Here is a 57,671-nt window from a genome sequence, read left to right on the forward strand (position 1 = left end):
GGCGTGGCTTGTCCGGCAGCGCCCATCCCTTGTTCGACCTGCACATGTTCCAAGACCGCAATTTCGTGGCTGCCAGTATTGTCATTGCCGCGCTGGGCCTGTCCATGTACGGGGCCATGGTGATTCAGCCCATCATGCTGGAAGGGCTGTTTCACTACCCCACGCTGGATACCGGCCTGATCATGGCACCGCGCGGCATTGCCAGCCTGGTGAGCATGATGATTGTGGGCAAGCTGATTGGCCGGGTGGATTCGCGTTACCTGATTGGCAGTGGCTTGCTGATTGGTGCCTGCGGCACCTGGGTGTGTACCCATTACAACCTGGATACCAGTCCATTCTGGTTTGCCTGGCCGGTGCTGTTGCAGGGCTTTGGGCTGGGCATGATTTATGTGCCGTTGTCGGCCATGGCCATGTCCACCTTGCCTGCACGGCTGTCGGCCGAGGCCGCTGGGCTGTTCAGCCTGTTGCGCACCATGGGCTCCTCGGTGGGGATTGCCATTGTCAGTACCGCCTATTCGCGCGGCGAGCAGTCAGCCTGGAATGCCTTGAGCGGTTTTTTCAGTGCCGACAATCCCTGGTTGCAGGACTATCTGGCGCGCATGGGCAAGACGGTGGTGGATGGCACAAGCGCCACCCAGCTGGCGGCAGAGTTGCAACGCCAGGCGCTGATGGTATCCATCGTCGATGTGTACTGGCTGATTACCTACAGCTTTCTGGCCATGCTGCCCTTGCTGTTGTTGCTCCGGCCGCGCAAGGCTGCTGCGGATGCACCTGCGGTGGAAGTGGTGATGCACGAATAGCCGCCAGCGAGCGGCAAATAAAAAAACGGCAACCCTGGGGTTGCCGTTTTTGCTGCCTGCACCGAGGCAATGATTACTTGTTCAGGTGCGGCGCGATGGTCGCCAGCAGTTGGGCCAGCACCTTGGGGTTGGCGGCCACGATGTCGCCGGATTCCATCCATTCCTGTTCGCCGCTCAGGTCGGTGACGATGCCACCGGCTTCCTGCACGATCAGGCTGCCCGCAGCGATGTCCCACGGCTTCAGGTTCATTTCCCAGAAACCGTCCACGCGGCCACAGGCGACATTGCACAGGTCGAGCGAGGCAGCGCCTTCGCGACGTACGCCGGCAGTCTTGCCCAGTACATCCTTGAGCATGCCCAGATACTGGTCGATATAGCTTTGGTCGGATACCGGGAAACCGGTGGCGATCACGCATTCATTCATCATGAAGCGCTTGGAAACACGGATGCGGCGGTCGTTGAGGAAAGCGCCAACACCACGCGAGGCGGTAAACAGATCGTTACGACTAGGGTCGTACACCACGGCCTGCTGCACCTGGCCCTTGTGCGCCAGTGCAATGGAGATAGCGTATTGCTGATGGCCATGCAGGAAGTTGGTGGTGCCGTCGATGGGGTCGATGATCCACTCGTATTCGGAGGAGCCCACGCCTTTGGCGCCGGACTCTTCTGCTAGAATGGCGTGCTTGGGATACGCCTCGAGAATCATGTCCACGATGGCCTGTTCGGCAGCGCGGTCCACGTCGGTCACAAAGTCATTGTGCTTTTTCTTCTCTACACGAATGGTATCGAGGTTAAGCGACGCACGCTGGATTACACTGCCAGCACGGCGGGCGGCTTTAACCGCGATATTGAGCATCGGATGCATTGACGGCCTCTAGAACGGATAGCAGATGTCAGCCAACATGGCTCGACATCTGACAGTAACAATCTGGGTTAAGGAACAAAAAAAGCCGGCGCGAGCGCGCGGGCTTTTTGATATGCCCGCCATTTTAATGTGAAACTGCTGATGAATAAACCCCAAGTACCTGATTTTCTGAAAAACATTCGCATCGTGTTGGCTCGGCCCAACCATCCGGGCAATATCGGTTCGGCCGCACGGGCGATGAAAACCATGGGGCTGACCCGCCTGTATCTGGTTGAACCCAAAGTGTTTCCCAGCGATGAAGCCAATGCCCTGGCCTCCGGTGCCGTGGATGTGCTGGAGAGCGCCACCGTGGTGGCGAGCCTCAGTGAGGCGCTCAGCGACGTCACCGTGGCCTGCGCGCTCACCAGCCGCCGCCGCGAACTCACCACGCCACTTTCCACCCCGCGCGAAACCACGCCGGAACTGGTGGCGCGCGCGCGCGATGGCGAACAGGTGGCGCTGGTGTTCGGCAATGAAACCTTCGGCCTGTCGATTGAAGAAGTGGAGCAGTGCAACCGGCTGGTTACCATTCCGGGCAACCCGGATTACTTCTCGCTCAACCTGGCCATGGCGGTGCAGGTGATGACTTACGAGCTGTTCAGCCATACCGGCGTTGATGTGGAATACCTGCGTCCGGAAAGCGAAACCGCCAGCCTGGGCGAGGTGGAAGGCTTCTGCCAGCATCTGGACCAGACCATGGACGCCATCGGCTACTACCGCCGCCGTAACAGCGAGCGACTGATGCGCCGCATGCGCGCGCTGTTCAACCGTTCCGGCATGCTGCGCGACGAGGTGGACATCCTGCGTGGCCTGATGAAGCAGATCCAGCGCGTGGCAGACGGCCATGAGCACGGCGGCGAATCCTGATCGCGGTTTTTATCTGCCTTACACGCAGCCTGCGCTGCGTGATCTGGCTTTCTTGCTGACCGCCCCTGCTCCCTGGGATAGCGGCTGCAATCTTTCGCCACAACGCCTGCTGGGCCCGGATGGCCCGGCCTTGCTGGCCGCGCTGGAGCAAGACCCGGCACCGCTCTATGCCTGGCTGGCCGACCAGCCCTGTCGCCGTCTGGGCCACTATGCCGAGCGCTTGCTGGCTTTCTGGTTTCACCTCGCGCCCCATATCGAGCTGGTGGCCGCCAATCTGCCGCTACGGGACGCCAGCGGCCGCACCATTGGCGAATTTGATTTCCTGATCCGGCTGGATGGCGAACCACTGCACGTGGAAACCGCCAGCAAATTCTATCTGCAACTGGGCGAGGGGCCGGACAGTCTGGTAGGCCCCAGTCTGCGCGATGCCTGGCTGCTGAAGGCGGGTAAATTGCAGGCGCAGTTGCAGCTGTCCCGCCACCCCCTGGCCCGGCGCGTGTTGCCGCCAGACTTTGTGGCCTGCGCCAGTCAGGCCCGGCTGGCCGGCTGGTTTTTCTATTCCCGACCGTCCCGCCCCATGCCGCCACTGGCTGCGGATCAGCTGCAAGGCTGGTTCAGCCCGCTATTGCAGCCCTGGCCCAGTAGCAGCCCGGCATCACGCTGGATGTGGCTGCCACGCTTGAACTGGCTGGCTCCGGCCCGCGTGGCCGAAGCCGAAGTGCGTGAACAGCACAGCCTGCGCCAGGAATTGCGCCAGGCCGTGGTGCCGCAACTGGTGGCCGAGCTGTTGCCGCTGGGCGATGGCTACTGGGAGGAGGTGGCGCGCGGTTTCGTGGTGCCGCCAGGCTGGCCCGAAGCAACGCGCCTGCAGGCATTGATGGCCACGCTGCCAGGGAGTCCCGCCGCATGAAGCGCTTGCTGTTGTTGTATGCCAGCCAGACCGGCCGCACCTTGCAGCTGGTTGATGCCGTGCGCGCCAGCGTAGCGCAGCTGGCCGATGACCTGCAGTTCAACTGCCTGCCCGCCGAGCAGGCCACACTGGATGATTTGCTGACAACAGACGGCATCGTGCTGGCAACGCCGGAGAATTTTGGCTATATGGCGGGCAAGATGAAGGATTTCTTTGACCGCACCTTCTACCCCGCGCAGGGCCGTACCGAGGGGCTGGCCTGCCTCTTGCTGGTGTCCGCCGGTAACGATGGCATGGGGGCTGTGCACGCCATGCGGCGCATCATCGCCGGCTATGGCTGGCACGAAGTGCTGCCCGCCGTGGTGGTACGCGGCGAGCCGGACGCCGCGCAGCTGGCTGAAGTGGCGGAACGGGCCGAGCAACTGGTGGCCGGCATGCTGATCGGGCGCTGGTAATACCTTGCCCGGAAGAGTTAGTGCTTGCGGAGAATGGCGCGCCTGCCCGGATGGGCGGAAGATGCAAAAAGGGCGGTAAGGCGCATTGCGCCCACCGCCCGGATGGCTGTTACCGTGCCTGTTGGCTTACACGCCGTTGGCGTGGGTACAACCGGAGATCAGGTCCTTGAGTGCATCGGCCTTGATCAGCTGGATGTGCTTGTGGTCCACGCTCAACCAGCCTTGCTGCTGGAACTTGGACAGCGTACGGCTGACAGTTTCCAGTTTCAGGCCGAGGAAGCTTCCGATTTCCTCGCGGCTCATGCGCAGGATGAAATCGTTGGCGGCAAAGCCGCGGGTGGACAGACGCTGTGACAGGTTCAGCAGGAAGGCAGCCAGACGTTCTTCTGCCTTCATGTTGCCCAGGAGCAGCATGACGTTCTGGTCACGCACGATTTCGCGGCTCATCAGCCGGAAAAAGTGGTGTTGCAGGCTGGGAATGTCGCGCCCCAGGCTTTCCATGCGGTTGAAGGGCAGTTCGCAGACTTCGCTGTCTTCCAGGGCAATGGCGTCGCAGCCATGCACATTGGACGAGATGCCATCCAGGCCCATGAGTTCGCCGGACATCAGAAAGCCGGTGACTTGTTCACGACCGTCCTGGCTTGCCACGCTGGTCTTGAAGAAACCGGTGCGCACGGCAAACAGCGACTTGAAGGCTTCGCCACTGCGGAACAGGTATTCACCGCGCTTGAGGCGGCGGCTCTGACGGATAACTGCATCCAGCTGCGTCATTTCGTCGCGGTTCAACCCGATGGGCAGGCAGAGTTCGCGCAGACTGCAGTTGGAGCAGGACACCTTCAGTGCGTGCAGAGTGTGTTGGTGTTGGTCTGACATCGCGTGTTTTGTACAACCCTGTAAAGAAGCTTGACCCTTGTCAAAGCGGAATTCGCACGTTTTCCGCAAATTTACCAGTCCACCTGACGTTTGACTATCAATACCCGACGACATGCACACCACCCATCCGTTTTCGCCTACCCACTGTGAGTTCGACCGAGCATTGATCGAACGTCTTGATGGTTCCGGCCCAAGATACACTTCTTACCCGACCGCAGACCGGTTTACCCCGGCGTTTGGCGAGAAGGACTATAAAAGCTGGCTGATGCAGCGCCATCTGGGCATGCATCAGAACGCTATCTCATTGTACGTACACATACCGTTCTGTAACACGGTTTGTTATTACTGCGGCTGTAACAAGATCATCACCAAGGACAAGAGCCGTGCCGACCGCTACCTCGATTACCTGGAAAAGGAAATCAAGCTGGTTGCCGCCTCGCTTGGCTGCCGGGAAAAGCTGATCCAGCTGCACTTTGGCGGCGGTACGCCAACCTTCCTGTCCGACGAGCAGCTGGACCGCCTGATGACCATGTTGCGTGCCCACTTCGAATTTTTGCCGGAGGGAGAATATTCCATCGAGATCGACCCGCGCAAGGTGGGTCGTGAAACCGTGCATCATCTGGCGCGACTGGGCTTCAACCGCATGAGCGTGGGCATTCAGGACTTTGACCCGCAGGTGCAAGCCGCGGTGAACCGGGTGCAAAGCGAGGAGGAAACGCTGGAAGTGATCGAGGCTGCGCGCGAGGCGGGCTTCAAGTCGGTCAGTGTGGACCTGATCTACGGCCTGCCGCTGCAAACCCGCGAGTCGCTCAAACGCACGCTGGACAAGGTGATTGCCATTGGCCCGGACCGCCTGGCGCTGTACAACTATGCCCATTTGCCCACCGTGTTCATGCCGCAACGGCGCATCAACGAGGCGGACCTGCCAGCCGCCAGCACCAAGCTGGACATCCTGCAGGACGCGGTAAAGAGCCTGGCGGATGCAGGCTATGTATTCATTGGCATGGACCACTTTGCCAAGCCGGAAGATGACCTGGCCATTGCCTTGCGCCAAGCCCGCCTGCAGCGCAATTTCCAGGGCTATTCCACTCATGCCGACTGCGACATGATCGGCCTTGGCGTGTCGTCCATCGGCAAGGTTGGCCCCTGTTACAGCCAGAACGAGAAGGACCTGGACAGCTATTACGCCGCGCTGGACGAAGGCCGGCTGCCGGTAATGCGCGGCATGGTGCTGGATCAGGACGACATCCTGCGTCGCGGCATCATCCAGGCGCTGATGTGCCGCTTCTCCCTGTCGGTGGAAGCCATCGAGCAGGTGCACGGCATCAATTTCGCCGAGTATTTTGCTGCCGAGCTGCCAGCCATCCGCGAGTACCACAAGCTGGGCCTGCTGACCTTTGATGGCGATTTCCTGATGGTGGAGCCCAAGGGGCGTTTCCTGATCCGCAATATCGCCATGCTGTTCGACCGCCATTTGCGTGAACGGGAAACCAAGGCACGTTATTCCAAGACCATCTGATGGTTTTGTTCAGACTGTTTAAAGGGTTATCCCCTAAAAAAGCAGCAAAAAAGCCCGCAGGTAGCGGGCTTTTTCATTGAAAAAGTGATGGTTTTTTACAACACATCCGGTGTGGTTTTGTCGGCCGACTGCGGTCTGGGGCTGCGATGCAGGCGAATGATGGCCTCGCCGGTGGGGCTGGCAATCACGTCGCGCAGCGTATAACTGTCCAGTGTGCTGAAAAATGCCTGCATGCCCACATCCAGCACGGCCTTGAGCTGGCAGTCCTGGCGCAGCGCGCAAGGCGGTTCGGCGCAGTCAATCAGCGGCACATTGCCTTCCAGCGTGCGGATGATGCCGCCCAGGCGGTAATGCTCGGGCGGCTGGGCCAGCGCCAGCCCGCCACCCTTGCCACGGCTGTTGTTCAGCCAGCCTTGCACCCCCATGAAATGCACCACTTTCACCAGGTGATTGCGCGACACCTCGAAGCGTTCGGCAATTTCGCTGATGGTGACCGGTTGCTCCCGGTCGCGGTGCGTCAGGTACATCAGCACGCGCAGGCCAAGGTCGGTAAAGCGGTTCAGTTGCATGGCAGTAAAGTGGGCTGGGAAAGTGCCGCGCAGGATACTCCGCAGTGCGGCAGCTCACAATGCGCAGCGGCAAACAAAGCCAATTCAGCCGGTGGTCATGGCATTGGAGCCAAACACTTCCATGTGGATGCGCGTGGCTTCTACCCCGGCCTCGCGCAGCTGGCGGTGCTGTTGCTGCATGAAGCCTACCGGGCCGCACAAATAATAGTCGGCATCCGGCAGCAGGGCATGGGCACGGATGGCATCGGCATCGATGCGGCCTTGCTGATGGAAGTCCACGCCCAGGATGTCGCTTGCGACCGGGGTTTCATAAAACACGCGCTGCTGCAGCCGCGCATGCTGCTGCGCCAGTGTGCCGACTTCCTGCTTCATGGCGTGAACCGCCCCGTGACGTGCGGCGTGCAAATAGCGGATGGGGCGCGACTGATCACTGGCCAGCAAGTGCTGCAGCATGGACAGCAGCGGAGTCTGGCCCACCCCGGCACTGATCAGCACCACCGGGGTGTCCCGCTCCTGATGCAGCACGAAATCACCAAATGGCGGCGATACCTGCAGGATGTCCCCTTCGGCCAGTTCGGCATGCAGGATGCCGGATACCTTGCCGGCGGGAGCCTCATCGCGCGCGTCTTCCCGCTTCACCGAAATGCGCAGCCAGTCCTTGCCGGGTGCATCGGACAGGCTGTACTGGCGCGGCTGGCTCAGGCCCCATTCCGGAATGAAACGCTGTACCGAAATGTATTGACCGGGCTGGAAGGCGGGCAGTCTGCCACCATCCGCGGCTTGCAGATAAAACGAGGTGATTTCCTCGCTTTCTACCTGCTTCTTCACCACGCGGAACGGCCGCCAGCCGCTCCAGCCACCGGGCTGGGTGGCGGCACGCTGGTACAGGCTGTTTTCCAGCTGGATCAGCAGGTCTGCCAGTTGCTGATAGGCGGCCGCCCAGGCTTCCAGCAGGCTGTCCGGTGCGGCTTCTTCTCCCAGCACCTCGCGGATGGAAGCCAGCAGATGCTTGCCCACAATCGGGTAGTGTTCGGCACGGATGCCCAGGCTGGCGTGTTTGTGTGCCACCCGTTCCAGTACCGGCAGCAGTACTTCGGGCGCATCAATATGCTCGGCATAGGCAGCCACGGCCATAGCCAGTGCCTGCTGTTGCTGGCCGGCATGCTGGTGCCCCTGGTTGAAGATGTTTTTCAGCTCCGGGTTGTGCTGGAACATGCGTTGGTAAAAATGGCTGGTCAGCAGCACGCCATGCTGCTTAAGGATGGGGGCGGTGGCTTTGACTTGCTGGCGGATGGTGGCACTGAGCATGGATCTTCCTTTAGATGTGTGTGAAATACATTTTTAAAAAGACAGGTGTTCGGCACGGACAGCGCGTAGCATAACATTAAAATGTAAATAAAATACACTTTATAAAAAGAACGCAAATTCAAGCTGCACGCGACAAAACCCATTGGCATAGGTATTTGATTTTGCAGTGCAAGAACAATGCCCCTATAACCAAAGCTGTCTTCACACGTATAGCCACCGTGCTGTGCGCGCCTGCAAGGAGTTGTGCATGTTCCGTCAAACCGCCCGCTGGATGCAGCATCTGAGCTATCCCATCCGCTTTGCCATCATCGGTACCGTGTTTGCCGTTGCTCTGGTTTACCTCACTTATGGCTTGTACCGCAGCAATCAGGACAATGTGGATTTCTCCAGCAAGGAGCGGGTGGGCGTGCAATATGTGAAGCCCGCCATGGCCTTGCTGCTGGCGCTGGAGCAGGAACAGGCCCAGCACGCCGGCCAGGGAGCAGGTAACGCGCTGGGAAGCGCAGTGCAGCAGCAATGGCAGGCCATGCAGCAAACCCATACCGCGCTCAACCCGGTGCTGGGCGTGGACAAGGAATGGTCTGGTTTCGACGCGAGCTGGAAAAAACTGCAGTCGGCACCACAGACGGACAACTTTCAGGCAGCCAGCAGCAGCTTGCGTGCGCTGATCAGCCAGGCCAGCGACCAGTCCAACCTGACGCTGGACCCGGACATCGACACCTACTACCTGATGGACGTGCTGATTACCCACTGGCCGGACTGGCTCAGCCAAAGCATGGAAGCCAACAGCATGCTGATGGCTGCCAAAGGGCAGGCCCTGGGCGGATCTGCACGTGACGCCCTGCTGATGCTGTTGCCGCAACTGCGAAATAACGTGGAGAGCCTGACACAGAACCTGAACAAGGCTGCCGCCTACAACCCGGCGCTCAAAGCCAGTCTGGCAGGCAGTGATGCCAGGTTGTTGGCCGTGGCTGAGCAAAACAACAGCGTGTTCCGCAAGGCCATTGACGGCCAGACCGCGACTGCCAGCAGCCTGGTGGCCGACACGCTGAATGCGGCGACAGCATTCGGACAAACGGCACTCACCCAGCTGGACACGCTGCTGGAGGCGCGTATCCAGCGCATACAGTGGCAACGCAATATGTATCTGGGCTGCGCCTTGCTGGCCTTCCTGCTGTCCATCTACCTGTTCATTGCCCTGTATCTGTCCATCACTGCGCAGTTGGGTGGCGAGCCCTTTTATGTACAGGAGGTGGTGGAGCAGATTGCCACCGGCAGGCTGGATACCAGCATTGCGCTCAACAGCCAGGACGAATCCAGCTTGCTGGCGGCCATCCGGCAAATGCGTAATCAATTGCGCGATACGGTGAGCCAGCTGGTACAAACCTCGCAGCAGCTGGATGGTGCCGCCCGAGATGTGGCCGAAGGGGCGAGCCAGGTGGCGCACAGCAGCGACCGTCAGTCTGAAGCTGCCTCCAGCATGGCGGCAGCGGTGGAACAACTCAGTACCAGCCTGTCGGTGAGTGCAGAGCGCTCGGTGGAAGCGCATCAGCTATCGCAGGCAGCAGTGCAGGAGTCCACATCCGGTACGGAGGTTATTCGTGGAGCGGGCTCCAGCATGCAAAGCATTGTGCGCGAGATATCCACGGTGTCTGACACCATCCAGGCCCTGAGCAAGCAGTCCGAGTCGATTGTCAGCATTGTGGATGTGATTCGCGATGTGGCCGACCAGACCAATTTGCTGGCGCTTAACGCGGCGATTGAAGCCGCCCGTGCCGGCGAGCAGGGGCGCGGCTTTGCCGTGGTGGCCGATGAAGTGCGCAAGCTGGCAGAGCGCACCGCACAGTCCACCACCGAAATTGGCGGCATCGTGCAGCAAATCCAGCACACCGCAAAGCAGGCGGCAGGCAATATGCACACCGGCATGCAAACCGTGGAAGCAGGGCAGCAACATGCCGAGCACGCCGGTACGGCCATCGTCACCATCCAGCAGCAGATTGATCAGGTACAGCAGGTGGTGGCGGAAATCCAGACCGCGCTGAACGAGCAAAGCAATACCAGCCAGGTGCTGGCGAAGAATGTGGAGCAGGTGGCGCAAATGTCGGAGGAAAACAGCCGGGCGATGAAGGGAACAGCAGAAACGGTGGGGCAGTTGAAGGGTTTGTCCGAGCAGCTTAGTGCGCTGGCGGCGCGTTTTACCGTGTAGTCAGGCAGCCAGGCGGGGGTAACAAGGCAAAGGCCGCTGGGAAGCGGCCTTTGTCATGGTGGGGTGGCAGGTAAAACTGCCCGGTGTTTCGTCCTCGCTGCGGGACTCGACAGCCTGGGTTGCCGGGGACAGGTCGATCCAGTCCAGCTCATCCAGCTCATCCAGTTCGGCCAGCATGGCCTGACGGGCATTCTGACGCAGGCCGGAGCGGCTGCTGCGGTAGGCACCGCCCTTTTTCAGCAAGGGCGAGCAGGCGTAGGGATTACGCGGTTTCAGGGTATGCATTTTCAATCTCCATGAAGACGGCTGCAATGCAGCCGCTAAACCCCTTCTCGCTTTCATTTAAGAAAGCGAGGCCCCCCTTCTTCAATTGGCCGGGTAAGGGCGGGGGGATAGGGAATAGATGGAAAGGCTGCGGAATCAGTCACTTCATCGAAAGGCCCGGCTTTGCCGGGTCCGGTGAAATCGTACCAAATTACTTTGTCAGCAGCCTGAGCAGCTCCGACGCAGCCGCTGTCTGGCATTGTAGAAAGTGCGGCGGCGCAGTCAAGCGCCGCATCTCCCGTCCTCACTCATCAGTGTGCGGCAGACACGCTGGCCGTCGGCCAGGGAAAATCTGCCGTGCCCATCAGCCGTACCGGTTGTTTGCCTGCGATGAAATAAGAGGCCTGCGAGCGCGGCAATGCAGTGCGGCCGCGAATCGCATCGGCCAGCTTTTCCGCCATCATGATGACCGGCGCATTGAGGTTGCCGGTGGTGACGCGCGGCATGATGGAGGCATCCACCACGCGCAATCCCTCCACACCGTGCACCAGTCCGTCCTTGTCCACCACCGCCATGTCGTCGTAGCCCATCTTGCAGGTACAGGACGGATGCAGCGCGGTTTCGGCATGTTCGCGCACAAAGGCGTCAATCTCGGCATCGCTCTGAATCATCATGCCCGGCTTGATTTCCTCGCCACGGAATTCGTCAAACGCCTGCTGGGCGATGATTTCCCGTGTCAGCCGCACCCCGGCGCGGAACTCCTGCCAGTCCACTGCATGCGCCATGTAATTGAACTGCAGCAAGGGTTTGACGCGCGGGTCGCGGCTGGCCAGCCGCACAAAACCGGTGCTGGGCGAGCGCATGGAGCCGACATGGCACTGGAAGCCGTGCGCCTTTACCGGATTGCTACCGTCGTAATTCATGGCCAGCGGAATGAAGTGGTATTGCAGGTTGGGCCAGGCAAATTCGGTACTGCTGCGGATGAAGCCACCAGCCTCGAAATGGTTGGTTGCGCCCAGGCCGGTGCCGTTCAGATACCACTCCACACCGATGGGCGGCTTGTTCCACCACTGCAGCGCCGGGTAGATGGAAACCGGCTTGGTGCAGTGGTATTGCAGGTACATTTCCAGATGGTCTTGCAGGTTCTCGCCCACACCGGGCAGGTGTACCACGCTGCTGATGCCGTGCTGCTTGAGCTGGTCGGCATTGCCCACGCCGGAGCGCTGCAATAGCTGCGGACTGGCAATCGCGCCGTTGCAGACAATGACTTCGCGCCGCGCTTCGGCCTGATGCAGGCTGCCGCCTTGCAGATAGCTCACGCCCACCGCACGGTTGCCGGCAAAGCGGATCTGGTCGGCCAGTGCGCGGGTTTTTACCGTGAGATTGGCGCGGGTGCGCGCTTGATCCAGATAGGCCAGCGAGGTACTGCAGCGGCGGCCGGATGGCGTGGTGGTGCGGTCCATCGGCCCGAAGCCTTCCTGGCGGTAGCCGTTGAGGTCGTCGGTGCGCGGGTAACCGGCCTGCTCGCCTGCTGCAATAAAAGCCTGATACAACGGGTTGTTGTCCGGCCGTGGCGTGGTGACATGCAGCGGGCCAGTTGCACCGTGAAAGTCATTGGCACCCTTGTCGTAGCTTTCCGCCTTGCGGAAATAGGGCAGACAGTCCAGATAGCTCCAGTTTTCCAGCCCCTTGTTTTCCGCCCAGCCGTCAAAATCCAGCGCATTGCCACGGATGTACACCATGCCGTTGATCAGGGACGAACCACCCAGCCCCATGCCCCGGCCCTGGGTCATGATGCGATTGCCCATGTGCGGCTCCGGCAGCGTGGTGTAGGCCCAGTTATAGGTGGTGCCTTGCAGTGGGTAGGCCAGCGCCGCCGGCATCTGGGTGCGCCAGTCCAGCCGCCAGTCCGGCCCGCCGGCTTCCAGCAGCAGCACGCTGACATCGGCATCTTCGGTGAGGCGGGCAGCCAGCACACAACCGGCAGAACCGGCCCCGACGATGATGTAATCGAACTGTTGCGACATGGGTGCTCCTTGCTACGGATGGTTCAGACAAGACAAGGGCAGGCCGTGCGGTCTGCCGTTATCGTGTGGATGACAGGGTGAGCCGCCTGGCGTGTTAGCGCGGCGAAAAAAATAGCGCAGCGTCTCTGCTGGCAGCACTCATGCGTAAGGACTGGCCACCCCGGTCAGCTCCACATACACGCTCTTGCGCTGGGTGTAGCAGTCGATGGCGGTAAGGCTGTTTTCATAGCCCAGGCCGGATTCCTTGTAGCCACCAAACGGCATTTCAATCGGCGTGATGTTGTAGTTGTTGATCCAGCACACCCCGGCTTGCAGCTTGGCCACCACGCGGTGGGCGCGCGCCAGGTCGCGGGTGAACACCCCCGCCGCCAGCCCCAGCCGGGTGGCATTGGCCCGCTGGATCACTTCCGCCTCGTCGTCGAACACCAGTACCGACATCACCGGGCCAAAGATTTCCTCGCTGACAATGCGCATGTCGTCGCGGCACTGGTCGAAAATCGTCGGGGCGATGAACCAGCCGGCTTCGCAACCCGGCACAATCACGCGCTGGCCACCGGCGGCCAGTACCGCGCCTTCGCTCTGGCCGATGTCGATGTACTTGAGCACGCTTTGCGCATGGCTGGGCGATACCTGCGCACCTACCTGGGTGTCCGGGTGCATCGGGTCGCCAATCTTCAACAGTGCGGTGCGTTCTTTCAGACGCTGCATGAAGGCGGCGTGAATGCTGCGCGCCACGAACACACGGGTGCCGTTGGTGCAGATTTCGCCCTGGGTGTAGAAGTTGGCCAGCATGGCGGCGGACACCGCCTGTTCGATGTCGGCATCGTCAAAGATGATCAGCGGCGACTTGCCGCCCAGCTCCATGGTGACGCGCTTGAGCGTGCCTGCCGCGTCTTTCATGATGGCCTTGCCGGTATCCACCGAGCCGGTAATCGACACCTTGGCCACGCGTTCGTCGGCAATCAGCTGGCGCGCCACGGACGAGCTGCCCTGGATCACGTTGAACACCCCGTCCGGCACGCCTGCTTCGCTGTAGATTTCCGCCAGCAGGGCCGCGCTCATCGGCGTCATGCCCGATGGCTTGTAAATCATGGCATTGCCGCAGGCCAGCGCCGGGGCGGATTTCCAGCAGGCAATCTGGATGGGGTAGTTCCACGCGCCAATGCCCAGGCACACGCCCAAGGGCTCGCGCCGGGTATAGGCAAACGCGCCTTTCAGCGGGAAATGCTCGCCGTGAATCCCGGCGGCCATGCCGGCAAAGTATTCGATGCAGTCCGCGCCGGACAGCACATCCACCACTTCGGCTTCCTGAATCGGCTTGCCGTTGTCGCGCACTTCCAGCTCGGCCAGTTCGCGGTTGCGCGCACGCAGAATGCCCACCGCCTTGTTCATGATGCGGCCGCGCTCGGCACCGGTCATCTCGCTCCACACCGCAAAACCGGCTTCGGCGCTCTTGACCGCCAGTTCGGCCTCGGCCGCGCCAGCCTGCTGCACCTTGCACAGCAGTTCGCCATTGGCCGGGTTGAAGTTGTCGGCCAGCGGCAGGGCCGGATTATCGATATAGCGACCGCCGATATAGCTTTTCAGGATGCCATCTTGCACGTTGTCTTCCTTGTATTCTGGGTGGGGCATTGCCCGTGATGCCGCTCATTGAGCCACGACGGCAGACGCCTTGCGTGTCAAAAGCCGACATGGGGGCCAATTGTGGCGACATGCCATCGCCGGTATTCGGGTGCTTTGATGATGGATGGATAGGGCGAGCGCGGTCAATGCGTGCAGCCTGCCCCGTGTTGAGCACTGGCCGGGGACGTCAGGCAGCCGGGTTGGCGCGTGGCGGTTCCGCCGCCTCTGCGCGCCACGCCTGTTTCTCCGTGCGCTTTGCCAGTTGCTGGTGGCAGGCCGCGGCCAGGCGGAGCAGCTCGCCATTGCGGCTGGCACTGCCGTCCGGCCCGGCAATGTGTTGCGCCAGTGCCTGCAAGGAGGTTGCGCTGCTGTTGAGTGCCACCAGCCGGCCATGGGCATGGCGGCGCGGGTGGCTGGGGGTGTAGTTGAGGGTCAGCAGCCAATGGCTGTGTTGCCAGTCGCTGCCGTGTTCCAGCACGGCTTTGAGTACGGCATGGCTGATTTGCTGTCCGGCCTCGGCCGCCATGGCCAGCGCCTGTTCCCAGCGCGGGGCATCGGGTGGCAGTTGCTGCAGGGCAGGCAGTACCTGTTGTTGCAGCCAGTGTTGCAGTTGGCGGGCGGCGGGGCGCTTGCTTTGTTGCAATGCGCGTTGCAAGGCGGGGGCTGGCCAGCCGCATTGCGGGCTGTCGTGTTGCGGCAGGGTGAGGGCACAGCCGGGGTATTCGGCCAGTTGCTGTTGCAGCTGGTGGCGCAAGCGGGGTGGGGAGAGGGCGAGGATGTCGTCCGCAAGCAGGCAGCAGTGGCCGTGGTGGAGCAGGACCCGGACGGGTTTGCCTTGGTAGTACAGCGTCAGGGGCGGGGCCTGGGGGATGTTGGGGTCGGGATGCGTCATGGTTCTGCCCTCCGTTGAAGGATGAAGGCTGCCACGCACGCTAGAAAACGCGGGTGGCAGGCCAAAGCGGGGTTGGCGAACCGGAAGCACCACCATTGACCGGCAGACCGTATAGGTCTCCCCGCCTGGCCTGCCATTGGAGGAGACAGACGCAAGCAGAAAAAGCCGTTTTGACACGGCTTTCCCGGTGGGTGCAGATCAGGTCGCCAAACCTGGCTGCGTGTGAACACGCAACGGGACAAGGCTAATCAGCACCATCGGGGACAGCAAGACTAGAGAGGAGTGGAAACACTGGCAAGAGGTGCAGGTAAGGGGCTTGTTTTGATTTCTGCTTCCGCGCGGCGGTGGGATGCGTGTTTGCTTGGCGATGTTATTGCCGCCAGCACGTAGGGCGGAAGCCCCAGCCTTACCGGGGCGTTCCGCCGTCATTCAGACCATTCCAGCACACAACAAAAAATCAATTATTCGGACTGCGGGAATCCGCTCACGCGGATGATGATTTGCATGCCGCTTCCGCGTGGGGGATGGGGAATGGAGCAGCGTCGGTGCGGTGCTTATGTGCCTCCGCGCTCGCTGTTGCCACCACAAAGTAAAAATAGGTGTTGCATCCGCTCACGCGGATGATGTTTTGTCTTGCCGCTTCCGCGCGGCGGACGGGAAAGGGATCTTTGCTTGGCCAAAGATCCCTTTCATCCCTAAAGGCCACCCAGCAAGCATGGCCTGCGGCTGCCCGACAGGCCCCGTCCGGTGCGAGGCGCGCCTGAACTCGCGATTTGCTAACGTCAAATCGCTCAAACAGGGCAGGCGCTTAAAACCTCGCCCCGGCCACCCGTCGGCATGCTTGACGGGGCCCAAGGGGTGCGTTGGTGCGGTGGGGAATCCAGCAGATAAGACGATTCCGGATGCCACCGAATAGATTTCTGCTTACGACCCAGAGCTGCCGTAGCCGTTTTTGGAAAGCTGACGCTCAGGAACGTTTGAGTTCACCGGGCTGCGTGGCACTTCACCCAGCTCCGGTGGAATGATGTGTTAGGTTGCATTTGGCAATGGTCCTCGCCACTGAAGGTATTCCTTTCCTTTCGGAGTGACCTCAATTAGACCGGTGTTCAATGTAATGAGTGAGTGCGCTTGTAATGCATTGATGATGGTGCGTCTTTCCTCTGTGCTTGGGATAACTGGCAACCAATATGCATCAAACATCGAAGTCGTTGTTCTCGCTGGGAGAGTGTTTAACCAGTCGAGCACCCGTTGCGTCGAGTGCGCTAGAAAATAATTTAGGTAGCGGTATTCCCAGAGCTCGGCTCGCCCACGCTCTGCCGCAAAGGCATCGTCTACAACCTTTTGTTGTTCTGGGGTGAGCGTGAGGTTGTCGGGTAGTGATGGAGGAGCCGGAGGTGTCGTCGGTGGTTGCTCTCCTTTAGGCTGAAGTGCTTCGTTATCTCTTTCAATTTGGGTCGTAGAAAACTCCCCGCCACCTGGAAGCCGTACTTTTGCGACGCGTTTGAGAAGACTTTTAATATCATCTTTGAACAGAACGAAGAACGTGATTGCAGTCGTACCTGCTGCAACAGGGGTTGCCAGGATGACTTTGAGATATTCAAGGACCAGCTTTGCAATTTCCATAGTGGGTGCCTAGCGATAGTGGTGTACAACCCAACTTTGTTTTAGGGAGTCCGATACGAGAATGCCGAAGGCATGGCCAGTAGTGGCGTTCGCGCTGAACGACCAGTTAAACCACTTTCGATAGGTAAGTGGATTGACTACTTGGAGCCCGGCTTTCTTTTGCCCTTTTTTACCCCGAGCAATGAAGTTAGGTAATTGTCGCCGTAGGGTGTTATTTGCCAATTTTTTTCCTCGTCCAGTTCAACCAATTTCAGAGCTCGAAACTGGAGCATGATTGTGTCAGTAGAGGATGTGTAGACCTTAAACTGAGTAAATCTGTCATTTGGAGCAGTCTTTGAAAGCTTAGGCGTAACCGCCCCCTCAATGAGGTAGGCTATTCCACGGGAGGGATGCCAGTAGTTGCTTGAACCAGCTAGCAATTCTGGGCCAAGTTTTCTGAATATTTGGTCCCAGGTGAGGGTAGTAGTGCTAGATTCCTCCCCTCCTTTCCGAAAGCGCCCAGTTTCTGGGTTCAATATCTCTCGTGTGTATACAAATGCAACCTCCACAGGGTCTTCTCCGCTTGCAAGCAGTTCGGCACCACGAGGCGCCTCGAGTCCATACGTGGAAATTCTTTGCTTTAATTCTTCGTTCTCTTTTTTTAGCTGCAGTACCTCATCACTGCTTGCCAGTCCTTCAAGAATATCTGCCCTAACCCAGCCTGGTTTTGGGTGTTGCTTTTTTAGCTGTGTAATGCTGCGACTTACTTTTGCGCCAAGATCAGCTGGAGAAGAGTAAAACTTGCAAAGCCTAGTCTGAACTAGCTCCTTGAACGAAGAAAGCTTCTTGATTTTCTGGGGCTGTTGCTCGCTGAACTTCGACGGAATTGTGTCGGGAGAGTCGTGGATAAAACCAATCACTGGCTTTCCGCGCTCAACTGCATATCTGTATTCCATTTCGGTGTACGACAAGCCAGTTTCCTTGGATATGCTTCCATAGCGGCCACCAATAACAACTAGGTAATAGTCAGACTCGTCAATAACTCGCTTAATCCACTCCCATTGGCTATCTGTTGCTGCGGGAAAAAGCTCCATTCCTGCGGGCATACATTCGAGTTCAAGAAGTGCTTGCATTACCTCGCTACGTTCCTCAACGAGATCAACGTAAGTCGAGCTGACAAAAACTTGATGGCGGCGTTCAATCATGACTCAAGGGGCCTGATATGCAAAATAACCGGAGCACAGCAGTACGTCCGGATTGGTTGAATTATTAGCACGTATTACCATGGATATGGATTAAGCCTTTCAATCGACAAACTCGATATATTGAACCTGCAGAAGCAATCGGACCAGCCGCTTATTGCTTCGGATCAAACGAAATCACTAGGCATTCGCCGGGTGAAATGTGATCTGCAAATAGATAGACGCCACCGTGCACAGGTGCATCCACCTCGAACGCTAGCCCGCCCTTAAGGTGAAAAATGGACAAACGCTGATAGTCTTAATAGATCTCCGAAACGGAGTCTGATTTGAGCGCAGCCTTAAATCAAGCGCAGATTCGATAACAGTAAATATACGGCCCCATATATCTACAATAACATTATTAGCAAAGCGTATGGATCATAATGCCCAAACCTGCGCGACGCCTTGGTCTAGCCAGAGCTGCGTCAGTATAACAACAGACTCAGTGAATAATGGCAGATTGAACAAAGTACAGACTAACTACAGGGATGTTGGAATCGAATGGCCGCTATGAAGGGCGTCTGCCAACCGTCCGCTCCTGGCCAATACCAGTCATGCTAGCACGTTGGCATGGAGAAAATCTTAACCTGTATTGGTGATGGTCCAGACAGTGATCCGTTATCGCAAGACCGTACCAGCGAAACCTGCTCCCGTCAGCGGGAGCCGACACAGACGTGCCGCACAGGGTCTTAAGCGGTCGGCTGTCCGCAGCGGCGCGACGCTAGCGCGCCGCAAGTTCCGGCCGCGCCCTGAGTGGTGCGGCTGGGGCGGGAATTCGACGCGCTGCGGGTCGCCTTTTCTTTGGGTACTTTCTTTTGGCGAAGCAAAAGTAAAGTACCTCGACGGCGGGGCGAGACCCGCGAAGTTGATTTTGCTGTTGGTTTTGTTGGTTTTAAAGTGGTGAGCACCGAACCAAGTCTCCGCTACGCGGATGATGATTTTCATGCCGCTTCCGCGCGGCGGACGGGAAGGAGGGCTTGCCTGGCCAAGCCCTCCTTCACCTCCAAGGCCACCCCAGCAAGCATGGCCTGCGGCTGCCCGACAGGTCCCGTCCGGTGCGAGGCGCGCCTGAACTCGCGATTTGCTAACGTCAAATCGCTCAAACAGGGCAGGCGCTTAAAACCTCGCCCCGGCCACCCGTCGGCATGCTTGACGGGGCCCGTGGGCGCGTTGGTGCGGTGGCTTTCCAGCTGGGAAAATGGATTTATTCGGTAGCGTTGCGCGGTGGATCGCCCCTTTGGGGCATCCACCCTACGGGGGAGATGCGTAGGGCGGAAGCCCCGGCTTTACCGGGGCGTTCCGCCGTCATGCGGACCATCCCTGCACACAACAAAAAATCAACTATTCGGACTTCGGAGTAAGACATTTGTCGGAGCTGGCCCAGTCCCGTCTGCGCCAGCCGACGCAGGCATACCGCTAGCTGTTACTGGTGTTTGCAAGCAGGCCTGCTGGTCTTTCCAGCAACCATACATGCACCATGCCATCCAGCACGCTGGTGCAGCTGGGCTTCCAGCGGTCGTCTTTGAAAAATGCTTCCGGCAGGGTTTTACCCGATCTGACTGCAGCCCATAGCAGCAGCATGCAACTGCGCTTTCCTGCGGGTTGGCGCAGCAGGAGCCGGATACTGCGCAGCAGCGTCAGCGCCGGGGCTGCTTCCACCAGCAGTAACTTTCCTCCCGGCCTGACCCTTTGTTTCAGCTCCTGCAGCATCTGTACCGGTTGCTCGCTGGTCACCAGAAGTGAAGATGCCGAGACAACATCAAACAAGGCTGACGGTCCGGCTGCTTCTGCCAGACTCCGGGTCGCATAGTTTGCCCTGGCTGCACTGTCATTGCGCTGTGCAAGACGGATCATGTCCGCATCCTGGTCTATCCCCAGTGTGGTAAATCCTCTTGCCGCGGCGATTCTGGCCAACAGCCCAGGCCCGCAGCCCGCATCCAGCCATGTGCTGCCGGGGGCTGCCTGTACAAGGTGGGCGGCTGTCTGATGCAGGCTGCGGTAAAAGTCCGCACCTTGCAGATAATCAAACAGTCTGGCTGCCAGATAAGTCATGCGATCTCCGTTCTGCCCGGCTTGCTGCTAGTCAGTGTAAAAGCAAGGAAGAGCAAGCTGATCCATGCCGCATTGAACATGGGAAAGCCGGACAGATGCAGGCTGACGATGCCGGTGCCGGTGTAATAGATTCCCACCAGCAAATCCACCAGCTGGATACCCGTCATGCCGGAAACCAGCAAACGGTTCTCTTCCGGGTTGCGGGCGGCAATACAGAGCATGAATCCATACACCATGAAGCGTGAAGCCAGCATTCCCAGCGGGTAGGCCGTGTCTGCCGGGACGGGAGAGTGGCCCATCCATTGCAGCATGTGCATGGGGACAAACAGGTACAGCAGGCCCAGCAACAGTTGAATCACTCCGACCAGCGTCATCAGGTATCCGAGTCGTTTCATGCTTTAATCTCCGGTAAATTGAATATGCAGGAGGCATGGTAGCGACTATGGTATTCTTTAGTAAGTAGTTACTTTTTAGTAAGCAGGAGCGCGGCCTTGAGTGATGCCATCCCTTGTGATGCCAGCTGCCCGGTACGCCGGGCGGCAAATCTGGTTGGTCATAAATGGACCACGTTGATTGCGCGGGATTTGCTATCCGGCAAGAAGCGCTATTCCGAATTATTGCGCTCGGTTTCGGGCATCAGTCCCCGCTTGCTGACTGAACGTCTGCGCGAACTGGAAGCGGCTGGCCTGGTGAGCAGAACGGTATTTCCCACCATTCCGCCCAGTACCGAATACGAACTTACCGAGTTGGGAAAAGGCTTTGAGCAGGTGATTCAGGCTATGGCGGTGTTTGGCGCGTCATTGCCTGATCCGGACTGATCTGCAGACCAGCCAGGCAGGCTGACTTCCAGGCTCAGGGCCTGGCGGTGGTGAGGACAACATCCGGAAACCACAGTGCGCTCCAGCGGGCTGTTTTCTCGCCGCTCGCCAATAGCCTGGGCGACACTGATACCGGCGTGCCAAGCGCTGCGGCTTCATGCAGGGCCGCGCAATTGACCGTCCCATACAGGCGGCTGCCATCCTGATACAACACGCCCATCAGCACCCCGCAGCGGGTGCAGAACACGAAGTCGGCCAACTGGCTGCCGTGCCGGTATTTTCCCAAGCCGCCCGCATCACTCACCGTTATTTGCAAACTGCCATGCGGGTCGGACAGGTAGGACGCCCCGTGCTTGCGACAGAAATCGCAATCACAAGCCCGGGGATTGTAGTCGGCCAGCGGCTGGCTCAGTTCAAGCTGGAGGTGGATGTTGCCGCAATGGCAGGCTCCGCTCACTTTGTGCATGGTGTGCTCCTGCATGCATGGCGTCTGGTCATGTTTCCTTGCCCATGCGGCAAACATGTTTGATTGCTTGTCAGCCATCAGGCAGGGAGCTTCCCATCTTACTCAAAGTGAATGTCGCGTGGACGCCAGAGAAGCGGACTATGCACCAGGGTTGCTGTGTGGCCTGGTTGTCGGACATTGGCAAGCAGGGTGGAGGACCTTGCCTGCCTGTACCCGTGGAAGATATGACTAGCGCAGCACCACCGTGCGGTTGTCGTTGAGGAACACCCGGCGCTCCAGGTGGTAGCGCACGGCGCGGGCCAGCGCCTGGCATTCCATGTCGCGGCCGGTGGCTTGCAGGTCTTCCGGGGTGTAGGCGTGGTCTACCCGGTCTACCACTTGTTCGATGATGGGGCCTTCGTCCAGGTCGTCGGTAATGTAGTGGGCGGTGGCACCAATCAGCTTTACCCCGCGCTCATGCGCTTGCAGATAGGGGCGGGCACCCTTGAAGCCGGGCAGGAAGGAGTGGTGGATGTTGATGGCGCGGCCGGACAGGTGGGCGCAGGTGGCGCTGGTGAGCACCTGCATGTAGCGCGCCAGAATCACCAGTTCGGAGCCGGTTTCCTCGATCAGCGCCAGCAGGGCGGATTCCTGCTCGGCCTTGTTGGCCGGGTCCAGCGGCAGGTGGTGGAAGGGCAGGCCGTAGGCTTCGGCAATCGGGGCCAGGTCGCGGTGGTTGGACACCACGGCGGTGACGGTCATGTCCAGATCGCCCATTTTCTGCCGGTACAGCAAGTCATTCAGACAGTGGTCCAGCTTGGACACCATGATCATCACCCGCGCCTGTTCGCGCCGGTCCTGCAATTGCCAGCGCAGGTCCTGGTAGTGGCTGCCCATCTCGCGCATGCCCTGGTTCAGCCGTGCCGGGTCGAACACCTCGGTTTGCGGGTGGAATACGCAACGCACGAAAAAGCGCTGGCTGACGGCATCGTCAAACACCGCCAGTTCGTCGATATAACAGCCCTGGGATTCCAGCAGGGCGGAGAAACGGGCCACCTGACCGGAAGCACTGTGGCAGGTGAAGCTGAGGATGTAGGACGGTGCAGTGGCTTTCATGAGCGGGTCTTTCCTTGTCGTGTGGCAGGCGTGCTGCCTGTCCTGTGTGCGCTAACCCTAAGGCCTGGCTGCCGTGCGGGCTGGCTTCAATGCGTCCGCTTTGCGTCCATTTCAGACATGTGACGCAGTGTCGTGTCTGGGCAAGTGCTTGTCCTTTTCAGCCAAACGGCTAGGGGCTCAGGTCTGGAGAATGGGCCTTGTCCGAATACATCCACCCCGCTGGAGCCGCAGATGGCAAACCGATACTCCCTGTGGAGCCTGATCAAGAACGGGCTCAAGCATCATGAAAGCTGGCAGCCGGCCTGGAAGAGCCCGCAGCCGAAGAAAAACTACGACGTCATCATCGTCGGCGGTGGCGGCCACGGCCTGGCCACGGCTTACTACCTGGCCAAGGAGCATGGCATCAAGAATGTGGCCGTGCTGGAGAAGGGCTATCTGGGCGGCGGCAATACCGCACGCAACACCACCATCATCCGTTCCAATTATCTGTGGGATGAAGCGGCGCACTTGTACGAACACGGCCTGAAATTGTGGGAAGGCCTGTCGCAGGACCTCAACTTCAACGTGATGTTCAGCCAGCGCGGCGTGATGAACGTGGGCCACACCCTGCAGGACATGCGCGACATCGAACGCCGCGCCAATGCCAACCTGCTCAATGGCGTGGACGCGGTGGTGATGACCCCGCAGGAAATCAAGGACATGGTGCCGCTGATCGACATCAGCCACCGCACCCGCTACCCCATCATGGGTGCCAGCTTCCAGCCGCGTGGCGGCGTGGCGCGGCACGATGCGGTGGCCTGGGGCTTTGCCCGCGGCGCGTCCGAACTGGGTGTGGACATCATCGAGCAGTGCGAAGTCACCGGCCTGATCATCGAAGGCGGCCGCATCAAGGGTGTGAATACCAGCCGTGGCGACATCATGGCCGACCGCGTGGGCTGTGTGGCGGCGGGTAATTCTTCGGTGCTGGCCAGGATGGCCGGGCTGCGCCTGCCACTGGAAAGCCACCCCTTGCAGGCTTTTGTGTCCGAATCCATGAAGCCCTGTATCGACACCGTGGTGATGTCCAACGCCGTGCACGGCTATGTCAGCCAGTCCGACAAGGGCGAGCTGGTGATCGGTGCCGGTATCGACAGCTATCTGGGCTACGGCCAGCGCGGCAGCCCGCATGTGATCGAACACACCGCCGCCGCCATCATCGAGATGTTCCCGTCCTTCTCCCGCGTGCGGATGAACCGCCAGTGGGGCGGCATCGTGGATGTCTCGCCGGACGCCTGCCCCATCATCAGCAAAACCCGCATCAAGGGCCTGTATTTCAACTGTGGCTGGGGCACCGGCGGCTTCAAGGCCACGCCGGGCTCGGGCAATGTGTTTGCCCACACCATCGCCCATGACGATCCGCACCCGCTGAACCGCGCGTTCTCGCTGGACCGTTTTGCCACCGGACATCTGATCGACGAGCACGGCGCAGCCGCCGTGGCTCACTAGGGAGAGGCTTATGTTGGTGATTACCTGCCCGTACTGCCAAGAGGCAAGGGAAGAAGAAGAGTTCAGCTACGCCGGTGAAGCCTATATCGCCCGCCCGGCAGTGCCGGAAGAAGTGGACGACGCCACCTGGGGTGACTACGTGTTCCACCGCAAGAACCCGCGTGGCTGGCACTGGGAACAATGGCAGCACGTGGCCGGCTGTCGCAAGGTGTTTGCGGTAAAGCGCCACACCGTCAGCTATGAAATTGCCGGCTCCTGGACGCTGGCCGACGGCAAGGCACTGTATCTGGAGGAACAAGCATGAGCGGCTATCGCATCCATCGCCCGGGCGAGCGCATCAATCGCCAGAAGCCACTGAGCTTTGTCTTCGACAATGTGCAGTACAAGGCCTTCTCCGGTGACACCCTGGCCTCGGCCCTGCTGGCCAACGGCGTGCGCCTGATTGGCCGCAGCTTCAAGTATGGCCGTCCGCGCGGCATCGTCGGCTTTGGTGCCGAGGAGCCGAATGCGCTGATCCAGCTGGAAACCGGCGCGCATACCGTGCCCGACCTCAAGGCCACGCAAGTGGAGCTGTACCAGGGCCTGCTGGCGGGCAGCACCACCGGCTACCCCTCGCTGGACTTCGACCTCAAGGGCTTGCTGGGCAAGTTTGGCCGCTTCATGCCGCCGGGCTTTTACTACAAGACCTTCATGGAGCCGGTGAAAGCCTGGCCCATCTACGAGAAATACATCCGCAAGGCCGCCGGTTATGGCCGCGCCCCGACCGAGGCCGACCCGGAAAGCTACGACCACCTGCATCACCATATTGATGTGCTGGTAGTGGGCGGCGGTGCTGCCGGCCTGTGGGCTGCCACGCTGGCGGGCCGTGCCGGGCTGAAAACCCTGCTGGTGGACGAGCAGGCCGAAATGGGCGGCTGGCTGCTGACCGAACGCCGCAGCCGCATCGACGGCCTGTCCGGCATGGACTGGGTGGGCCAGCGTCTGGCCGAACTGGCCAGCCTGCCCAATGTCACCGTGCTGCCGCGCACCACGGCTTTTGCCCTGCACGACCTCAACCTGGTACAGGCGGTGGAGCTGCTGCAAGACCACCTGCCGCTGACCGAGCGCAATGCCGCGCTGCCGCGCCAGCGTCTGCACAAGATTCGCGCTCATCAGGTGATTCTGGCCAGCGGTGCCATCGAACGCCCGCTGGTGTTCGGTTACAACGATGTGCCGGGCGTGATGACTGCTGCCGCCGGTCACAGCTACCTCAACCGCTACGGCGTGGCCGTGGGCCGCGAAGTGCTGGTGCAAACCCAGAACGATGCCGCTTACGAAGCCGCGCTGGACCTGGCGCTGTCCGGCGTCAAGGTGACGCTGGCCGATGCCCGTCAGGGCGGGGCTGCCGCATGGCGTCAGCAAGCACTGAAGAATGCCGGTGCCGAATTGCTGCTGGGCCATGGCATTGCCAAGGTGCTGGGCGACAAGAGCGTCAGCGGTGCACAGCTGGTGAAGCTGGATGGCCGCAACAATCAGGTGGTTGGCTCCGGCCCGCGCCTGAGTGTGGACACCGTGCTGTCCTCCGGCGGCCTGACTTCCACCGTGCACCTGTTCTGCCATAACGGTGGCCGACCGGTGTGGAATCAGCAGCAGCTGTCCTTTGTCTGCCCGGACGAAGGCCGCGAAAACATTGCCTGCGTCGGTGCCATCACCGGCCGCTGGGAGTTGTCCGATGCGCTGAGCCAGACCCACGCCGCCGTGGCCGCCCTGTTGCTGGGCCATGGTCGTGGCAGCACCGGCAAGGCCCCGGCAGTCGCCAGCGAAGAAGTGGCCGCGCCGCGTGCCATCTTCCGCCTGCCGGACGGCAAGCCGGAAGGTCATGGTGCCAAGGCCTTTGTCGACTACCAGAACGATGTGGCCGCCGCCGACATCCACACGGCAGTGCGCGAAAACTACCGCTCCATCGAACACGTCAAGCGCTATACCGCGCTGGGCTTTGGTACCGATCAGGGCAAGCTGTCCAATATCAACGGCTTTGCCATTGCGGCCGAAGCGCTGGGCAAACCCATTGCCGAAGTGGGCACCACCACCTACCGGCCGTCCTACACCCCGGTGACTTTTGGTGCGCTGGCAGGCCCGCACGTGGGCGAAACCTTCGATCCGCGCCGCTACACCGCCATGCATGCCAGCCATGATGCACGCAAGGCCGAGTACGAAGTGGTGGGCCAGTGGCTGCGCCCCTGGTACTTCCCCAAGCCGGGTGAAGACCTGCACGCTGCGGTCAACCGCGAATGCCTGGCCACCCGTAACAGCGTGGGTGTGATGGATGCTTCCACCCTGGGCAAGATCGACGTCAAGGGCCCGGATGCGCGTGAATTCCTCAACCGCATCTACAGCAATGCCTGGAGCAAGCTGGACCCCGGCAAGTGCCGCTACGGCCTGATGCTGGACGAAAACGGCATGGTGATGGACGACGGTGTGACTGCCTGCCTGGCAGACGACCACTTCCACATGACCACCACCACCGGCGGCGCGGCACGGGTGTACAGCTGGCTGGAACGCTGGCACCAGACCGAATGGCCTGAACTGAAAGTCCGTTTCACCACCACCACCGACCACTGGGCCACCGTGGCCGTGGTGGGGCCGAACAGCCGCAAGGTGCTGCAAAAGCTGTGTACCGACATCGACTTCGACAAGGACGCCTTCAAGTTCATGGATGGCCGCAGTGGCACCGTGGCCGGGCTGCCGGCGCGGGTGTTCCGCATCAGCTTCTCCGGTGAACTGGCCTACGAAATCAATGTGGATGCCAACTATGGCCGCTACATGTGGGAAGAAGTGATGAAGGCGGGTGCCGAGTTCGACATCACCCCCTACGGCACCGAAACCATGCACGTGTTGCGGGCCGAGAAAGGCTTCATCATCGTCGGTCAGGATACCGACGGCTCGATGAGCCCGAACGATCTGGCCATGAGCTGGGCAGTGGGCATGAAGAAGCCGTTCAGCTTCCTCGGCAAGCGTTCGCTGCTGCGCTCGCACACCGCGGGTGAAGGCCGCAAGCAGCTGGTGGGCCTGCTGCCGCTGGATCCGAAAGTGGTGCTGGCCGAAGGCGCGCAGATTCTCAGCAATACCGATGACACGGTGCCGGCTGCCATGCAGGGCCATGTCACCTCCAGTTATCACAGTGCCTTCCTTGGCCGCTCCATTGCCATGGCCGTGCTGAAGGATGGCAGCAAGCGTGAGGGCGACACGGTGTTCGTCTGGGCACATGGCAAGAGTGTGCCGGCGCAGGTGGTGTCGTCAGTGTTCGTGGACAAGGAAGGGGTGCGTCAACATGCCTAAGCAAGGTTTCCAACCATTCATGGAGTCGCCGCTCCATCACTTCAAGCTGGATGCCGAGGCGCAACCGCGCCGTGCCGATGGCCGCATCTGGTGTAACGAACTGCCGCACCTGGGCTATGCCGTGCTGCGTGGCGATACCGCCGAAGCCGGTTTTGCCCAGCTGGTGGAGCAAGTCACCGGCCTCGCCCTGCCGCTGAAAGCCGGGGCAGTCAGCCAGGGCCCGCAAGGCGTGCTGATGTGGACTTCGCCGGACGAATGGCTGCTGGTGAGCCATCGCCAGCGTCTGGCCGACTGGACGGCGCAGCTGGATGCCGGTTTTGCCGCGCAACAGCTGTTTGCCCAGACGGTGGACTCCAGCGGTGGCCTCACCCTGGCCTGGCTGGGCGGCACCGAGCACATCACTGTGCTGCGTCATCTGGGGGTGTACGACTTCGAATCCATCCCGCTGGGCCATATGGTGAGCACCGTGCTGGGCAAGGCCACCGTGCAGGTAATCCGTCTGGATACCGACGGCGTGTTCGTGGTGTTCCGCCGCAGCTTTGCCGACTATGTGTGGCGTCTGCTGCGCCGCGCCGCGCAGCCCTACGGCTTTGCCGTGTGCCAGCTGGAAGCGCGTAGTGACCATCCGCTGTTTGCCCAGCTGGCTGCGCCCAGGCCCAGCCTGATCCTTGCCTGAAACCGCTCCGCGGCCCTGCCATTGGCAGGGCCGTTTTTTGTTGTCTACCGTCTCCCTCATTCCGCTGTTTGGTCTGTCCCCAACTTTAGTGTTCCCCTCAGGCATCTTTGCCTGTTCAGTACGGCGGCCGTGTTTGTCCTGCTTCGACCGGCTGGTCGGTATGTGGCAAATACCTGTCGCAAGCGCTGAACAGAGGCGGTTTCGTCTCCGGCACCATGCATGCAATGGCGGACAGACTTGGCCATTTTGCTCAGGAGAGTAGCGTGAACCTCAACTTCCATCGATGTCGATCCGGCTTTATCGGGAGCCCGCATGACTGATCGCGCCGAGCAGCAAGTGTTGTTCAAGGTGATTCTGGCCGCCTCGGTCGGCAATTTCGTCGAATGGTTCGACTTTGCCGTCTATGGTTTTCTGGCCACGGTGATTGCCCAGCATTTCTTTCCGGGCAGCAGTGCCGACATCAGCTTGCTGAAAACCTTTGCCGTATTCGCGGTGGCCTTTGCCTTTCGCCCGCTCGGTGGCGTGGTGTTCGGCATGCTGGGCGACCGCATCGGCCGCAAGCGCACGCTGGCCATCACCATCCTGCTGATGGCCGGGGCCACCACGCTGATCGGCCTGTTGCCGGACTACGCCAGCATCGGTCTGGCCGCTCCCGTGCTGCTGACGCTGGCGCGCTGTGTGCAGGGTTTTTCCGCCGGTGGCGAATACGCCGGGGCCTGTGCCTATGTGATGGAACACGCGCCCAGCCATCACCGGGCGCGCTATGGCAGCTTTCTGCCGGTGTCCACTTTTTCTGCCTTTGCCTGCGCGGCGGTGCTGGTGTTTGCCCTCAACCAGTGGCTCAGCCCGCAAGCGCTGGCCGACTGGGGCTGGCGGCTGCCTTTCCTGATTGCCGCGCCGCTGGGGCTGGTGGGCTGGTATCTGCGTAACCGTCTGGCGGAAACCCCGGCTTTCCGCGCGCTGGAGCAGCGCCAGCAAACCGAGCACGCGCCGCTGCGCCAGGCTTTTGCCAGTCATGGCCGCCCCATTGCCTGGCTGTCGGCCTTCATCTCGGTGACGGCGCTGTCGTTTTATACCTTCACCACCTATCTGAGCACTTACTTGCAGCAGGTGGCAGGCATGAGCCGCGGCAATGCCCTGCTGGTGTCGGTGCTGTCCCTGCTGTTTGCTGCGCTGCTGTGCCCGCTGGCCGGGCGTTATTCCGACCGGGTAGGGCGGCGGCGCAGCATGGCCACGGTGTGCGGGCTGATTGTGCTCACCATCTTTCCTTCGTTCTGGCTGGCGCAAAGCGGTCAGCTGTGGCTGGCGGTGCTGGGCGGCATGTTGCAGGCCTTGCCTGCGGTGCTGTCCGGCGTGGTGACCGCACCCTTGCTGTCGGAAAGCTTTCCCACCCGCATCCGCTATACCGCGGGTGCCATCAGCTACAACCTGGCTTACACCATCTTTGGCGGCACCGCCCCCTTGATGGCGACCTGGCTGATTGATGTGTCCGGCAGTCATCTGGCCCCCGCTGTTTATCTGATGCTGGTGGCGCTGTTTGCCCTGGCAGGCGGCCTGCGCCTGCCGGAAACCGTTCATGTGCGGCTGGCCGAGGTGTCCTGAGCCGCTTGTTGTTCCACTTTTTTCTGTTGGGGAGTACGTGTATGACGACGCTGCATCAGGACGCACTGGTGATTGACGGGCTGATCATTGCCAAATGGAGCCGTGAGGTATTTGACGACATGCGCCGTGGCGGCTTGTCGGCGGCCAACTGTACCGTGTCGGTGTGGGAAGGTTTTCAGGACACCGTGGCCAATATCGCGGAGATGAAAAAGCAGATTCGCGATTACAGTGACATCCTCACCCTGGTGCGTACCACCGAGGACGTGCGCCGTGCCAAGGCCGAGGGCAAGACCGGCATCATCCTGGGTTTCCAGAACGCCCACGCCTTTGAAGACAATCTGGGTTATATCGAAGCCTTTGCCGACATGGGCGTGCGCGTGGTGCAGCTGTGCTACAACACGCAAAACCTGGTGGGCACCGGCTGCTACGAGCGCGACGGCGGCCTGTCCGGCTTTGGCCGCGAAGTGATCAACGAGATGAACCGCGTGGGCATCATGGTGGATCTGTCCCATGTGGGCGGCAACACCTCGCGCGAGGCCATTCTGGAATCCAAAAAACCGGTGTGCTACTCGCACTGCCTGCCGTCCGGCCTGAAAGAACACCCGCGTAACAAGAGCGATGAAGAACTGCGCTTCATTGCCGACCATGGCGGCTTCATCGGCGTCACCATGTTCCCGCCCTTCCTCAAGCGCGGCATCGAGGCCACGGTGGACGACTATGTCGAGGCCATGGACTACATCATCAACCTGGTGGGTGAGGATTGCGTGGGTTATGGCACTGACTTCACCCAGGGCTATGACAAGGGCTTTTTTGACTGGATTACCCACGACAAGGGCCGTCATCGCCGCCTGACCAACTTTGGCACCATCCTCAATCCGGAAGGCATCCGCACCATCGGCGAAACGCCGAATCTGACCGCTGCCATGGAAAAGGCGGGCTGGTCCGAGAGCAAGATCCGCAAGGTGCTGGGTGAAAACTGGCTCCGTGTATTTGCAGACGTCTGGGGTAGTTGAGCCTTGAGCGGGGTCGCAAGACCCCGCTTTTTTATTCGCTTGCCACTGTGCCCGTCACCAGCGGGCTGCCGTTTACAACGAGAATGCCGGGCTGCAAGGTGCAGACCCTGGCGCGGTGCTGTAACGGAAGCGGGCTGACAACACGGCACTTCATGATGCCGCACCCGCTCTGTGATGTTCATCCTTGATTCAACCTGTCTATCTTTGGAGAACGCAATGCTGAAACGCCAATTTCTTGCCCTGCTGCTGGCCGGTGTGGCCCTGCCATTCTGTAGCCATGCGGCTGACAAGCCCACCATCAAGATCGGCTATGTAGAAGGCTGGTCGGATAGTGTGGCCACCACCAATGTGGCGGCCAACATCATCCGCAACAAGCTGGGTTATCCGGTGGAAATGGTGCCGGTGGCCGCCGGCATCATGTGGCAGGGGGTGGCCCGTGGCGACCTGGACGCCACGCTGTCGGCCTGGCTGCCCACCACCCACGAAGCGTATTACACCCAGTTCAAGGACAAGGTGGTGGATGTGGCGGTGAACTACCCCGGTGCCAAGATCGGCCTGATCGTGCCTGATTACGTGGCCGCGCATTCGATTGCCGACCTCAACGCCAACAAGGCTGCCTTCCAGGGCCGTATTGTCGGTATCGATGCCGGTGCCGGCGTGATGAAGAAAACCGAAGAAGCCATCAAGAAATACCAGCTGGACTACACCCTGCTGCCCAGCTCCGGCACCGGCATGGCGGCTGAACTGGCCCGCTCCATCAATAGCAAGAAATCCATTGCCGTTACCGGCTGGATTCCGCACTGGATGTTTGCCAAATGGAAGCTGCGCTTCCTGGAAGACCCGCAGAAGGTGTACGGCGATGCCGAGCATGTGGATAGCGTGATCAACCCCGGTCTCACCGCCAAGGCGCCGGAAGTGGTGGCCTTCTTCAAGAAATTCCGCTGGAAGCCGGAGGAAATCGGCAAGGTGATGCTGGATGTGGAAAACGGTGCCAAACCGGCAGCCGCAGCGGATAGCTGGGTGAAGGCCAATGGTGCCAAGGTAAACGAGTGGACACACTGATCACGGTCTGAATGGCAACAGCCCACTGCCTGGTTCATGGCGGCGGGCTGTTTGCTGCTGTATGGCCAGGCGCTACCGGGGCTCGCCGTTGCTGCCGCTTTCCGCCAGCACCGTAACGCGGTTGGTGGGTGTCAGCAGCAGGCTGTTTTGCTTGGGCGATGGTTCAGGTTCGGACCGTGCCATATGCTGGTGCAGCCAGTTTTCCAGCAAGGGCCAGATTTCGTTCTTGGCATTTTTCGACAATAACAGCCGTTCGTGGCTGTAATCCTCCACAAAGCCCTGTGCCTGACTGCACAGCACATAGCGCTTGCCGGGGCTGCCAAAGCTGTCCAGCAAACGCTGGCAGCCCTCCGCCGGTGAAATGAAGTCATCCCCACCGCCAGCCAGCGCCAGCACCGGCAGTTGTTGCCTGCCCAGTGCAGCCAGATAGTCAAAACCATCCCCTCCCTGCATGCGGCCTTGCAGATTCCACCGGCACCATTGGCGCAGCAGGCGGCTGCTTTCCGCCTCGGTGGCCAGTGGCATCCAGTGACTGGCAATTTGCCGGCGCAAGGGCAACAAGCAGGAAATCAGGCGAATCTTTTGCTGCATGGCCCAGCTGCGCTGGCGGCTGGATGCCTGGGCAGCCAGCATCTGCAAACCGGCCAGCCGCTCGCAGGCCGGGGCCTGTCTGGCCAGCCACATGGCGGCAATCACCGCTCCGGCGGAATGGCCCAGCCAGAAGGGGCGCAGTGGCGCGCAGTTTTCTTCCACCGCGCGCAATACGGCCGGGACATCCTGTGTGGCCAGGGTTTCGAAATCGAAGCTGCGGCGCGGCGTGTCGCTGTGGCCGTGTCCACGCCAGTCAAACAACCAGCATTGCCAGCCGCGCGCGGCCAGATGGCTGGCCAGCGGTGCGCAACTGCGTTGATTGGAAAAAGTGCCGTGGGCCAGGATCAGCGGCGGACTGCCCCGGTCTCCCATGCGGCTGAGGAACAGGCGGGTACCGTCGTCGGTAAGCGTGTGCATGGTCAGGAACCTGTCGGAAAGTGGAGGTGGGGAGGCATCACTGGCCGGGCCGGTGACATGACCGTTGAATATGCCCGGATTGATGTCGCGCTTGGACTGGCCGAAAGTTGCACAGCCCCGCTGCTTGCTGCGTTGTCTGTTGCCGACCGGCTTGTCGGTATGGGGCAAATACCTGTCGCAAGCGCTGAACAGCGTCAGCATGCCCTCCGGCACCATGCAAGGCAATGGCGGACAGACTCGCCCATCTTGCTCAGGAGAGTGGCATGCAACCTCAACTTCCCATCGACGTGGATGCCGACACCGGCGTCTGGAGTACCAACGGCCTGCCCATGCTGTATGTGCCGCGGCATTTCTTCATCAACAACCATCTGGCCATCGAGGCAGCACTGGGCCGTCGCGTGTATGCCGATTCGCTGTACGAAGCCGGTTACCGTTCCGCCCACTTCTGGTGTGGCAGCGAGGCGCAAACCCATGGCCTGAAGGGCATGGCGGTGTTCGAACACTATCTGTCCCGCCTGTCGCAGCGCGGCTGGGGCCAGTTCAGCTTTATCGAAGCGGACGAAGTGACCGGCAATGCCAGCATCCGCCTGGACAACTCCTGTTTCGTGCTGGCCCAGGGTGTGGCCGGTGCACCGCAGAGCGAACACATGGCCTGCTATCTGTTTGCCGGCTGGTTTGCCGGTGCCATGGACTGGGTGGGCGAAAACCTGGGCCATGACTACCGCACTGTCAGCCGCGAAAGCCAGTGTGCCGGCCTGGGTGCCGACTACTGCATTTTCACCGTTCATCCCTTGTAAGCCGGGAGTCGTCCCATGCGCTATCCGCACCTGTTTGCGCCCATTACCCTGAACAAGCTGACGCTGCGCAACCGCGTGGTGAGCACCGCGCATGCCGAGGTGTATGCCGAACCGGGCGGCCTGCCCGGCGACCGTTACATCCGCTATTACGAAGAGAAGGCCAAGGGTGGCCTGGGCCTGGCCATTTGTGGCGGCTCCAGCCCGGTGTCCATCGACAGCCCGCAAAGCTGGTGGAAGTCGGTGAACCTGGCCACCGACGCCATCATCGACCCGCTGGCGCGGCTGGCCGAGGCCATGCACCGCCACGGCGCCAAGATCATGATCCAGGCCACCCACATGGGCCGCCGCTCCAGCTATTACGGCGAGCACTGGCCGCATCTGGTCAGCCCGTCCGGCATTCGTGAGCCGGTACACCGTGGCAATGCCAAGGTGATCGAGCAGCATGAAATCCGCCGCATCATTGCCGACTTTGCCCAGGCTGCGCGCCGGGTAAAAGCAGCCGGCATGGACGGCATCGAGATTTCCGCCGCCCACCAGCATCTGATCGACCAGTTCTGGAGCCCGCGCACCAACTTCCGTACCGACGAATGGGGCGGCAGCTTTGAAAACCGCCTGCGCTTTGGCGTGGAAGTGCTCAATGCGGTCCGGGCCGAAGTTGGCCCGGATTTCTGCGTCGGCCTGCGCATGTGCGGCGACGAATTCCACGAAGACGGCCTCAGCCACGACATGCTGAAGGACATTGCCGCGGCCATGTCGGAAACCGGCCTGATCGACTACCTGTCGGTGGTGGGTTCCGGGGCCGACACCCACAACACCCTGGCCAACTGCATGCCGCCGATGGCCTTGCCGCCGGAGCCGTTTGTGCATCTGGCTGCCGGCATCAAGTCGGTGTCCAAGGTGCCGGTGATGCACGCGCAAAGCATTCGCGACCCGGTGCAGGCCGAGCGCATTCTGGCCAGCGGCATGGTGGACATGGTGGGCATGACCCGCGCCCATATTGCCGACCCGCATCTGGTGATCAAGATCCGCGATGGCAAGGAAGACCAGATCCGCCAGTGCGTGGGCGCCAACTACTGTATCGACCGCCAGTATCACGGTCAGGACGTGCTGTGCATCCAGAATGCCGCCACCAGCCGCGAGGCCACCATGCCGCACGACATTGCCAAGGCCGACAAGCTGCGCAAGGTGGTGGTGGTGGGTGCCGGCCCGGCCGGGCTGGAAGCCGCCCGCGTGGCGCGCGAGCGTGGCCATGAAGTGGTGCTGTTCGAGAAACAGCCGCAGGTAGGCGGGCAGATCGTACTCGCCGCCAAGGCCCCGCAGCGCGAACAGATGGCCGGCATCGTGCGCTGGCTGGACATGGAAACCCAGCGTCTGGGGGTGGATCGCCGTCTGGGCGTGGCCGCCGACAAGGCGATGATTCTGGCGGAAAAACCGGACATCGTGGTGCTGGCCACCGGCGGTGTGCCGTATACCAGCCAGGTGCCGGACTGGGGCGTGGATGAGGGCATTGCTGTCAGCAGCTGGGACATCCTGTCCGGCAAGGTGGAACCGGGCAAGAACGTGCTGGTGTATGACGCCGTCAGCACCCAGGCCGGTTTCGGCGTGGCCGACTTCCTGTCCAGCCGTGGCAGCACGGTGGAAATCGTCACCCCCGACGTGAAAGTGGGCGACGACACCGGCGGGACCACTTTCCCCATTTTCTACCGTCGCCTGTACGCACAAGGCATCATCCCCACCCCCAATTTCTGGCTGGACAAGGTGTATGCCGAAGGCGACAAGAAAATCGCCGTGCTGCGCAACGAGTACACCGAGGCGCTGGAAGAACGGGCGGTGGATCAGGTGGTGATCGAAAACGGCATCCTGCCCAATGACAGCCTGTACTGGGACATGAAGGCGCTATCGAAGAACCAGGGCCAGACCGATGTCCACACCCTGTTTGCTTCGCAGCCGCAGCCTTCCCTGTCGCAGCCGCTGGCGGCGGGTGAGTTTTTGCTGTTCCGCGTGGGTGACTGCATTTCCATGCACAACATCCACGGTGCCATCTACGACGCCCTGCGTCTGGTGAAGGATTTCTGACATGAGCTTCTCCCTTGCCCATGCCCTGACCGGACTGTTCTGGCTGGGTGCTCTCCTGCTGCTGGGCGGCCTGGCCAGACGTGCCAGCCTGTGGCAGCAGGGGCGCAGCGCCAGCGTGTCCTGGCTTGGCCTTCTGGCCATGCCCAAGCGCTATTTTGTCGACATCCACCACGTGGTGGCGCGTGAGCCCGCCGTGGCCCGTGCCCACGTGGCGGCAGCCGGTGGCGGCGTGGCCATCCTGCTGCTGTCGGCCCTCAACTACGGCCTGATGCTGTACCAGGGCTGGCTGGACGTGCTGCTGGTGCTGATGGCGGCAGTGATGCTGCTGGGCGCACGCATGATGCAGGCGCGACGCCTGCAAGCCCCGCCGCGCCTGTCGCAAGGCCGCTGGCAAGTATTGCCCGCCCGCCTGCGCCTGTTTGCGCTGGGCAGCCTGCTGGCCGCCGGCCTGCTGTTTGCCGGCCCGCAGCTGGGCATGGCCGGGCAGCTGATTGCCGTGGTGGCGCTGCTGATGCTGGCACTGGGCGGTGCCGAACTGGCGCTGGGCATTGGCCTCGGTTGGCCGATGAAACATGCGGTGGCCGGTTTGCTGCATCTGGCCTTTCACCCGCGTGCCGAACGCTTTGCCGGTAAATCTTCCGACCTCAAGCCGCTGAATCTGGCCGCGGGCGAGCTGGGTGTGGCCAAGGTGGAGGACTTCGCCTGGAACCGCCTGCTGTCCTTTGACGCCTGCGTGCAGTGCGGCAAGTGCGAGGCCGCCTGTCCGGCCTATGCCGCCGGTCAGCCGCTCAACCCGAAAAAGCTGATCCAGGACATGGTGGCGGCACAGAGCCGTGGCACCGACCCGGCCTATGCTGGCAACCCGCATCCGGGCTGCGAGGGGGCCGTGGTGGTGAAGCCGGGTGAGGACATCGTCGGCAGCGTGCTGGCGGCGGAAACGCTGTGGTCCTGCACCACCTGCCGCGCCTGCGTGGAAAACTGCCCGATGCTGATCGAGCATGTGGACACCGTAGTCAACCTGCGTCGTCACGTCACCCTCAGCCGGGGCGAAGTGCCGGGCAAGGGCAGCGAGGCGCTGGCCAATCTGCGCAATACCGACACTGTGGGAGGCTACCCGCTGGCGGTGCGTTACCACTGGGCGATTGACCTGGACCTGCCGGTGCTACAGCCGGGTGAGCAAACCGAATGGCTGCTGCTGGCCGGTGAGGGCGCGTTCGACATGCGTTACCAGCGTGCATTGCGCGCGCTGGTGAAAGTACTGAAAGCCGCCGGGGTGAAGGTGGCCGTACTGGGCGAAGCCGAGCGCGACTGCGGCGACGTGGCGCGCCGTCTGGGCGACGAAGCCGGTTTCCAGCGGCTGGCCAAGGCCAATATCGCGACGCTGGCGCAATACCGCTTTGCCCACATCGTCACGCCGGATCCGCACGTATTCCATTGCCTGGCCAATGAATACCCGGCGCTGGGCGGCCAGTTTGACGTATGGCACCACAGCAAGCTGCTGGAGCACTTGCTGGCGCGTCGCGCCATTCCGCTGAAGGCCGATGCCACGCCGCTGCCGCCGCTGACCTTCCACGACCCCTGCTATCTGGGCCGTTACAACGATGGCTTCAATGCGCCGCGCAATGTGCTGAAGGGTATTGGCATCAAAGTTGTCGATATGCAGCGCTCCGGGCGCGACGCCCGCTGCTGCGGCTGGGGTGGTGGCGCGGCCTTTACCGATATTCCCGGCCAGCGTCGTATCCCCGACATGCGCATGGATGACATCCGTGAAACCGGCACCGGCCGGGTAGCGGTGGCCTGCCCCAATTGCACGGCCATGCTGGAAGGCGTGGTGGGTGAGCGGGCAGACGTGATCGAACTGGCCGAACTGGTGGCCGAACGCCTGGCCTGAGGCGAGCCGGGGCAGAAGCACAGACTTCGCCCCGTCCGCTGCTGATTACAAGGAGAAAGTGATGGATTTTTCTACCCAGGCCATTCCGCGCATCGACCCGCGTCGCCCGTGGGTGCTGGGGCCCAGCGGCCTCAAGCGCATTGTGCTGGGCGATGACAGCGGCAGCCGCGATGCCGCCATGCTGGCCCACGGCCCGGCCCACAAGCCGCTGCGCAGTAACGGGCCGTTCAGCCAGCGCCTGCTGGTGGTGGCCCATGCCGAACGCGGCCAACTGGACGATGCCGCGCGCGAAGCCATTGCCGCTGCGGCCATTCTGGCGGGCAAGGATGGCGAAGTACTGGCCTTGCTGTACGGCATGGAAGACGCCGCGCCGGAAGCGCTGGCCGAACTGGCCGTGGACCGCGCCCTGACCGTGGCCGACCCCGGCTACGCACCGGAACAGAAACTGGCCTTGCTGCAACAACTGTTGCAGCAGGAAAGCCCGCATACCGTGCTGTTTGCCGACCGTGGCGAGGATGCCGACCTGGGCCGCCGTCTGGCCTGTCGTGCCCGGCTGTCGGTGGTGACCGATGTGGTGGAAATCGCCGCCGATGGCGTGCGCCGCCGTCAGCCTGGTGCCGGTTTCAGCCTGCGTGACCGCGCACAGCTGCTGTTGCTGGCGCGTGGCGTGGCCGAAGCCAAACTGCCCTTTGTCGGCAAGGGCGAGCGGCTGGAAACCGCTGCCCTGCCAGCCGTCAGCGAGCAGGTGCAGGACCTGGGCAGTGCCGCCAGTCCTGCTTCCGAGCTGGCACTGGAAGAGGCCGACCTGATTGTGTCCGCCGGTAATGGCGTCAGCAATGTGCCGGGCTTTCTGGCGCTGGCCGAAGCACTGGGCGCTGCGGTGGGGGCGTCCCGCGTGGCGGTGGACGATGGCCGCTTCACCCGCGACAAGCAAGTAGGTGCCACCGGCAAGACGGTGCAGGCCAGTGCCTATATCGCGCTGGGCATATCCGGTGCGGTACAGCATCTGCAAGGCATCAAGTCCTGCCGCCATGTGATTGCGGTAAACCTGGATGCCGCCGCCCCCATGATCAAGCGTGCCGACCTCAGCATCATCGACGACTGCCAGTCCTTCATCAGTGCGTTTGAACAACTGGTGCGACGTGAGCGCAAGGAGAAGCAAGTATGAAAATAGCCGTCCTGGTTTCCCCGGCCGTGCATCCGGTCAGCGGCCGTCCCTGTGCCGGCGAGGCCGATCTGGCCGCACTGGCGCTGGCGCAGCGCCTGCCCGGTGAGCTGCAAGTCTGGTATGCCGGTGCCGCCGACGATGCCGCGCTGGCCGATTATCTGGCCCGTGGTGCAGACAACATCCACAGCCTGAGCCTGCGCCCGGACAGCGATGTGCTCGCCGCGCTGGGCTCGGCCTTGCAGGGTGTCGACATGGTGCTGTGTGGTGCCCGTTCCGGTGGCGGTGATGGTTCCGGCCTGCTGCCTTACCAACTGGCCGAGCAACTGGGCGCGGCCTTGCTGCCGGATGTGCTGGACTTGTCCAAATCCGACCGGCAATGGCGGGCGGTGCAGGCCTTGCCCAAGGGCGTGCGCCGCACCTTGCAGGCCAGCCTGCCGCTGGTGGCCAGCGTCAACCCGCGTGCGGCTACCGCGCCGGGCTGGAGTTACGCGCGTCTGCAGCAGGGCAAGATCAAGCGCAAAGCCGCCACTGGCGCGGCTTTGGCCCCGGTGGCGCTGGAACCTGCCCGCCGCGCGCGCGCGCTGGTGGCGGCCAGCAAGGTAAGTGGCCATGCCCGCATGCAGGGGGCCATTGCCGGGGGCGATGCCAAGGCTGCCGGGGTGGTCGTAAAACAGGGCGATTCTGTCGAAAAAGCGCAAGTTGTGCTGGATTACCTCAGGCAACATCAGCTCGTCGATTTCTGACAACAACCCCGCAGCATCCGACCAGCACCCCACCCACCGGCTAGCAGGATGCCTGAGCAAAAACTTGTTTTGGAGATGCGTGAAATGCAAGAAAGCGCCATTCGCTTCCAGCCGGTACAAAAACTGCGTGAGCTGGTTGCCCGCCGTCAGCCGGGGTATAGCCTGGAGGCCCCGTTCTACAATTCGCAGGAAGTGTTTGATGCCGACATCAAGTACATCTTCCAGCGTCACTGGATTTACGTGGCCGTGTCGTCGGAAATTCCGGAGCCGGGCGACTATGTCACCGTGGAAATCGGCAAGGAACCCATCCTGATCCTGCGTGACGACGACATGCAGATCAAGGCTTTCCACAATGTCTGCCGCCATCGTGGCTCGCGCCTGTGCGCCGATGAAAAAGGTTCGGTGGGCAATCTGGTCTGTCCTTATCACCAGTGGACCTACAACCTGGCCGGCAAGCTGATTTTTGCCGACCACATGCCCGAAGGCTTCGACCTGTCGCATCACAGCCTGAAGCCGGTGCATCTGAAGAATCTGGAAGGCCTGCTGTTTGTCTGTCTGGCCGACGAGCCGCCGGCCGACATCGACGTGATGCTGGAGCAGATGGGCCCTTATATCGCCCCGCACCAGATTGAAAACACCAAGGTGGCCGCCCAGATCGACATCATCGAGGCGGGCAACTGGAAGCTGACGATGGAAAACAACCGTGAGTGCTACCACTGCACCGGCAACCATCCCGAGCTCACCATCTCGCTGTATGCCTACAGCTACGGCTTTGCCCCCAAGGCCGAACTGGCCGCGGGCCTGGCCAACTACGAAAACATCGTCAAGGACAGCCATGCGCGCTGGGAGGCCTGTGGCCTGCCGTCGGCCGAAATCGAAAAGCTGTCCGACGTGTCTGGCTTCCGCACCATGCGCATGCCGCTGGACCGCAAGGGCCAGTCGCAAACCATGGACACCGGCTCGGCCTGCAAGAAGCTGTTGGGCGACATCAAGGACGCCGATTCGGGTGGCCTGTCGTTCTGGACCCAGCCCAACTCCTGGCACCATTTCATGGCCGACCACATCGTTACCTTCACCGTACTGCCGCTGACCCCGGACACCACCCTGGTGCGCACCAAGTGGCTGGTGCACAAGGACGCGGTGGAAGGCGTGGATTACGACGTGGCCAACCTCACCCGCGTGTGGAATGCCACCAACGGCCAGGACCGCCATCTGGTGGAAGAGTCGCAAGTGGGCGTCAACAGCACCGCCTACCGTCCCGGCCCGTATTCGCCCTATACCGAAGAGCTGGTGGAGAAATTCACCAACTGGTATATCGGCCGCCTGGGGGCAGGGCTGGAACAGGGTTGATCCGGTTTTTCGCGCCGTAAAACGTCGTAAACGGCAGGCTGCCTGGCGCGGCCTGCCCCACTCTTAGAACCGTTAACAAAACCGCGTAGAGAACCCGGGCCAAGGCGCGCCGCCGCAGACAGTACATAGCGTACGGCAAGGTGGCGCAACGCTGGAGCGGGGGTTTTGTTATCGGGTCTTACAGCAACAGCCCGCCAACGGGCGATCAGCCAGCTTGCAAAGGAATCGCCATGAGCAGCGTCAACACCCATCCGGATACCCACCCGCAAGCCGCCGACCTGCCCTGGTGGCAGCCGGGCGAAGACAGCACGCTGCAATGCGTGCAGGTGCGTGAGGAAACCCACGACGTCAAAACCTTTGTGTTCCGTGCCGAACCGCCGCGCCGCTTTCATTACCAGCCCGGCCAGTTCATCACGCTGGAGCTGGACATCAACGGTGAAAGCGTCAACCGCTGCTACACCCTGTCTTCCAGCCCCACCCGGCCAGACCGCGTCAGCATTACCGTCAAGCGCATTCCCGGTGGCGTGGTGTCCGGCTGGTTGCATGACACCCTGCGTCCCGGCATGCAGCTGAATGTGCTGGGGCCGTCCGGCGAATTCACCTATGTGCGCCACGCCAGCACGCCCTACCTGTTCTTGTCCGCCGGCAGCGGCATCACGCCGCTGATGTCGATGAGCCGGGCGCTGACCGACCTGGCCAGTGGCGCGGACATCGTGTTTGTCCACAGCGCACGCTCGCCGCGCGACATCATTTTCCGCAAGGAACTGGCCCAGCTTGCCAGCAGCCATGCCACCTTCAGCCAGGCGATTGTCTGTGAAAACCGCCAGGGCGAACCGGAATGGCCGGGCTTTACCGGCCGGCTGGACGCGGCGCGCCTGCTGCACATGGTGCCCGACCTGATGGCACGTCAGGTGTTCTGCTGCGGCCCGGCACCCTATATGGCCTCGGTGCGGCAGATGCTGCAGGACTGCGGCTTTGACATGCAGCACTACCACGAAGAGAGCTTCAATTTTGCCGAACTGGCGGCTGCAGCGCCGGACGCTGCAGTGGATGAAATATCCGCCAGCTGTGAAGGCGGCGGCTTCAATGTGCATTTTGCCAAGATGGGGGATGACCTGTCGGTGGCACCGGGCCAGACCGTGCTGGCCGCTGCGCTGGCCAAGGGCATGCGCCTGCCGGCGTCCTGCACCCGTGGTGTGTGCGGCACCTGCAAGACCAAATTGCTGGAAGGCAAGGTGGACATGCAGCACGAAGGCGGCATCCGCCAGCGCGAGGTGGACCAGGGTTTCTTCCTGCCTTGCTGCAGCAAGCCGCTGAGCGATCTGGTGGTGGACCGCTGATTGTAATCGCTGATTTCCCCTGGGCCTGCCTTCCCCCGGAGCAGGCCTGTCGTGTGGCTCCCTTGATGCCTGTCTGTCCGTTTGGGCACAGGCATTTTTCTTGCTTTATGCCTTTTGGCTAGTGGAATTTGCTGCTGTTATGTCATTGGTGCACTGCATCAGGAAATTCCACTGGAGATGGCGTTTTTTCTCAGCAAAGTATTGCTGTTTTTTTACGACAGGGTCAGAAGGGCAGCTTGTAGCCGCCGGATGGCGCTAAGCAGCTGATTTTGCTGTACAGGGGTGAAGAATTGTCATTTCTCGACCTGATGTCGTTTGCAGGCAGATCAGCGTCGGAATGCGGTTATTTTAAATACCACTAACTCCCTATCGTAATCCTTGATTTACATTAAACATTCTTCGAAATCGTTGGCGGTGGAAGATGTGGCGGTGCTTGCCGGATCAGTCAGCAGATCCGGCGATATTCCGGCACAGCTGGCGGGCAACGGCCATGGGGAATACCACACTGCGGTGGCCCGACGGGCACAGGGTTCTGGTTTTGGTCACCGGTAAAAGCCAGCCAGCAATGGCAGGCAGCAATGTTAAAAGGCCCGGAACAGGCACGAAGTATCCGGGTAGACCATATCCCGGCCGGCAGCAGGACTGCCGTGCCGGACACGATGGCAAACCGACTGGCGTACAAGATTTCAGCACTGCCGGACAGCGGTGAATGAAGCAGGCGCAAGTCAGGCCCAGCGTGTGATCGCTACGAAGGAGAAGAGACAATGCAGTCGGCCAAGATAGTGGTGAAGAACCTCTACAAGGTGTTTGGGGGTAAGTCCTCAGACGTCATGCGCATGCTGAAATCCGGCGCGCACAAGGATGAAATCTTCAAGCAGACCGGCAGTGTGGTCGGCGTGAACGATGTGTCGTTTTCTGTGCAGGAAGGGGAAATCTTCGTGCTGATGGGCCTGTCCGGTTCCGGCAAGTCCACCCTTATCCGCCTGATCAACCGCCTGATGGACCCCACCGACGGCCAGATCATCCTGGATGGCCAGGACATCACCAAGTTCAATTACAAGCAGCTGGTGGAATTGCGCCGCCGCGACATGAGCATGGTGTTCCAGAGCTTTGCCCTGATGCCGCACCGCTCGGTGCTGGACAATGCGGCATTCGGCCTGGAAATTGCCGGGGTGGATCGCAAGACCCGCGAAGCCCGTGGCATGGAAGTGCTGGAGCAAGTCGGCCTGGCGCCGTTTGCCCACAAATACCCGCACGAACTGTCCGGCGGCATGCAGCAGCGTGTCGGCCTGGTGCGTGCGCTGGCGGTCAACCCCTCGCTGATGCTGATGGACGAAGCCTTCTCGGCACTGGACCCGCTCAAGCGTTCCGAAATGCAGGACATCCTGCTCAAACTGCAGCGCGAACAGCGCCGCACCATCTTTTTCGTGTCGCACGATCTGGAAGAGGCCCTGCGCATCGGCACCCGCATTGCCATCATGGAAGGCGGCCGCCTGGTACAGGTGGGCACGCCGCAGGAAATCATCGAAAACCCGGCCGACGACTACGTGCGCAACTTCTTCAAGAGCGTGGATACCTCGCGCTACCTGCAAGCCAAGGACCTGATCGAGGTAAACCATGCCCCGCATGCCGGTCGCCCCGGCCTGCATGTGCCGCCGTCCTGCAGCCTGCCGGATGTGTTGCAGCAACTGCTGGGCCAGACCGAACCCCTGCAGGTACGCGACGATCAGGGCCAGTGCCTGGGCCTGATCACGCCCAGCAGCGTGCTGAGCAAGATTTCCCAGCACCGCCTGCAAAGCACCGCCACCCACTGAACCGTACAACAGGCCTATCGTTCCATCCGCTGGCCGCTGCGCCGGGATGGTGCGTGAGCCGCACCGAAGGAGTACGCCGTCATGGCTGATATCAGCACGCAAGACATGTTGCCGATTGGCGACTGGGTCAACAAGATCATTCATTTCATGCTGGACCACAACGCCGGGGCGTTTGACGCCATCGGCAACACCATCGACTGGTTTGCCACCATGGTGGAATTCCTGTTGCTGGGCATTCCGCCGCTGGTGATGGGCGCGATTTTTGCTTGTATAGGTTTCTGGCGGCTGGGCTGGAAATTTGCCCTGTTCGTCTGTGCCGCACTGGGTTTGATCTGGGCGACCGGCTTCTGGGGACAAACCATCGCCACGCTGGCACTTACCCTGTCGGCCACCTGTGTCAGCCTGCTGCTGGGCGTGCCGGTGGGTATCTGGTGTGCCCGCAACAAGCTGGTGGGCATGCTGGTGCGCCCGGTGCTGGACTTCATGCAAACCATGCCGGCCTTTGTTTACCTGATTCCGGCTGCCATGTTCTTCGGCCTGGGCCGGGTGCCGGGGATTCTGGCCACCGTGGTGTTCGCCGTACCGCCGGCAGTGCGCCTCACCAGCCTGGGCATCCGCATGGTGAACAAGGAGCAAGTGGAAGCCGGCCATGCGTTTGGCTGTACTTCCTGGCAGCTGTTGTTCAAGGTGCAGCTGCCCATCGCGCTGCCTTCCATCATGGCCGGGGTCAACCAGACCATCATGATGGCGCTGTCCATGGTGATCATTGCTTCCATGGTGGGGGCGGGGGGCCTGGGTAACGATGTACTGGCCAGTATCCAGCGTCTGGATGTAGGCCTGGGTTTTGAAAGCGGCCTGGCGGTGGTGTTGCTCGCCATCATCCTGGACCGCATCACCGAGAGTTTTGGCCACACGCCCACCACGCGTGCGGCAGAGCAGGGCAGCTAGACCCTGCCGGTATCAGCAGGCCGGATGGCAACCATCATCCGGCCGATGCAAGACAACACAAAAACCATCCATCACACATCACCTACCGAGGTCACCATGGGTCCGCAACAAATCGCATCGTTGTCGCATATTGGTTTCCTGCTGCTGGACAAGTTTTCCATGATCGCGTTTTCCAACGCCGTGGAACCGCTGCGCATGGCCAATTACCTGTCGCGCAAAAAACTCTACCGCTGGAGCCTGCTGTCGGCTGATGGCCAGCCGGTGGCCGCCAGTAACGGGCTGGAACTCTCTCCCATCACCTCCCCCGAAGCCCCGCAGCAATACGACATGCTGATTGTCTGTGGCGGCTGGCAGGTGCGTGACGCGGTGGACGACAAGGTGTTGTCCGTCATCCGCCGCTTTGCTGCCCAGGGCGTGCCGCTGGGTGCCATCTGTACCGGCACTTTCGCGCTGGCCAAGGCCGGGGTGCTCAATGGCTACCGCTGTGCCATCCACTGGGAAAACCTGCTGTCCATCAGCGAGGAATTCCCCAAAACCAAGTTCACCTCCGACCTGTTCGTGCTGGACCGCGACCGCTTCACCTGTAGTGGCGGCACGGCGCCGCTGGACTTCATGTGTCACCTGATCCGCCACAAGGGCGGCAAGAGCCTGGCGGCGGATGTGTCCGAGCAGTTCATCGTCGACCGCCTGCGCGACAATGGCGACCGGCAGCACATCCCGCTGCTGGCCCGTATCGGCACCGGCCACGAAACGCTGGTGGACGCCGCGCTGTCGATGGAAAGCAATATCGAAAACCCGCGCTCGCTGGAAAACCTGGCGGACGAACTGGGCGTGTCGCTGCGCCATCTGGAGCGGTTGTTCAAGCGGTATCTGAATACCACCCCGGCACAGTACTACCTGGACTTGCGCCTGCGCCGCGCGCGCGAGTTGCTGCTGCAAACCAATATGAGCGTGATGGAAGTCACCGTGGCCTGTGGTTTCCTGTCCTCATCGCATTTTTCCAAGTCCTATCGCGGCCTGTTCGGCTATCCGCCCAGCCGCGAGCGGCAGCAGTATCTGGTTGATTCTGCAGTCATTGCCTGAGTTGCCGGGCGGCAAAACCGGCAGCCGGCCAGTGCTGTTACTCCTTGCAGCACTGGCCTTTTTTCTACGGCGCATTCGCGCAAGTCAGGGTCGTGCTGGCGCAAGTAGCCCTTGCTGCGCATGGCAATCTTGACCCTGTGCAAGACCTTGGTTTTCCACCTGTTCTCCGCAGCCAGCCCATCGTGCTGGCACGGCAATCCTGTCACCGGGTTGATCAAAACATTTATACGGGAGTGGTGTAATGAAAATTCGCAAGCTGATGCTGGGTTCGGTATTGCTGGCTGCCTGTGGCAGTGCGCTGGCCAATGACCCGGCGCAATGCCGCAATGTCCGTTTCGCCGATGTCGGCTGGACCGATATCGCCGCCACCACCGGCATGGCCAGCGTGGTACTGGAAGGCCTGGGCTACAAGCCGTCCACCACCATTGCCTCGGTGCCCATCACCTTTTCCGGCATCAAGAGCAAGCAGATCGACGTGTTCCTGGGTTACTGGAACCCGTCCATGACCCCGGTGATCGAGCCCTTCGTCAAGGCCGGCCAGATCAAGGTACTGGACACCCCCAACCTGGTGGGTGCCAAGTACACGCTGGCAGTGCCGGACTACGTGGCTGCAGGTGGCCTGAAGGATTTCAAGGACATTGCCAAGTTCAAGGACAAGCTGGACGGCAAGATCTACGGCATCGAGCCGGGTAATGACGGCAATCTGCTGATTGACGGCATGATCAAGAAAAACCAGTTCAACCTGGCGGGTTTCAAGATGGTGGAATCCAGTGAGGCCGGCATGCTGGCCGAGGTGGAACGCTCCATCCGCCAGAAAAAGTGGATCGTGTTCCTGGGCTGGGAACCGCACCCGATGAACGTGAAATACAAGATGGCCTACCTGACCGGCGGCGACGATGTATTCGGCCCCAACCTGGGTGAAGCCAAGGTGTTCACCGCCATCAGCCCGGATTACGAAACCCGCTGTCCGAATGTGGGCAAGCTGCTGCATAACCTGCACTTCACCACCACCATCGAAAACCGCGTGATGGGCCCGATCATGGACAAGGTAAAGCCGGAAACCGCCGCGCGTGATTACCTGAAGAAGAACCCGGACATCCTGAAAACCTGGCTGGCCGGTGTCACCACGCTGGATGGCAAGCCGGGCCTGGCTGCAGTGAACAAGGCACTGGGTCACTGATTTAATCGGTAGCGCACCTTTGAAAGCCCCGGCCCCGGCCGGGGCTTTTTGCTGGGGAGGCTGGTGTGCAGCCTATGGCGGCTCCGACCTGTGTTGTTATCAAACAAGCACCGTACCGACGCCACCCATGGGCCCCGTCAAGCATGCCGACGGGTGGACGGGGCGAGGTGTTAAGCGCCTGCCCTGTTTGAGCGATTTGACGTTAGCAAATCGCGAGTTCAGGCGCGCCTCGCTCCGGACGGGACCTGTCGGGCAGCCGCAGGCCATGCTTGCTGGGTGGCCTTTAGGGATGAAAGGGATCTTTGGCCAAGCAAAGATCCCTTTCCCGTCCGCCGCGCGGAAGCGGCATGCAAATCATCATCCGCGCAGCGGATTTCTACCCTACGCCTTCAAACGAAAAACCAGCAGCAAAACCAAATCGTCTGTTTCGCCACACTATCGAGGTACTTTGCTTTTGCTTCGCCTATATAGACCGGAAACATGCTGGACGGGTGTGCGAGAACATCAGTGACACTTCTTGTGTTGATGACTTAAAAAACAACTTGAAAATCAAAGACAAAAACAACTTCGCGGGTCTCGCCCCGCCGTCGAGGTACTTTCTTTTGCTTCGCCAAAAAGAAAGTACCCAAAGAAAAGGCGACCCGCAGCGCGTCGAATTCCCGCCCCAGCCGCACCGCTCAGGGCGCGGCCGGAACTTGCGGCGCGCTAGCGTCGCGCCGCTGCGGACAGCCGACCGCTTAAGACCCTGTGCGGCCCGTCTGCGTCGGCTCGCGCTGACGGGAGCAGGTTTCGTTGGTACGGTCTTGCGATAACGGATCACTGCTTGGTTCGTCACCAATGCAGGTCAAGATTTTCTCCATGACAAAGTGCTAGTATGACTAGTGTCGGCTAGGAGCAGACCATGCACTCATTGCACTATTCAATGAACATCTAGGAAATGCACTATTACACGCAAAGTGAAAGAGTCACTCAACTAATGACTCTCATTGATGCCCTATCGGAATTGATTCCTGTGGTTGCAAATAATCCATTTCATGCTCAACGGCTTGGTGAATATATGGATGCATTGGAGGTGGCGAAATTACTTCTAATCCAAAGATTTAATCAGGATGAGCTATCCGATCTATCTCGCTCAGTTCCTGATCTTTATTTAAGGCACAAGGAATGGACGCCGCCAATGGAGCACGACTCTGCAGGAAATTGGTGTGAACCCACTTGGTTTTCCGATTTGGAAAGTAAGCTGCAACCGGTACTTGATGCCGCCCAGGTACTAAGAATGGTCGGTTTTTACTAGCTAAAGTCAGTAATTGGTCAGAAACGATCATTCCAAATAGTCTGAATGGAACGGCCGACTAACTTCGGAATTAAGTCGTTTGGAGATATTGTTGCGGACTGATATCGGCAAGAAGCTGACAGATTAAATTCTACTTACGACGCTTAATTGTAGGGGCTGTGAATGAAAATGAAAGCAGGTCATCATGTCTCCAGATGGATATAAAGCATACCCGCAAAAAAGCATAAAAATGGGCTGTATTTATCTATTGATCGGCTTGGTAACTCTCTTTGCTAGCTCTTTGTTTGCAATAGCGGGAATCGAGCTATGGGAAAATACAAACCTAACGGAAAACATTTCCATGGGAGGCGTGGTGTTTTTCATATTAACACTTGGAATACTGTGCCTACACAAAAGCTCATGCTATTTTGCAGGAACGACAGATGTGCTGCAAAACACTAAGTCCAGGTCAATTTTCAATCTACTTTTATCTATCGCCCCGATTCTTAGTATGGAAATGATATTTATTGACAACAATCCGATATTTTCAAAAAATCACCCCTGCCTACTGGGGGTGATGTGTGCTTTTGTATTACTTACACCTGTTGTGTTGGCGATTCGCATCTACAAGAAATAAACTTCTCTATCTATTGGTCATTTTCTATAATTTACGGGTGATTGGTTAAATATCTACAATGAATCGTATGTTGCCGCAGGGAAATTTTAACCGCTTACGGCCAATTGTTGAATAACCGTTAGAAAGAATAGTCATGTCCGTTTCAATTGAATGGTTGAAAAAAATCAATCAAGAATTTCGTGATGCAGATATTGAGCCTAAAAAAGGCCATTGGAAGCGCTACGCAGATATTCAATAGAATTTAAGACAAGCGTCATCCTATCATCTTCAATTGCGGCTGAAATTTTCGACTACTTCGAGTCACATTCAAAGCCTGGTGCTCACCATATCGGAAGTCTCTACGAGTCCATTTATTTTTTTGATGCTGATTTTTGGACTGTCTCTATTCCAATTTCTTTTGGAACTGTCCTGCTAGATGCTGTTGAATCTTTGCAGGATATGCCTGAGACGTTGAAGCAGGATCTTATTTTAACCCCTAAGACAGCATGGGACTTTATCTTGTTCTGGGCAGATTGCCTTGACTACGGGATGGGAATTTCTGATCTGTCAAAATGTAACAATCTTGACCCATATGGTTATCAACTTCTAATGGCTGCCGACCAAGAGTTAAGGTCGGCAGTATCTCAGCTTAAGGAAAATAGGCCCGACTCTCGAGTACTGCTGACTTGTCGTATGGCAACTGAAATTTTCCTCAAGGCGTACATTGCCTTGAAAATTGGACTGACAGAAAAAGAGGCAAAAGACTTAAATCACGATCTAAAAAAGACATTTGATCGCTTCCTTGCTACCTCAGGTTACAGTGAATTAGCAAATTTAAGAGATAAGCTGGATATTTTCCCCGCCATTCACGATCGCTACAGCGAATTGTCTTACCCGCTAGCCAGCCTCTGGAATGGTTTTGCGCTTGCTCAGTCGATTGGCGCAGTTATTGTTAGAGAAATGACAGGAAGAAATACGACTGCACAAATACTCTCTTCTAACAATTCCATGCATGGGACCAGCTTCATAAAGCTAGTGCCATCGGATGTCTCACGTTGAACATCCACTTCCCATGCTGCCTACTGGCCGGTTCGGGTCGTAAGCAGAAAACTATTCGATAGCATCTGGAATAGTCTTATCTGCTGAATTCTCCACCGCACCAACGCGCCCATGGGCCCCGTCAAGCATGCCGACGGGTGGCCGGGGCGAGGTTTTAAGCGCCTGCTTTGTTTGAGCGATTTGACGTTAGCAAATCGCGAGTTCAGGTGCGCCTCGCCCCGGTCGGGGCCTGTCGGGCAGCCGCAGGCCATGCTTGTGGGGTGGCCTTGGAGGTGAAGGAGGGCTTGGCCAGGCAAGCCCTCCTTCCCGTCTGCCGCGCGGAAGCGGCAACACAAAACATCATCCGCGTAAGCGGATTCAACCCCCTGACCTGCACCACATGCCAGTGTCTCCGCGCCCCTCTACCCTTGCTGCTGCCAACAACGCTGATTAGCCTTACCCGGTTGCGCCACCAGGCGCAATCAGGTTTGGCGACCTGTATATCTAGTTGGTGAAATTGGAGATCAGCCCCATGACACAAAACTCACCATCAGCCATTCCTCCACCCCTTACCCTGTTCTACCTCGGCAAACCCATCCGCCTGCACATCCACCCCCACACCTGCTGCCTGCACGGCGACGACATCCTTCAACTATTCGGCCCACGCTTGCGCCATCGCCTGCAACACATCCTCCAACAACATCCCTGCTGTAAACACCCATCACACGACAACCCGCCACACTACTGGCCGGAAAACACCCTGCAACAAGCACTGCGCGAATGCAGACGCCCAGCCGCACAACGGCTGCGCCACTGGCTGAACCGCCAAGTCCTCCCCGCGCTGCAGCAACGGCCAAGCGACGCGCCACGCCACGACCAGGCACTGGCCATGGCTGCGGAGGCCGGGCAGCAGATCAGCCATGCGGTATTACGTGCGGTGCTGGAACAGGGACAAGGCTGGCAGCATGGCCATTGGTTGCTGACGCTGCGCTTCACCCCCAACCACGCCAGCCGGCATGCGCATGGCCGACTGGTGGCGCTCGACAGCCAGGCCACGCCTTTGCAGGCTTTGGCCCAGCACATTGCAGCGCCGGATGGTTTGCCCAGCAGCAATGCCGAGCTGCTGCGGCTGGCGGAGGCTTGCCATCAGCTATTGGCCAGACGGATGAACAAACAGGCGTGGCGGGTGGAGGCGGCGGAAAGCTGCGCACCAACGCCAAGGTGTTCTTGATCAGATAAGTACCGCACCGACGCGCCCACCGGCCCCGTCAAGCATGCCGACGGGTGGCCGGGGCGAGGTGTTAAGCGCCTGCCCTGTCTGAGCGATTTGACGTTAGCAAATCGCGAGTTCAGGCGCGCCTCGCACCGGACGGGTCCTGTCGGGTAGCCGCAGGCCATGCTTGTGGGGTGGCCTTGGAGGTGAAGGAGGGCTTGGCCAGGCAAGCCCTCTTTCCCGTCCGCCGCGCGGAAGCGGCATGTAAACCATCATCCGCGTGAGCGGATACAAAGCCTGTTTTGACTTGGTAATGGCAACCCGATTTTCATCCAGCGCCACTGCGTTAAACTTCGCGGGTCTCGCCCCGCCGTCGAGGTACTTTACTTTTGCTTCGCCAAAAGAAAGTACCCAAAGAAAAGGCGACCCGCAGCGCGTCGAATTCCCGCCCCAGCCATCCTGCCCAAGGCGCGGCTGAACTCGCACCGTGCTACCGTCACGGTGCTCAAACATGCAGCCGCTTAAAACCTTGGGCAGCACGTCTGCGTCGGCTCGCGCTGACGGGACTGGGTCAGCTTCGACAGGAGTTGTTAATCAGAAAACCACCGCACCAACGCGCCCACGGGCCCCGTCAAGCATGCCGACGGGTGGCGCTGCTGCGGTTTTAAGCGGCTGGCTGTTTGAGCGATTGGACGTTAGCCAATCGCGAGTTCCAGCCGTGCCGCAGCAGTGTCAGGTCCCGGAGGGCAGCCGCAGGCCATGCTTGCTGGGTGGCCTTTAGGGATGAAAGGGATCTTTGGCCAAGCAAAGATCCCTTTCCCGTCCGCCGCACGGAAGCGGCATGCAAATCATCATCCCCGTGAGCGGATGCAACACCTGTTTTTACTTTGTGGTGGCAACAGCGAGCGCGGAGGCAAATAAGCACTGCACCGACGCCGCTCCATTCCCCATGCCCGCCGGTTCTGTACATAAAACCCCATGATTACACAGGTTTTTTTATCCACCGGGCGAACAGCCCACAGACGTTATCCACCGCAAAGCTGTCGCATTTGTTCAAGTTGCCCACCCGCCGCTCCCTTATCTTGGGGTGGGCCGCCAGCCATGGCTGGCGCAGGCTCCCCCCGGAGCGGGGCGCGCTCCGATGCAGTTGCAGTGAGGAGACAACAATGACGGGTAACCGCGGAGTAGTTTATGTAGGGCCAGGCAAGGTAGAAGTACAGTCCATTCCCTTTCCCGAACTGGTATCCCCCCAGGGCCGCAAGCTGGGCCATGGGGTCATCCTGAAAGTACTCAGCACCAATATCTGTGGCTCGGACCAGCACATGGTACGTGGCCGCACCACCGCGCCTTCCGGCCTGGTGCTGGGGCATGAAATCACCGGCGAGGTGATCGAGCTGGGCAGCGATGTGGAAACCCTGAAAAAGGGCGACATCGTGTCGGTGCCGTTCAATGTGGCGTGCGGCCGTTGCCGCTGTTGCAAGGAACAACATACCGGCGTGTGCCTGTCGGTAAACCCGTCCCGTGCCGGTGGCGCTTATGGCTATGTCGACATGGGCGGCTGGGTGGGCGGGCAGGCGGAATACGTGATGGTGCCTTATGCCGACTTCAACCTGCTGAAATTCCCCGACCGCGATCAGGCCATGGCCAAGATCCGCGATCTCACCTGCCTGTCCGACATCCTGCCCACCGGTTATCACGGTGCCGTTTCCGCCGGGGTTGGCCCCGGCAGTACGGTGTATGTGGCCGGTGCCGGGCCGGTGGGTCTGGCGGCAGCGGCGTCCGCCCGCTTGCTGGGCGCGGCGGTGGTGATCGTGGGGGATGTGAACCCGGCGCGGCTGGTGCATGCGCGGGCGGTGGGCTTTGAAACTGCCGATCTGTCACAGGATGCCACACTGGCCGAGCAGATTGCCGCCATTCTAGGGGTGCCGGAAGTGGATTGCGCGATTGATGCAGTCGGCTTCGAGGCGCGTGGCCACGGCCATGCCGGTTCGCAGCAGGAAGCCCCGGCCACCGTGCTCAATTCGCTGATGGAAGTCACCCGCGAAGCAGGGCGCATCGGCATTCCCGGCCTGTATGTGACTGACGATCCGGGTGCCAAGGACGAAGCGGCACGCAAGGGCAGCCTGTCGGTACGGCTGGGGCTGGGCTGGGCCAAATCCCATGCCTTCTTCACCGGCCAGACTCCGGTGATGAAGTACAACCGCGCGCTGATGCAGGCCATTTTGTGGGACCGCATCAATATTGCCGAAGTGGTGGGCGTTGAGCTGATCACGCTGGATCAGGCCCCGCAGGGCTATGCGGCTTTCGATGGCGGAGCACCGAAGAAATTCGTTATCGACCCGCATCGGCAATTGCTCAGCGCAGCCTGATACTGAGCTCACCATCAAGTAGTACATGCCCGACTGGCAGCTAACGCCAATTGGGCATTGCAGTGCGCTGCCAGACGGCGCAATCTTGCCGTCTGGCAGTCAAACAGCATGTTTTCAAGCAAGGCTCACGCGCAGGACCGCAAGCATGAACACACAACAACAAGAGACACTCCAGCAACTGCTGCAGCAATACCGGGACCTGCCCGGCGGCCTGCTGCCGCTGCTGCATGCCGTACAGGATGCACTGGGCCATATTCCGGCCGATGCCATCCCGGCCATTGCCCGTACCATGAACCAGAGCCAGGCCGAGGTGCATGGCGTCATCGGCTTCTATCACGATTTCCGTACCTCCCCACCTGCCGCGCACAGCCTGCGCCTGTGCCGTGCCGAAGCCTGCCAGAGCATGGGCTCCGAGGTGCTGGCCGCCCAGCTGCGCAACCAACTGGGGGTGGACGACCACGGCCACACGGCGGACGGCCAGCTGGAATTGCGCCCGGTGTACTGCCTGGGGGCCTGTGCCTGTGCCCCGGCCTTGCAGCTGGATGGCCAGCTGCACGCCCGCGTCACCCCGGAAAAACTCAGCGCCCTGCTGGCATCCTGTAGCAAGGAGGCAAAATGCTGACCCTGTATATCCCGATGGATTCGGTAGCCTGCGCCGTGGGTGCGGATGCCGTGGCGGCAGCGTTCGCCGCCGAGGCGGCACGCCGCAATCTGGACATCGATATCGTGCGCACCAGCTCGCGCGGCCTGTTCTGGCTGGAGCCGCTGGTGGAGGTGGACACCCCGCAAGGCCGCGCCGGTTACCGTGAAGTCAGCCCGGATGACGTGGCCAGCCTGCTGGATGTAGACCTGGCTGCCAATGGCGACCATTTGTTGTCGGTGGGGCTGGTGGAACAGCTGCCCTATCTGAAAACCCAGCAGCGCCTGCTGTTTGCCCGCGCTGGCATCACCAGCCCGCTGTCGCTGGAACATTACCTGGCGCACGGTGGTTATCAGGGGCTGGAGCACGCGGCGCGGTTGAGTCACGACGAAATCGTGGCCGAGGTGCTGGAATCCGGCTTGCGTGGCCGTGGTGGTGCAGCCTTCCCGGCGGGTATCAAATGGCGCACCGTGCGTCAGGCGCAGGCGGAACAGAAATACGTGGTGTGCAATGCCGACGAGGGCGATTCTGGCAGCTTTGCCGACCGCATGCTGATGGAGGGCGACCCCTTCCTGCTGATTGAAGGCATGACCATTGCCGGGCTGGCGGTGGGTGCCAGCCGTGGCTATATCTATGTGCGCTCCGAATACGCCCCGGCCATTGCCGTGCTGCGTCAGGCGATAGACATTGCCCGCGCCCATGGTTATCTGGGTGAGGATGTGGCCCACGGCGGCCATGAATTTGATATCGAAGTACGCGAAGGGGCCGGGGCTTATATCTGCGGCGAGGAAACCTCGCTGCTGGAGTCGGTGGAAGGCCGCCGTGGCACGGTGCGCGCCAAGCCGCCGTTACCGGCCTTGCACGGACTGTTCGGCCAGCCCACCCTGGTGCACAACGTGCTGTCGCTGGCTTCTGTACCGCTGATTCTGTCGCGCGGGGCCAGCTGGTATCGCAATTTCGGCATGGGCCGCTCGCTGGGCACCATGGCTTTCCAGCTGGCGGGCAATGTACGGCGTGGCGGGCTGGTTGAACGCGCGTTCGGTCTGACTTTGCGCGAGCTGGTGTTCGATTACGGTGGCGGTACCGCCAGCGGCAAACCGGTAAAAGCGGTGCAGCTGGGCGGCCCGCTGGGCGCGTGGATTCCACCGTCGCAGTTTGATACCCCGCTGGATTACGAAGCGCTGGCCGCCATTGGCGCCATGCTGGGCCACGGTGGCGCGGTGTTGTGCGATGACAGCCTGCACCTGGGGCAGATGGCACGCTTTGCCATGCAGTTCTGTGCCGAGGAATCCTGCGGCAAGTGCACGCCCTGTCGCATCGGCTCCACCCGCGGGGTGGAAGTCATCGAGCGGCTGCTGGCGGCACCGGATGCTGCCGAGCGGCAACGCCAGCGCGCGCTGCTGGATGATCTGTGCGACACCATGCAATACGGCTCCTTGTGCGCGCTGGGCGGCATGACCCCCTTCCCCGTGCAAAGTGCCATGCGTCATTTCCCGGCCGATTTCGGGCTGGACACTCAGGAGCAAGCACGATGAGCTGCCAATGCGGAGCAGGTGCATCCTGCAACAAGGACATGGGCACGCCGGCCCGCCCCGGCGAGGCCAGCATCACCCTTACCATCGACGGCCAGAACATCAGCGTGCCGCCGGGTACTTCGGTCATGCACGCGGCGGCGCTGCTGGACACCGCCATCCCCAAGCTGTGCGCCACCGACAGCCTGGAGCCGTTTGGCTCCTGCCGCATGTGCATGGTGGAAATCGACGGCCATCGCGGCTATCCGGCTTCCTGTACCACGCCAGTCTCGCCCGGCATGGTGGTGCGCACCCAGAGCGAAAAGCTGGCCAGACTGCGCCGTGGCGTGATGGAGCTGTATATCTCCGACCATCCGCTGGACTGCCTCACCTGCAGTGCCAATGGCAATTGCGAGCTGCAAACCGTGGCCGGGCAGGTGGGCCTGCGCGAAGTGCGCTATGGCATGGACGGGGCCAACCATCTGCAGGACAAGAAAGACGTTTCCAACCCGTATTTTGATTACGACCCGTCCAAGTGCATCGTGTGCAACCGTTGCGTGCGCGCCTGTGAAGAAACCCAGGGCACCTTTGCGCTGACCATTGCCGGACGCGGGTTCGATTCCCGCGTCAGCCCGGCGGGCGGAGCGGATTTTCTTGGCTCGGAATGTGTGTCCTGCGGGGCCTGCGTGCAGGCATGTCCCACCGCCACGCTGATGGAAAAGAGCGTCATCCAGTGGGGCCAGCCGGAGCGCAGCGTCATCACCACCTGCGCCTATTGCGGCGTGGGCTGCTCTTTCCGTGCCGAACTCAAGGGTAACCAGCTGGTACGCATGGTGCCGGACAAGAACGGCCAGGCCAACCATGGCCACTCCTGCGTCAAGGGCCGCTTTGCCTGGGGCTATGCCACCCACCCGGACCGCATCACCAAACCGATGATACGCAGCAGCATCGACGAGCCGTGGCAGGAAGTCAGCTGGGAAGTGGCGCTCAATCACGCTGCCAGCGAATTCCGCCGCATCCAGCAAAAATATGGTCGCGACGCGGTGGGCGGCATCACCTCCAGCCGCTGCACCAATGAAGAAACCTATCTGGTGCAAAAGCTGGTGCGTGCCGCCTTTGGCAATAACAACGTCGATACCTGCGCCCGCGTCTGCCATTCGCCCACCGGCTATGGCCTGAAACAGACGCTGGGCGAATCCGCCGGCACCCAGAGCTTCGACTCGGTGATGCAGGCCGATGTGGTGCTGGTGATCGGGGCCAACCCCAGCGATGCCCATCCGGTATTTGCCTCCCAGCTCAAGCGCCGCCTGCGCCAGGGCGCGCAGCTGATTGTCATCGACCCGCGCCGTATCGATCTGGTGGACGCCATCCACGCCCGCGCCGCCCATCATCTGGCACTGCGTCCCGGCACCAATGTGGCCATGCTCAATGCCTTGGCCCATGTCATCGTCACCGAAGGGCTGCTGGACGAGGACTTTGTCGCCGCCCGTTGCGATAGCGCAGCCTTTGGCCACTGGCGGCACTTTGTCGCCCAGCCGGAACACGCACCGGAGGCGATGGCCGAAGTATGCGGCGTGGCGGCGGACGACATCCGCGCTGCCGCCCGGCTGTATGCCAGTGCTGGCAATGCCGCCATCTATTACGGCCTGGGGGTGACCGAACACAGCCAGGGCAGCACCTCGGTGATGGCGATTGCCAACCTGGCCATGGCCACCGGCAATATCGGCCGCGAAGGCGTGGGGGTGAACCCGCTGCGCGGCCAGAACAATGTGCAGGGCTCCTGCGACATGGGCAGCTTCCCGCACGAACTCCCCGGCTACCGCCATGTGTCGGACGACGTGGTGCGCGCCGAATTCGAACAGGCCTGGGGCGTGTCGCTGCATAACGAACCCGGCCTGCGCATTCCCAATATGTTCGAGGCCGCGCTGGATGGCAGCTTCAAGGCGCTGTACTGCCAGGGCGAGGA

General features: G+C 60.7%; 50 protein-coding genes (2 of these 50 cut by a window edge). 34 read left to right on the forward strand and 16 right to left on the reverse strand.

What is annotated here, in order from left to right:
• A protein-coding gene (locus DKK66_RS10660) for a DHA2 family efflux MFS transporter permease subunit (RefSeq protein ID WP_207389768.1) crosses the window boundary here: on the forward strand, positions 1-800 show its 3' portion. Its footprint begins 715 nt before the window's first position; 800 of the gene's 1,515 nt are visible here — the last part of the coding sequence; its start codon lies beyond the left edge, outside the window; it ends in the stop codon at positions 798-800.
• A gap of 73 nt (positions 801-873) precedes the next feature.
• Here the strand turns inward: DKK66_RS10660 and DKK66_RS10665 are convergent, their stop codons facing one another.
• On the reverse strand, positions 874-1,665 hold the full coding sequence (locus DKK66_RS10665; protein WP_062789113.1) for an inositol monophosphatase family protein: 792 nt from the start codon (positions 1,663-1,665) through the stop codon (positions 874-876).
• Positions 1,666-1,806: 141 nt separating this feature from the next.
• On the opposite strand from DKK66_RS10665, the gene DKK66_RS10670 reads away from it, so the two are divergent.
• The 3 genes from DKK66_RS10670 to DKK66_RS10680 are packed head-to-tail and all read left to right on the forward strand — an operon-like array spanning position 1,807 to position 3,936.
• Positions 1,807-2,571, forward strand: coding sequence for an RNA methyltransferase (locus DKK66_RS10670; protein WP_045846730.1), 765 nt, complete (start codon positions 1,807-1,809; stop codon positions 2,569-2,571).
• Complete coding sequence (locus tag DKK66_RS10675; protein WP_131357882.1) at positions 2,549-3,481, forward strand: DUF1853 family protein; 933 nt, start codon at positions 2,549-2,551, stop codon at positions 3,479-3,481. The genes DKK66_RS10670 and DKK66_RS10675 overlap by 23 nt, the downstream gene beginning before the upstream one ends.
• The gene (locus tag DKK66_RS10680) at positions 3,478-3,936 is read left to right on the forward strand and encodes a flavodoxin family protein (protein WP_062789114.1); all 459 of its coding nucleotides are present in this window, start codon (positions 3,478-3,480) and stop codon (positions 3,934-3,936) included. The genes DKK66_RS10675 and DKK66_RS10680 overlap by 4 nt, the downstream gene beginning before the upstream one ends.
• Positions 3,937-4,062: 126 nt before the next feature.
• Here DKK66_RS10680 and fnr read toward each other — a convergent pair whose 3' ends face one another.
• Complete coding sequence (fnr, locus tag DKK66_RS10685; RefSeq protein ID WP_045846577.1) at positions 4,063-4,809, reverse strand: fumarate/nitrate reduction transcriptional regulator Fnr; 747 nt, start codon at positions 4,807-4,809, stop codon at positions 4,063-4,065.
• A 112-nt stretch (positions 4,810-4,921) separates the two neighbouring features.
• Between fnr and hemN the strand changes: the two genes are divergently transcribed.
• On the forward strand, positions 4,922-6,328 hold the full coding sequence (gene hemN / locus DKK66_RS10690; protein WP_131357884.1) for an oxygen-independent coproporphyrinogen III oxidase: 1,407 nt from the start codon (positions 4,922-4,924) through the stop codon (positions 6,326-6,328).
• Between the two features lie 95 nt (positions 6,329-6,423).
• Here hemN and DKK66_RS10695 read toward each other — a convergent pair whose 3' ends face one another.
• The gene (locus DKK66_RS10695; protein ID WP_045846575.1) at positions 6,424-6,897 is read right to left on the reverse strand and encodes an Rrf2 family transcriptional regulator; all 474 of its coding nucleotides are present in this window, start codon (positions 6,895-6,897) and stop codon (positions 6,424-6,426) included.
• Between the two features lie 84 nt (positions 6,898-6,981).
• Positions 6,982-8,205, reverse strand: coding sequence for an NO-inducible flavohemoprotein (gene hmpA, locus DKK66_RS10700; protein ID WP_131357887.1), 1,224 nt, complete (start codon positions 8,203-8,205; stop codon positions 6,982-6,984).
• Positions 8,206-8,452: 247 nt separating this feature from the next.
• On the opposite strand from hmpA, the gene DKK66_RS10705 reads away from it, so the two are divergent.
• Complete coding sequence (locus DKK66_RS10705) at positions 8,453-10,411, forward strand: methyl-accepting chemotaxis protein (RefSeq protein WP_131357890.1); 1,959 nt, start codon at positions 8,453-8,455, stop codon at positions 10,409-10,411.
• Here DKK66_RS10705 and DKK66_RS10710 read toward each other — a convergent pair whose 3' ends face one another.
• The 9 genes from DKK66_RS10710 to DKK66_RS10745 form a co-directional block, all read right to left on the reverse strand.
• Positions 10,412-10,696: a hypothetical protein gene (locus tag DKK66_RS10710; RefSeq protein ID WP_131357893.1), complete on the reverse strand. Its 285-nt coding sequence runs from the start codon at positions 10,694-10,696 to the stop codon at positions 10,412-10,414.
• 290 nt (positions 10,697-10,986) lie between these two features.
• A complete protein-coding gene (gene betA / locus DKK66_RS10715; protein ID WP_131357896.1) occupies positions 10,987-12,702 on the reverse strand; it encodes a choline dehydrogenase in 1,716 nt (571 codons plus the stop codon).
• Between the two features lie 138 nt (positions 12,703-12,840).
• The gene (gene betB, locus DKK66_RS10720) at positions 12,841-14,334 is read right to left on the reverse strand and encodes a betaine-aldehyde dehydrogenase (RefSeq protein WP_193394076.1); all 1,494 of its coding nucleotides are present in this window, start codon (positions 14,332-14,334) and stop codon (positions 12,841-12,843) included.
• 178 nt (positions 14,335-14,512) lie between these two features.
• Positions 14,513-15,217 carry a hypothetical protein gene (locus tag DKK66_RS10725; RefSeq protein WP_131357900.1) on the reverse strand — a complete coding sequence of 235 codons (705 nt, stop codon included), beginning with the start codon at positions 15,215-15,217 and terminating at the stop codon, positions 14,513-14,515.
• Between the two features lie 1,029 nt (positions 15,218-16,246).
• Positions 16,247-16,840, reverse strand: a complete 594-nt coding sequence (locus DKK66_RS10730; protein WP_131357903.1) for a hypothetical protein — start codon at positions 16,838-16,840, stop codon at positions 16,247-16,249.
• A 137-nt stretch (positions 16,841-16,977) separates the two neighbouring features.
• A complete protein-coding gene (locus DKK66_RS10735) occupies positions 16,978-18,024 on the reverse strand; it encodes a DUF4062 domain-containing protein (RefSeq protein ID WP_131357906.1) in 1,047 nt (348 codons plus the stop codon).
• Between the two features lie 654 nt (positions 18,025-18,678).
• Entirely contained in the window at positions 18,679-19,005 is a 327-nt protein-coding gene (locus DKK66_RS20165; protein ID WP_165494154.1) for a hypothetical protein, read from the reverse strand.
• 471 nt (positions 19,006-19,476) lie between these two features.
• Entirely contained in the window at positions 19,477-20,112 is a 636-nt protein-coding gene (locus DKK66_RS10740) for a bifunctional 2-polyprenyl-6-hydroxyphenol methylase/3-demethylubiquinol 3-O-methyltransferase UbiG (RefSeq protein ID WP_131357909.1), read from the reverse strand.
• Positions 20,109-20,507, reverse strand: a complete 399-nt coding sequence (locus tag DKK66_RS10745) for a hypothetical protein (RefSeq protein WP_131357911.1) — start codon at positions 20,505-20,507, stop codon at positions 20,109-20,111. The genes DKK66_RS10740 and DKK66_RS10745 overlap by 4 nt, the downstream gene beginning before the upstream one ends.
• Before the next feature lie 96 nt (positions 20,508-20,603).
• Between DKK66_RS10745 and DKK66_RS10750 the strand changes: the two genes are divergently transcribed.
• The gene (locus DKK66_RS10750) at positions 20,604-20,930 is read left to right on the forward strand and encodes a helix-turn-helix domain-containing protein (RefSeq protein WP_207389769.1); all 327 of its coding nucleotides are present in this window, start codon (positions 20,604-20,606) and stop codon (positions 20,928-20,930) included.
• A gap of 34 nt (positions 20,931-20,964) precedes the next feature.
• On the opposite strand, the gene DKK66_RS10755 is transcribed toward DKK66_RS10750, so the two are convergent.
• Complete coding sequence (locus tag DKK66_RS10755) at positions 20,965-21,396, reverse strand: GFA family protein (protein ID WP_207389770.1); 432 nt, start codon at positions 21,394-21,396, stop codon at positions 20,965-20,967.
• Positions 21,397-21,624: 228 nt separating this feature from the next.
• Positions 21,625-22,491 carry a formyltetrahydrofolate deformylase gene (gene purU, locus DKK66_RS10760; protein WP_131357913.1) on the reverse strand — a complete coding sequence of 289 codons (867 nt, stop codon included), beginning with the start codon at positions 22,489-22,491 and terminating at the stop codon, positions 21,625-21,627.
• 231 nt (positions 22,492-22,722) lie between these two features.
• Between purU and DKK66_RS10765 the strand changes: the two genes are divergently transcribed.
• The 7 genes from DKK66_RS10765 to DKK66_RS10795 all read left to right on the forward strand — a co-directional run bounded on the left by DKK66_RS10765 (position 22,723) and on the right by DKK66_RS10795 (position 31,647).
• Complete coding sequence (locus tag DKK66_RS10765) at positions 22,723-23,976, forward strand: sarcosine oxidase subunit beta family protein (protein ID WP_045848398.1); 1,254 nt, start codon at positions 22,723-22,725, stop codon at positions 23,974-23,976.
• A gap of 10 nt (positions 23,977-23,986) precedes the next feature.
• The gene (locus DKK66_RS10770; protein WP_045848399.1) at positions 23,987-24,280 is read left to right on the forward strand and encodes a sarcosine oxidase subunit delta; all 294 of its coding nucleotides are present in this window, start codon (positions 23,987-23,989) and stop codon (positions 24,278-24,280) included.
• Positions 24,277-27,294 carry a sarcosine oxidase subunit alpha family protein gene (locus tag DKK66_RS10775; RefSeq protein WP_131357916.1) on the forward strand — a complete coding sequence of 1,006 codons (3,018 nt, stop codon included), beginning with the start codon at positions 24,277-24,279 and terminating at the stop codon, positions 27,292-27,294. The genes DKK66_RS10770 and DKK66_RS10775 overlap by 4 nt, the downstream gene beginning before the upstream one ends.
• Positions 27,295-27,313: 19 nt before the next feature.
• Positions 27,314-27,970: a sarcosine oxidase subunit gamma gene (locus tag DKK66_RS10780; RefSeq protein WP_165494155.1), complete on the forward strand. Its 657-nt coding sequence runs from the start codon at positions 27,314-27,316 to the stop codon at positions 27,968-27,970.
• Between the two features lie 312 nt (positions 27,971-28,282).
• Positions 28,283-29,572 (forward strand): MFS transporter, encoded by a 1,290-nt coding sequence (locus tag DKK66_RS10785; protein ID WP_131357922.1) that lies wholly within the window; start codon positions 28,283-28,285, stop codon positions 29,570-29,572.
• 41 nt (positions 29,573-29,613) lie between these two features.
• A complete protein-coding gene (locus tag DKK66_RS10790) occupies positions 29,614-30,585 on the forward strand; it encodes a dipeptidase (protein WP_045848403.1) in 972 nt (323 codons plus the stop codon).
• A gap of 216 nt (positions 30,586-30,801) precedes the next feature.
• Positions 30,802-31,647, forward strand: coding sequence for a glycine betaine ABC transporter substrate-binding protein (locus DKK66_RS10795; RefSeq protein ID WP_062791046.1), 846 nt, complete (start codon positions 30,802-30,804; stop codon positions 31,645-31,647).
• Positions 31,648-31,719: 72 nt separating this feature from the next.
• On the opposite strand, the gene DKK66_RS10800 is transcribed toward DKK66_RS10795, so the two are convergent.
• Entirely contained in the window at positions 31,720-32,856 is a 1,137-nt protein-coding gene (locus DKK66_RS10800; protein WP_165494156.1) for an alpha/beta fold hydrolase, read from the reverse strand.
• Positions 32,857-32,918: 62 nt separating this feature from the next.
• On the opposite strand from DKK66_RS10800, the gene DKK66_RS10805 reads away from it, so the two are divergent.
• The 20 genes from DKK66_RS10805 to fdhF form a co-directional block, all read left to right on the forward strand.
• The gene (locus DKK66_RS10805; RefSeq protein WP_045847926.1) at positions 32,919-33,452 is read left to right on the forward strand and encodes a DUF5943 domain-containing protein; all 534 of its coding nucleotides are present in this window, start codon (positions 32,919-32,921) and stop codon (positions 33,450-33,452) included.
• A gap of 15 nt (positions 33,453-33,467) precedes the next feature.
• Positions 33,468-35,528, forward strand: coding sequence for an NADH:flavin oxidoreductase (locus DKK66_RS10810; protein ID WP_131357928.1), 2,061 nt, complete (start codon positions 33,468-33,470; stop codon positions 35,526-35,528).
• Position 35,529: 1 nt separating this feature from the next.
• Positions 35,530-37,419, forward strand: a complete 1,890-nt coding sequence (locus DKK66_RS10815; protein WP_131357931.1) for a DUF3483 domain-containing protein — start codon at positions 35,530-35,532, stop codon at positions 37,417-37,419.
• A 61-nt stretch (positions 37,420-37,480) separates the two neighbouring features.
• Positions 37,481-38,587: an electron transfer flavoprotein subunit alpha/FixB family protein gene (locus tag DKK66_RS10820; RefSeq protein WP_131357934.1), complete on the forward strand. Its 1,107-nt coding sequence runs from the start codon at positions 37,481-37,483 to the stop codon at positions 38,585-38,587.
• Positions 38,584-39,330 (forward strand): electron transfer flavoprotein subunit beta, encoded by a 747-nt coding sequence (locus tag DKK66_RS10825; protein WP_131357937.1) that lies wholly within the window; start codon positions 38,584-38,586, stop codon positions 39,328-39,330. Before DKK66_RS10820 ends, DKK66_RS10825 begins: the two co-directional genes overlap by 4 nt.
• Before the next feature lie 84 nt (positions 39,331-39,414).
• A complete protein-coding gene (locus DKK66_RS10830) occupies positions 39,415-40,680 on the forward strand; it encodes an SRPBCC family protein (RefSeq protein ID WP_062791470.1) in 1,266 nt (421 codons plus the stop codon).
• Between the two features lie 230 nt (positions 40,681-40,910).
• Positions 40,911-42,020, forward strand: coding sequence for a hybrid-cluster NAD(P)-dependent oxidoreductase (locus tag DKK66_RS10835; protein ID WP_131357940.1), 1,110 nt, complete (start codon positions 40,911-40,913; stop codon positions 42,018-42,020).
• Positions 42,021-42,784: 764 nt separating this feature from the next.
• On the forward strand, positions 42,785-43,834 hold the full coding sequence (locus tag DKK66_RS10840) for a glycine betaine/L-proline ABC transporter ATP-binding protein (RefSeq protein ID WP_045847919.1): 1,050 nt from the start codon (positions 42,785-42,787) through the stop codon (positions 43,832-43,834).
• Between the two features lie 81 nt (positions 43,835-43,915).
• On the forward strand, positions 43,916-44,782 hold the full coding sequence (locus tag DKK66_RS10845) for a proline/glycine betaine ABC transporter permease (RefSeq protein WP_242673476.1): 867 nt from the start codon (positions 43,916-43,918) through the stop codon (positions 44,780-44,782).
• A gap of 96 nt (positions 44,783-44,878) precedes the next feature.
• Complete coding sequence (locus DKK66_RS10850; RefSeq protein ID WP_045847928.1) at positions 44,879-45,865, forward strand: GlxA family transcriptional regulator; 987 nt, start codon at positions 44,879-44,881, stop codon at positions 45,863-45,865.
• A gap of 241 nt (positions 45,866-46,106) precedes the next feature.
• A complete protein-coding gene (locus tag DKK66_RS10855) occupies positions 46,107-47,045 on the forward strand; it encodes a choline ABC transporter substrate-binding protein (RefSeq protein ID WP_045847918.1) in 939 nt (312 codons plus the stop codon).
• 347 nt (positions 47,046-47,392) lie between these two features.
• A complete protein-coding gene (locus DKK66_RS10860; RefSeq protein WP_131357943.1) occupies positions 47,393-47,857 on the forward strand; it encodes a hypothetical protein in 465 nt (154 codons plus the stop codon).
• Positions 47,858-48,021: 164 nt separating this feature from the next.
• Positions 48,022-48,339: a hypothetical protein gene (locus DKK66_RS10865; protein ID WP_131357946.1), complete on the forward strand. Its 318-nt coding sequence runs from the start codon at positions 48,022-48,024 to the stop codon at positions 48,337-48,339.
• Between the two features lie 184 nt (positions 48,340-48,523).
• Positions 48,524-48,955, forward strand: a complete 432-nt coding sequence (locus DKK66_RS10870; protein WP_131357949.1) for a hypothetical protein — start codon at positions 48,524-48,526, stop codon at positions 48,953-48,955.
• Positions 48,956-49,165: 210 nt separating this feature from the next.
• The gene (locus DKK66_RS10875; RefSeq protein WP_131357952.1) at positions 49,166-49,993 is read left to right on the forward strand and encodes a hypothetical protein; all 828 of its coding nucleotides are present in this window, start codon (positions 49,166-49,168) and stop codon (positions 49,991-49,993) included.
• A gap of 511 nt (positions 49,994-50,504) precedes the next feature.
• Positions 50,505-51,203, forward strand: a complete 699-nt coding sequence (locus DKK66_RS10880) for a hypothetical protein (RefSeq protein WP_131357955.1) — start codon at positions 50,505-50,507, stop codon at positions 51,201-51,203.
• A 1,148-nt stretch (positions 51,204-52,351) separates the two neighbouring features.
• Positions 52,352-53,554: a formaldehyde dehydrogenase, glutathione-independent gene (fdhA, locus tag DKK66_RS10885; protein WP_131357959.1), complete on the forward strand. Its 1,203-nt coding sequence runs from the start codon at positions 52,352-52,354 to the stop codon at positions 53,552-53,554.
• 145 nt (positions 53,555-53,699) lie between these two features.
• On the forward strand, positions 53,700-54,176 hold the full coding sequence (locus tag DKK66_RS10890) for a formate dehydrogenase subunit gamma (protein WP_131357962.1): 477 nt from the start codon (positions 53,700-53,702) through the stop codon (positions 54,174-54,176).
• On the forward strand, positions 54,170-55,729 hold the full coding sequence (locus DKK66_RS10895; RefSeq protein WP_131357965.1) for an NADH-ubiquinone oxidoreductase-F iron-sulfur binding region domain-containing protein: 1,560 nt from the start codon (positions 54,170-54,172) through the stop codon (positions 55,727-55,729). The genes DKK66_RS10890 and DKK66_RS10895 overlap by 7 nt, the downstream gene beginning before the upstream one ends.
• Positions 55,726-57,671, forward strand: the 5' portion of a protein-coding gene (gene fdhF, locus DKK66_RS10900) for a formate dehydrogenase subunit alpha (protein WP_131357968.1). It continues 925 nt past the right edge of the window; only the first 1,946 of its 2,871 coding nucleotides appear in the window; the start codon lies at positions 55,726-55,728; its stop codon lies beyond the right edge, outside the window. Before DKK66_RS10895 ends, fdhF begins: the two co-directional genes overlap by 4 nt.

The organism is Aquitalea sp. USM4, from assembly GCF_004328945.1.
GTDB classification, from domain to species: Bacteria; Pseudomonadota; Gammaproteobacteria; order Burkholderiales; family Chromobacteriaceae; genus Aquitalea; species Aquitalea pelogenes.

Coding starts and splice junctions, on each gene's coding strand:
- DKK66_RS10665 (WP_062789113.1), bottom strand. CDS start 1,665: ATGCATCCGATGCTCAATATCGCGGTTAAAGCCGCCCGCCGTGCTGGC.
- DKK66_RS10670 (WP_045846730.1), top strand. CDS start 1,807: ATGAATAAACCCCAAGTACCTGATTTTCTGAAAAACATTCGCATCGTG.
- DKK66_RS10675 (WP_131357882.1), top strand. CDS start 2,549: ATGAGCACGGCGGCGAATCCTGATCGCGGTTTTTATCTGCCTTACACG.
- DKK66_RS10680 (WP_062789114.1), top strand. CDS start 3,478: ATGAAGCGCTTGCTGTTGTTGTATGCCAGCCAGACCGGCCGCACCTTG.
- fnr (WP_045846577.1), bottom strand. CDS start 4,809: ATGTCAGACCAACACCAACACACTCTGCACGCACTGAAGGTGTCCTGC.
- hemN (WP_131357884.1), top strand. CDS start 4,922: ATGCACACCACCCATCCGTTTTCGCCTACCCACTGTGAGTTCGACCGA.
- DKK66_RS10695 (WP_045846575.1), bottom strand. CDS start 6,897: ATGCAACTGAACCGCTTTACCGACCTTGGCCTGCGCGTGCTGATGTAC.
- hmpA (WP_131357887.1), bottom strand. CDS start 8,205: ATGCTCAGTGCCACCATCCGCCAGCAAGTCAAAGCCACCGCCCCCATC.
- DKK66_RS10705 (WP_131357890.1), top strand. CDS start 8,453: ATGTTCCGTCAAACCGCCCGCTGGATGCAGCATCTGAGCTATCCCATC.
- DKK66_RS10710 (WP_131357893.1), bottom strand. CDS start 10,696: ATGCATACCCTGAAACCGCGTAATCCCTACGCCTGCTCGCCCTTGCTG.
- betA (WP_131357896.1), bottom strand. CDS start 12,702: ATGTCGCAACAGTTCGATTACATCATCGTCGGGGCCGGTTCTGCCGGT.
- betB (WP_193394076.1), bottom strand. CDS start 14,334: ATGCCCCACCCAGAATACAAGGAAGACAACGTGCAAGATGGCATCCTG.
- DKK66_RS10725 (WP_131357900.1), bottom strand. CDS start 15,217: ATGACGCATCCCGACCCCAACATCCCCCAGGCCCCGCCCCTGACGCTG.
- DKK66_RS10730 (WP_131357903.1), bottom strand. CDS start 16,840: ATGGAAATTGCAAAGCTGGTCCTTGAATATCTCAAAGTCATCCTGGCA.
- DKK66_RS10735 (WP_131357906.1), bottom strand. CDS start 18,024: ATGATTGAACGCCGCCATCAAGTTTTTGTCAGCTCGACTTACGTTGAT.
- DKK66_RS20165 (WP_165494154.1), bottom strand. CDS start 19,005: ATGAAAATCATCATCCGCGTAGCGGAGACTTGGTTCGGTGCTCACCAC.
- DKK66_RS10740 (WP_131357909.1), bottom strand. CDS start 20,112: ATGACTTATCTGGCAGCCAGACTGTTTGATTATCTGCAAGGTGCGGAC.
- DKK66_RS10745 (WP_131357911.1), bottom strand. CDS start 20,507: ATGAAACGACTCGGATACCTGATGACGCTGGTCGGAGTGATTCAACTG.
- DKK66_RS10755 (WP_207389770.1), bottom strand. CDS start 21,396: ATGCACAAAGTGAGCGGAGCCTGCCATTGCGGCAACATCCACCTCCAG.
- purU (WP_131357913.1), bottom strand. CDS start 22,491: ATGAAAGCCACTGCACCGTCCTACATCCTCAGCTTCACCTGCCACAGT.
- DKK66_RS10765 (WP_045848398.1), top strand. CDS start 22,723: ATGGCAAACCGATACTCCCTGTGGAGCCTGATCAAGAACGGGCTCAAG.
- DKK66_RS10770 (WP_045848399.1), top strand. CDS start 23,987: ATGTTGGTGATTACCTGCCCGTACTGCCAAGAGGCAAGGGAAGAAGAA.
- DKK66_RS10775 (WP_131357916.1), top strand. CDS start 24,277: ATGAGCGGCTATCGCATCCATCGCCCGGGCGAGCGCATCAATCGCCAG.
- DKK66_RS10780 (WP_165494155.1), top strand. CDS start 27,314: ATGGAGTCGCCGCTCCATCACTTCAAGCTGGATGCCGAGGCGCAACCG.
- DKK66_RS10785 (WP_131357922.1), top strand. CDS start 28,283: ATGACTGATCGCGCCGAGCAGCAAGTGTTGTTCAAGGTGATTCTGGCC.
- DKK66_RS10790 (WP_045848403.1), top strand. CDS start 29,614: ATGACGACGCTGCATCAGGACGCACTGGTGATTGACGGGCTGATCATT.
- DKK66_RS10795 (WP_062791046.1), top strand. CDS start 30,802: ATGCTGAAACGCCAATTTCTTGCCCTGCTGCTGGCCGGTGTGGCCCTG.
- DKK66_RS10800 (WP_165494156.1), bottom strand. CDS start 32,856: ATGCTGACGCTGTTCAGCGCTTGCGACAGGTATTTGCCCCATACCGAC.
- DKK66_RS10805 (WP_045847926.1), top strand. CDS start 32,919: ATGCAACCTCAACTTCCCATCGACGTGGATGCCGACACCGGCGTCTGG.
- DKK66_RS10810 (WP_131357928.1), top strand. CDS start 33,468: ATGCGCTATCCGCACCTGTTTGCGCCCATTACCCTGAACAAGCTGACG.
- DKK66_RS10815 (WP_131357931.1), top strand. CDS start 35,530: ATGAGCTTCTCCCTTGCCCATGCCCTGACCGGACTGTTCTGGCTGGGT.
- DKK66_RS10820 (WP_131357934.1), top strand. CDS start 37,481: ATGGATTTTTCTACCCAGGCCATTCCGCGCATCGACCCGCGTCGCCCG.
- DKK66_RS10825 (WP_131357937.1), top strand. CDS start 38,584: ATGAAAATAGCCGTCCTGGTTTCCCCGGCCGTGCATCCGGTCAGCGGC.
- DKK66_RS10830 (WP_062791470.1), top strand. CDS start 39,415: ATGCAAGAAAGCGCCATTCGCTTCCAGCCGGTACAAAAACTGCGTGAG.
- DKK66_RS10835 (WP_131357940.1), top strand. CDS start 40,911: ATGAGCAGCGTCAACACCCATCCGGATACCCACCCGCAAGCCGCCGAC.
- DKK66_RS10840 (WP_045847919.1), top strand. CDS start 42,785: ATGCAGTCGGCCAAGATAGTGGTGAAGAACCTCTACAAGGTGTTTGGG.
- DKK66_RS10845 (WP_242673476.1), top strand. CDS start 43,916: ATGGCTGATATCAGCACGCAAGACATGTTGCCGATTGGCGACTGGGTC.
- DKK66_RS10850 (WP_045847928.1), top strand. CDS start 44,879: ATGGGTCCGCAACAAATCGCATCGTTGTCGCATATTGGTTTCCTGCTG.
- DKK66_RS10855 (WP_045847918.1), top strand. CDS start 46,107: ATGAAAATTCGCAAGCTGATGCTGGGTTCGGTATTGCTGGCTGCCTGT.
- DKK66_RS10860 (WP_131357943.1), top strand. CDS start 47,393: ATGCAAATCATCATCCGCGCAGCGGATTTCTACCCTACGCCTTCAAAC.
- DKK66_RS10865 (WP_131357946.1), top strand. CDS start 48,022: ATGACTCTCATTGATGCCCTATCGGAATTGATTCCTGTGGTTGCAAAT.
- DKK66_RS10870 (WP_131357949.1), top strand. CDS start 48,524: ATGTCTCCAGATGGATATAAAGCATACCCGCAAAAAAGCATAAAAATG.
- DKK66_RS10880 (WP_131357955.1), top strand. CDS start 50,505: ATGACACAAAACTCACCATCAGCCATTCCTCCACCCCTTACCCTGTTC.
- fdhA (WP_131357959.1), top strand. CDS start 52,352: ATGACGGGTAACCGCGGAGTAGTTTATGTAGGGCCAGGCAAGGTAGAA.
- DKK66_RS10890 (WP_131357962.1), top strand. CDS start 53,700: ATGAACACACAACAACAAGAGACACTCCAGCAACTGCTGCAGCAATAC.
- DKK66_RS10895 (WP_131357965.1), top strand. CDS start 54,170: ATGCTGACCCTGTATATCCCGATGGATTCGGTAGCCTGCGCCGTGGGT.